Origin of the sequence: Actinomycetospora sp. NBRC 106375, assembly GCF_030269665.1 — a bacterium.
Classification (GTDB): Bacteria; Actinomycetota; Actinomycetes; order Mycobacteriales; family Pseudonocardiaceae; genus Actinomycetospora.
Genome location: NZ_BSTS01000011.1, coordinates 1 through 57,671 on the forward strand (window position 1 = coordinate 1; position 57,671 = coordinate 57,671).

Genomic DNA, 57,671 nt, shown 5'->3' on the forward strand with positions numbered 1-57,671 from the left:
GAACATATTGAATCAGATCTTCGCGAAAGATTCTTTCGACGCGCCGCGAGGCAGAGAGACTATTAAACGACCAGACACTATTCCGCTGCAGTCGCCTCCCGCGGCGGACCCTAAGTCAGCGGCATTGGGATCGACCCCGACCGACAACCCCGGCCCGGTGGACGGGCACGGGTCGCGGCATAGACCGGGGATCACTTCGGCTTCCGGAGCACCTCCGCGACCCGGCCTTGCCCGGGAGCTGTCGGCGTGCCGACACTCCGGTGTGCCGGACAGCATGAGGTCGGTGACGCCGCGGATGGTCGTGAGCGACCCCGCGGGTGCGGTGGAATTCCTACGCGAGGTCTTCGACGCCGAGGGCGAGGTGGCCGCGGGCCGCCCGACCGAGGTCGTGATCGGCGACTCCGTGATCATGATCAGCGGGATCGGCGAGCGCGAGGCGTTCCCGGCGTTCCTCTACGTCCTGGTCCCCGATGCCGACGCGGCGTTCGCCCGAGCGCTCGCCGCGGGCGCGACCGCGGTGGAGAGCCCGCTCGACACGCCCTACGGCGACCGTCGGGCGATGGTGCGCGACCCGTTCGGCAACGTCTTCCAGATCGCCCACCGTCTCGGCGCCTGAGCAGGCCATACTCCGAGCCGTGGCCTACGACGAGGATCTGGCCGAGCGACTCCGCGAGCGCCTGGACGGGCGGCAGGACGTCGCCGAGAAGCGGATGTTCGGCGGGCTCGCGTTCCTGCTCGGCGGGCACATGGCCGTGTGCGCGAGCAGCCGCGGCGGGCTCATGGTCCGGGTGGACCCGGCGCGGGCCGAGACGCTGATCGACCCGCCGGGCGTCGACAACATGATCATGCGGGGGCGGCCGATGGCCGGGTGGCTCCACGTCGACCGCGACCGGCTGGGCGGGGCGGCGCTGGACGGCTGGGTCGACGAGGGCGTCGCGTTCGTGCGGACGCTGCCCCCGAAGTAGGGACGGCGACACCGGACGAGCGCGCCGCCGGAGGAGCGACACCGCTACACCGGACGGAACGCCGCCGCCGCGTCGCGTCCCGCCGCGGGCGCGTCGTAGCCGTAGACCCAGGACAGGTCGTCGTTCTCGCCGCCGGAGGTGGGGTGACGGGCGCCGGCGAAGCGTTCGCCGTTGCGTCGCGACTGGCCCTGGACGCGGTCGGTCCGTGGTCGGCGCGTGGCCTCGTAGGCGGCGAGGCGGTCGGCGACGTCGGCCGGACCGCCGGCCTCGTCGAGCAGGGCCGCGAGGACGGCGCCGTCCTCGATGGCCTGGTTGGCCCCCTGTCCCATGTGCGGCAGCATCGGGTGTGCGGCGTCGCCGAGCAGGACGACGCCGGCCCGCGCCCAGGGGGCGAACGGATCCCGGTCGGCCAGGTCGTAGCGGTACACCTCGCGCGCCTGGGCGAGGATCGCGGCGGTGTCGGGGTCCCACCCCGCGAACGCCCCGCGCACGACCTCCGGGTCGACGCGGAACGACCACTCGTCGGCGCTCCCGGCCGGCCGGGGCACGAACGCCGCGAAGTTCACCGTCCCGTGCTGGTCGACGGGGTAGGAGAGCAGGTGGCGGTCGGCGCCGAGCCACGCGTTCTGGTCGGCGGCGAGGTGCCCGGGCAGCCCGCGGCCGTCGATGAAGCCGCGCAGCGCCGACATCCCGGACGGGCGCAGCGGCGGCCGGGTGGCGACGGCGGCCGCGACCCGGGAGCGCAGGCCGTCCGCCACGACGACGACATCGGCCTCCGTCGACGACCCGTCGGCGAAGCGGACGACCGGCCGCGTGGTGCCGGTGCCGGTGTCGGTGCCGGCGCCGGTGCCGGCGCCGGTGTCGGTGCCGGTGTCGGTGCCGGTGTCGGAGCCGGTGTCGGAGCCGACGTCGACCGCGACGCACTCGCGACCGTGGTGCACGACGCCCGTCCCGAGACCGTCGAGGACGATGCGCACCAGGTCCGCCCGGCGCATCCCCAGCAGCCGCCCGGTGTCGTAGCGCGCGATCTCCGTGCCGTCGGGGCCGAGCAGCAGCATCGCGGAGATCGGGGCGCCCGTGGCGTCGAGCGCGGGCCCGAGGCCGAGATCGGCGAGCACCCGGTACCCGTTGCCGGCGAGCCCGAGGCCGGAGCCGACGGGCGGCACGGTGTCCCGCCGCTCGTACACCGCCACGTCGACGCCGTGGCGCCGGAGCGCGAGGGCGGCGGTGGCGCCCCCGATCCCGCCGCCGACGACGGCCACACGCAGCCCGGTCACCCCGACATCGTCGGGTCCCGCCGGGGCGCGGCGGAAGGGTCTCCCCGTCAGCCCGGCCGTCGGCACGGCGTGCCGATCCGGGGCGGGTGCTCGACCCGGCCGCGGCGGAAGCGGTCCGCCCGTCAGCCGCCCGCGAGCAGGGCGCGGACCGCGGCGCGGTCCGGCTTGCCGATCCCGCGCAGGGGCAGCGCGTCGAGCACGGTGACCGCCCGCGGCGCGGCGCGGCCGAGCCCCGGGGCGACGGCCGCGCGCAGCGCCTCCGGGTCGAGGTCGTCGCCCACCACCGCGGCGACGACGCGGGCGCCCCACTCGGGGTCGGGCAGACCGACGACGCAGGCCTCGCGGACGCCGACCTGGGCCAGCAGCGCGCGCTCCACAGCGGCCGGGGCGACGTTCTCGCCACCGGTGACGATCACGTCGTCGGCGCGCCCGAGGACCTCGAGGCGGCCGTCAGGGGTCCAGGCGCCGAGATCGTTGGTGCGGAACACGCCGCCGTCGAAGGCGGTGGCATCGGCCGGGGAGACCGCTCCGCGGTAGCCCGCCGCGAGCGTCGCCCCGCCGAGATGGATGCGGCCGCCGGTGTCGGAGGAGCCGTCCGCGAGCGTCACCGTCACGCCGTCGAGCGGCCGGCCGTCGTAGACGCACCCGCCGCAGGTCTCGCTCATGCCGTAGGTCGTCACGACCGGGACCCCGGCCGCTCGGGCGCGGTCGAGCAGCGCGGGGTCCGCCGCGGCGCCGCCGAGCAGCACCGCGGTGAACGACCGCAGCGCGTCGAGCGCCCTGCCCCCGGCGTCGAGCAGGCGCACGAGCTGGGTCGGCACCAGCGAGGTGTAGGCCGCCGACCCCGCGAGCGCGGCGAAGGCGTCGGGACGGAACCCGTCACGCAGGTCCATCACCGCGGCCGGGACTCCCGCCCGCGCCGAGCGCAGCAGCACCTGCAGGCCGGCGACGTGGTGGGCGGGCAGTGCGAGCAGCCACCGGCCGGGCGGTCCGATGCGGGCGGTGGTGGCGTCCGCGGAGGCGATCAGCGCGGCGGCGGGCAGGAGGACGGCCTTCGGCGCGCCAGTCGAGCCGGTGGTCGTGACGACGGCGGCGACGGTGTCGTCGACGGGCGCGAGCAGATCCGGGGGCGGGGGCGGGTCGTCCGGGCCGGTGGGCAGCACTGCCGGGCCGCGCCCCGCGAGGGCGTCCGCGGCCGCGTGGCCGAGCCGGGTCGCGGCCTCCGTGCTCCCGTCGGTCGGGACGGTCTCCACGGCGCGCATCCGTCCTAGGGTAGGACCGATGATCGACCCCGGTGCTGTGTCGAGCGCGGACGTGTCGGCCGCGGACGTGGCGGTCGCCGCGCTGCCGCTGCGGACCCGGTTCCGCGGCATCACGGTGCGCGAGCTCGCGCTGGTCCGCGGCCCGGCCGGCTGGGGGGAGTTCTGCCCGTTCGTCGAGTACGACGACGCCGAGGCGGCCGCGTGGTGGCGCTGCGCGCGCGAGGCCGCGGAGGTGGGCTGGCCGGCGCCGGTACGCGACCGGGTCGAGGTCAACGTCACCGTTCCGGCCGTCGACCCGGAGCACGCCCACCGGATCGTGACCGAGGCCCGCTCGCGCACCGCGAAGGTCAAGGTCGCGGAGAAGGGCCCGGACGCGGCGCAGACGATGAGGGACGACCTGGCGCGGGTGGAGGCCGTCCGGGACGCCCTCGGGCCCGGCGGCCGCGTGCGGGTGGACGCCAACGGCGGGTGGGACGTCGACGGCGCCGTCGCCGCGGTGACGGCGCTCGCGCGGGCCGCGGGCGGGCTGGAGTACGTCGAGCAGCCCTGCGCGACCGTGGAGGAGCTCGCCGCCGTGCGCCGGCGCGTCGACGTCCGCGTCGCCGCCGACGAGTCGATCCGTCGCGCCGAGGATCCGCTGCGCGTCGCGCGGGCGGAGGCCGCCGACGTCGCGGTGCTCAAGGTCGCGCCCCTGGGCGGCGTGCGGGCCGCGCTGCGGATGGCCGAGGTGATCGGGCTGCCCTGCGTGGTGTCGTCGGCCGTCGAGAGCTCGGTCGGGCTGGCCGCGGGGCTGGCGCTCGCCGGGGCGCTGCCCGAGCTGCCGTTCGCCTGCGGGCTCGGGACCGCCGACCTGCTCGCCGCCGACGTCGTCGCCACCCCGTTCCACCCCGTCGACGGGGTGCTGGCCGTACCGCCGAGCCCGCCCGCGCCCGACCCGTCCCTGCTCGCGCGGTACGCCGCCGAGCCCGCGACCCGCGACTGGTGGACCGCGCGGCTGCGCCGGGTACAAGCTCTCGCACGCGAGGACAGCGCCGTCCCGGACCGCCCGACGTGAGGAGACCGCGGACATGAGCGACAAGGACGACCGTCTCGAGGCCGGCCGTGACATCGTGCGCGCCAAGGAGGCCAAGGGCGTGAGCTGGGGCGACCTGGCCAAGGCCCTCGACCGCTCGCTGGTGTGGACCACGTCGGCGCTGCTGGGCCAGCAGCCGCTCGACGCCGACCAGGCCGCGGCGGTCGGCGACCTGCTCGACCTCGACGAGGACGTCGTCGAGGCCCTCACGCTGCCGCCGGTGCGCGGCGACGCCGCGATGGACCCGACCGAACCGGTGACCTACCGCCTGCAGGAGGCGCTGCAGGTCTATGGCACGAGCCTCCACGAGCTCATCCGCGAGGAGTTCGGCGACGGCATCATGAGCGCCATCGACTTCACGCTCGACTTCGAGCGCGTCGAGGACCCGAAGGGCGACCGGGTCAAGCTGACGTTCAACGGCAAGTTCCTGCCCTACAAGGTCTGGTGAAACCCAGACACGCCGATCCGCGCTGAGGGGGTCGCTCCGCGCGCGCGAGTAGCGTGCGGAGCGTGACCGCCGCGCCTCCGCACAGCACGGCGTCCTCGGCCGGACAGCCGGGCGAGGACGTCGACCGAGGCAGTGCGGCCGGGTCGGCGGCCGGGTCCGATCCGCGGTTGGCGTACGGCCCGCCCGAGCACGTGCGGACGGCGTTCGGGGTGCGCGAGTCGGTGCCGCGCCCGCGGCCGGACCTCCCCGGTCCGGCGTGGTGGTGCGACGGCCTCGTCCTCCGGCCCGTGGCGGACACCGTGCTCGCCGCGTGGTCGGCCGGCGCGGTCGAGGAGCTCGCCGGGGTCGGCGTCGACGGGCTGCGCCTCGCGCGCCCCGTCCGTGCCAGTGACGGCCGCCGCGTGGTGGCCGGCTGGGCCGCGAGCCACGACGTCGCCGGACGCGTCGAGCCCCGTCACGACGACGTCATCGCCGCGTCGCTGCGGCTGCACCGGGCGACCGCCCGGCTCGAGCGCCCGCGTCTCGTCGACGACCGGGACGACCTGCTGGCCCGCGCCGACCGCGCCGCCTTCGGCGAGCGCGAGGTCGCCCTCGACGAGGAGACCGGCGGCACGCTGTTCGCCGAGCTGGCGCGTCGCCGCCGCCCGATGGAGCGGCCGTCGCAGCTGGTGCACGGCGACCTGTTCGGCACCGTGCTGTTCGATCCGGCCGACCCCGGCGCCGCGCCGGCCGTGCTCGACCTCGTGCCGTTCTGGCGCCCCGTCGAGTGGGCCGCCGCCGTCGTCGTCATCGACGCGCTGGCCTGGGGTGGCGCGGACCCGGGCATCATCACGCGCTGGTCGCACCTCGCGTCGTGGCCGCAGGCCCTGCTGCACGCCCTGCTCTTCCGGCTCGCGGTGCACGCCCAGCACCCGTCGTGCACCCGCGAGTCGCTCCAGGGCCTCGAGCACGCCGCGCGTCTCGTCGGCAGCCTGCTGCCCGCCTGACCGTCGCTCACCCCGCAGGGTGACGAGCCCCGCACGGTCCGTTCGCGCCGCTGCAACACGCGGTCATCAGCACGTAACACGCGGTTCCTAACGTCCGCCGCACAGGCGAGGGGTCGACCGACCGGCCCCCGTCGCGCGCGGACGGGGTCTTTCTCTCCTCGCCGTCGCTCCCCACCACGAAGGCCCCGGCGAGGAGGCGAGACCCATGACCGCAGCGCAGCCGACAGGCAGCCTGCTGCGTGGTCGCTGGATCGACGACTGGCGTCCCGAGGACGAGTCGTTCTGGCAGAGCACCGGAAAGAAGATCGCCAACAAGAACCTGTGGTTCTCGGTGTTCTCCGAGCACATCGGGTTCTCGATCTGGACCCTCTTCTCGGTCCTCGTGCTGTTCATGGGGCCCGCGTACAACATCGACGCCGCGGGCAAGTTCCTGCTGGTCTCGATGGCGACGCTCGTCGGCTCCCTGCTGCGCCTGCCCTACAGCCTCGCGGTGGCGGTGTTCGGCGGCCGGAACTGGACGCTGATCAGCGCGTCCCTGCTGCTGATCCCGTCGATCCTCGCGGCGATCTACATGGAGCCGGGGACCTCGTTCACCACCTTCATGGTCATCTCGGCGCTGGTCGGGCTCGGCGGCGGCAACTTCGCGTCGTCGATGACCAACATCAACGCCTTCTTCCCCGAGAAGAGCAAGGGCGCCGCGCTGGGCATCAACGCGGGCGGCGGCAACCTCGGTGTCGCGGTCATCCAGCTCGTCGCGCTGCTGATCATCGGGACGGCGGGTACGAGCGCGCCGCGCCTGGTGCTGGCGGTCTACATCCCGCTGATCGTGCTCTCGATCGCCGGCGCCGCGTTCTTCATGGACAACATCTCCTCGGTGCGCAACGACACCGGCGCGCTCAAGGAGGCCGCCGGCGACGCCCAGACGTGGGTGATGTCGTTCCTCTACATCGGGACGTTCGGGTCGTTCATCGGCTACAGCTTCGCCTTCGGGCTCGTGCTGCAGAACCAGTTCGGGCGCACGCCGCTGCAGGCCGCCGCGGTCACGTTCATCGGTCCGCTGCTCGGCTCGCTCATCCGCCCCGTCGGCGGCTGGCTCTCCGACCGCATCGGCGGCACGAAGGTGACCTTCTGGAACTTCGCCGCGATGGCCGTCGCGACGCTGATCTGCATCTGGGCCTCGGGCATCGACTCGCTCGGACTGTTCACCGCGGGCTTCGTGCTGCTGTTCATCACCTCGGGCATCGGCAACGGCTCGACCTACAAGATGATCCCGTCGATCTTCCGGACGAAGGCGCTCGCCGCCACCGAGGAGCGCGGCTGGGACCAGGCCGAGGCCCTGCTCTGGGCTCGCCGCATCTCCGGGGCGGCGATCGGGATCACCGCGGCGATCGGGGCGTTCGGCGGCCTGCTGATCAACCTCGCGTTCCGCTCGTCCTTCCAGGCGACGCAGTCGGGGGCGCCGGCGTTCTGGGCGTTCCTGGCCTTCTACGCCGTGTGCATGGTCGTGACGTTCGTCGTCTACCTGCGCAACGCGAAGTCCGCGACCGACCCGAAGACCGGCACGCGGGTCTCGTACGCGGAGGTCTGACGGTGACGGCAGAGCCCCGGACGCGGAGCGCAGCGGAGCCGGACCGATCAGCCCGCACCGTCGTCGTCGTGGGCCACGGGATGGTCGGGCACCGCTTCGTCGAGAGCCTGCGCCGCCGTGACACCGACGGGGCGTACCGGGTCGTGCTGCTGGCCGAGGAGTCCCGGCCCGCGTACGACCGCGTCGCGCTCTCCTCGTACCTGGGCAAGGCCTCCGAGGAGGAGCTGGCGCTCGCCGACGAGGACTTCCTCGCCGACGACCTCGTCGACCTGCACCTCGACGACCGCGCCGTCGACGTCGACCGCTCCGCCCGGGTGGTGACGACCGCGGGCGGGCGCCGCGTGCCCTACGACGAGCTGGTGCTCGCCACGGGCTCGGTGCCGTTCGTGCCGCCGGTTCCCGGGCGTGAGCTCGACGACGTCTTCGTCTACCGCACGCTCGACGACCTCGACGCGCTGCGCTCCGCCACCGAGGCCGCGACCGCCCGCGCGGGGGCCGGGCGGCATGCCGGCGTCGTCGTGGGCGGCGGGCTGCTCGGGCTGGAGGCCGCCGACGCGCTGCGCACCCTCGGGCTCGTCCCGCACGTCGTCGAGATGGCGCCGCGGCTGATGCCGGTGCAGGTGGACGAGGGCGGCGGGGCGCTGCTGCGCCGGCTCGTCGGCGACCTCGGACTGCGGGTGCACACCGGCGTATCGACCTCGGAGATCCGGCGCGACCACCGGGGCGGTCTCACCGTCTTCCTCTCCGACGGCACCGAGCTCGACGCGTCGGTCGTCGTGTTCTCCGCGGGCATCCGCCCAGCCGACGCGCTCGCGCGCGACATCGGGCTGCCGGTGGCCGAGCGCGGGGGCGTGCTGGTCGACGGCCGGTGCCGCACGCAGGACGAGCACGTGTGGGCGATCGGCGAGGTCGCGGCTGTCGACGGGAAGACCTACGGGCTGGTCGCTCCGGGGTACGCGATGGCCGAGGTCGTCGCCGACCGGCTCACGGGCGGCGGGTCCCGGTTCACCGAGGCCGACATGTCGACCAAGCTCAAGCTGCTCGGGGTCGACGTGGCCTCGTTCGGTGACGCGCACGCGACCGCCGGCGGGGCGCTGGAGGTACGTCTCGACGACCCCGTCGCCGGGACGTACTCCAAGCTCGTGGTGACGGACGACGGCCGGACGCTGCTCGGCGGCGTCCTCGTCGGCGACGCGTCGAACTACGAGACGCTGCGCGGGTTCCTCGGCGAGGCGCTGCCCGGCGACCCGATGGCGCTCATCGCGCCGGCGGGCGAGGGCGCCGTGGGCGTCGGGATCGACGCGCTGCCCGACGGCGCGCAGATCTGCTCGTGCAACGCGGTGACCAAGGGCGCGCTCGTCGAGGCGATCGCCTCGGGCGAGGCGTCGACGGTGCCCGAGCTGAAGGCCTGCACGCGGGCCGGGACGACGTGCGGCTCGTGCGTCCCGACGCTGGGCAAGGTGCTCGCGTCGTGCGGGGTCGAGGTCTCGACGGCCCTGTGCGAGCACTTCACCCAGAGCCGCGCGGAGCTCTACGAGATCGTCATGGCGACGGGGCTCACGACGTTCTCGCAGATCGTCGGGGAGTACGGCACCGGGCGTGGGTGCGACGTCTGCAAGCCCGCGGTCGCGTCGATGCTCGCGACACTCGCCGGTGGGCACGTCCTCGACGGCGAGCAGGCCGTCCTGCAGGACACCAACGACCACTTCCTCGCGAACATGCAGCGCAACGGCACGTACTCGATCGTGCCGCGGCTGCCCGGCGGGGAGGTCAGCGGCGAGGGCCTCATCGTCATCGGGGAGATCGCCCGCGACTTCGGGCTCTACACGAAGATCACCGGTGGCCAGCGGATCGACATGTTCGGCGCCCGCGTCGAGCAGCTGCCCGCGATCTGGCGGCGGCTCGTCGACGCCGGGTTCGAGTCCGGGCACGCGTACGGCAAGGCGCTGCGCACCGTGAAGTCGTGCGTCGGCACGGACTGGTGCCGCTACGGCGTGCAGGACTCGGTGTCGCTCGCCGTCGCGCTCGAGCTGCGCTACCGAGGGCTGCGGTCCCCGCACAAGCTGAAGTCCGGGGTCAGCGGGTGCGCCCGCGAGTGTGCCGAGGCGCGGTCGAAGGACTTCGGGGTGATCGCCACCGAGCACGGCTGGAACCTCTACGTCGGCGGCAACGGCGGCTTCACCCCGCGGCACGCCGAGCTGATCGCATCCGACCTCGACACCACGACGCTCGTGCGCACGATCGATCGGTTCCTCATGTTCTACGTGCGCACCGCCGACCGGCTGCAGCGCACGGCGCCGTGGATCGAGGGGCTGGAGGGCGGCCTCGACCACCTGCGCGAGGTGATCATGGAGGACTCGCTGGGCATCTGCCCGTCGCTCGACGAGCAGATGGCGCGGCACGTGTCGTCGTACGCCGACGAGTGGGCGGCGGTCCTCGACGACCCGGAGAAGCTCGCGCGGTTCACCTCGTTCGTCAACGCGCCGGGCACACCGGACCCCAGCGTCGAGTTCGTCGACCACCGCGGGCACCGCGTGCCCGCCGGGATGCGGGACGGCCAGCCGACGGAGGTGCCGGAGCTGGGGTTCGGGCCCCGGGTGATCGCCGGCCCGCGTCTCCCGGTGCACGACTCCGCGTCCCGATCCCCGGAGGAGGTGGGCGTGTGACCGAGCCGAGTCGATGGTCGAGCTCCGCTGCGCTCCGTCTGCGGGAGCACCCGACCGGCACCACGGCCGGCGCCGAGGCGAAGGACCCGTCGCCGGCCCCGGTGGCCGTGGCGACGGGTCCGGTGACGACGCCGTCCGGGTGGACCGAGGTGTGTCCGCTCGAACGCGTCCAGCCCGAGCGGGCGGTCGCGGCGCTGGTGGCGGGGGAGCCCGTCGCCGTCGTCCGCACCCACGACGACCGGATCTTCGCGCTGCACAATCTCGACCCGTTCTCGGGCGCGTCGGTGCTCTCCCGCGGCATCGTGGGCGACGTCGGCGGCACGCCGGTGATCGCGTCGCCGATCTTCAAGCAGCACTTCGCGCTGGCGGACGGTCGCTGTCTCGAGGACGCCGACGTCGCGGTGGCGACCTATCCTGTCCGGGTGGTGGAAGGCGTCGTCCAGGTCGGTCACGCGTGACGGGCCGCCCGCTCGAGGGGTGGCGGGTCGGCGTGACGGCCGACCGACGCGCCGACGACCAGCTCGACCTCCTGCGTCGCAAGGGCGCGGAGGTGGTGCACGGCCCGACGATGCGGATCGTGCCGCTCGAGGACGACGCGGAGCTCGCGGAGACCACGCGGGCGCTCGTCGCCGCGCCGCCGGCGGTCGTCGTGGCCACCACCGGGCAGGGGTTCCGGGGGTGGCTGGAGGTCGCGTCGTCGTGGGGGCTCGCGTCCGAGCTGCACGAGGTGCTCGGGTCGGCGACGGTGCTGGCTCGCGGACCGAAGGCGCGTGGGGCGATCCGGGGCGCCGGGCTGCGTGAGGCGTGGTCGGCCGACGAGACCGAGTCGTCGCCCGAGGTGCTGTCCCATCTGCTCGCCCGGGGCGTCGACGGCGTCCGCGTCGCGGTCCAGCTGCACGGCGACCCGATGACCGATTTCCTCGCCGCGCTGCGCGCCGCCGGCGCCGACGTCGTCACCGTGGCGGTGTACCGGTGGGAGCCGCCGCCCGATCTCGCGGCGGTCGACGCGCTGCTCGACGCGATCGTCGCGCGCGAGGTCGACACGGTGACGTTCACCAGCGCGCCGGCGGTCGAGGGCCTCGTACACCGTGCGACGGCGCAGGGGATGCGGGACGAGGTGCTGTCGGCGCTGGCGTCGGGCGAGGTGCTCGCGACCTGCGTGGGGCCCGTGACCGCGGCGCCGCTGGAACGTCTCGGCGTCGTCGGCATCGCACCGGAGCGCTTCCGGCTCGGGGCGATGGTGAAGCGGCTGGAGGAGCACGCGGCGGCGGTGGCCGGTGGTGCTTCGGGGTCATCGGGGTCGTCGGGGTCGTCGGGGTCGTCGGGGTCGTCGGGGGCTGTCTCGGAGGCGCTCGGTTCGTGACCTCACCTGCTCTGCTCCTGCTCGCCCACGGCACCGAGGACCCCGCCGGGCGCGCGACCTGGGACCGGCTCGCGGTGTCCGTGCAGCAGGCGCTGCCCGAGGTCGCGGTGCGCCTGGCCTACGCCGGGGTCGCGAGCCCGTCGATGGCGTCGGTGCTCGCGGAGATCGCCGGCCCCGTCGTCGTGGTGCCCGCGTTCCTGGCGTCCGGGTTCCACGTGCGCGTCGACGTCCCGGAGCAGCTCGCCGCGATCGGGCGCGACGACGTCGTCGTGGCCGATCCCCTCGGACCCGACCCGGCGCTGGTGGGCGCGGTGCTCGACCGGCTCGCCGAGGCCGGCGGGCAGCCCGGCGACACCGTCGTGCTCGCCGCCGCCGGCTCCACCGACGCCGTGGCGCAGGACGACCTGCGCACCGCCGCCGCGCTGCTGACCGCGCGGGTGGGCCACGAGGTGCCCGTCGGCTACATCGCCGGCGGCGAGCCCCGGGTGGCGGACGTCGTCGCGTCGGCGTTCCCGCGCGGGCCGCGGGTCGTGCTCGCGACCTGGCTGCTCGCGCCCGGCGCGTTCTTCCGCTGGCTCGGCGACGCCGGCGCCGGGGTCGTCGCCGCCCCGCTGGGCGAGCACCCGGCGGTCGTCGGGGTCGTCGTCGAGCGGTACCGGGCCGCCGCCCCCGCGGGAGTGCGCCCGTGAGCCCCGGGCTGCCGCGGACGCCCCGCGCTGACCCCGGCATGGCCGTGCACCTCTACGCGTCCGACGGGCGCTGGATCGCGTGGTACCGGCCGGGCCTGCCGTACGTGTGGAGCACCCGCGACCGCTGGATCGGGTGGTTCCCGTGGTCCCACGAGGCGTCGCCCGAGCCGCGCGACGACGTCCTCGACCCCGACGACACGTACCTCGGCACGATCGTCGGCGACCGCCTCTTCGCACGGACCGCGCGCCGTCCACGTCCGATCCCGCGCCGGGTCGCCGAACCCCAGCGACCCGTGGGACCACCCGACGTAGACCGTGCGCAGGCCGTTCCTCCCCCGATCGGCTTCACCGACGTCGAGCTTCATCGACTTTTCGGCGACTGAGTGCCACCCCGATGTTTACCCCGCGTCACGATGGGGCGATGCTGTCCGCATGGCCCGCGTGATCGGCACGATCGTGATATTGCTGGTGCTGTACGCGATCATCTCCAACCCGCAGCAGGCGGCGTCGACGACACGCAGCGGCGCGTCCACGCTCGCCGACGCCGGGTCCTCGATCACGGTGTTCCTGTCGAACGTCGTCAACGACGTCGCCGTCTCCACGGGCTCGTCGACGAGCAACGGCACCACGACCTATCCCCACGGCGGCATCGAGACGGGCGACGGCTCCACCCCCATCGACCGCTGACCGTCTTTCCGGGCGTCTGACCCGCGCCGGCGATTCGAACAGCTGCGCTGTTCGAGCAATGCGGCTTTCCTGGCGTCTGACACCAGGATCGCCACATTCTCGCCGGCACGACACGCCGGTGAGCGAAGCGGGCTCACGCCCCCCGCTGCCAGTCGTCCCGTTCCACGACCCGGATCTCCGGGGGAGGCAAGAGGGCGGCGACCGTGAGTCCGTCGTCGATGTCCTTCTCGACGCCGTCGGGATCGTCGCGCACCTGCGTGGGACGAGAGCCAACGATGGTCACGCCGGCGTCGCGCAGGGCGCGGCGACGTCGAGCGGTCGACTCGACCTGGTCCGCCGTCGCGAAGTGCGCGTCCACCGAATCGATCTCCCAGGCGAACCCGGTCTCTTCGACGTAGGCATCGACGACGCCGAGGAGGCGGCCGTTCCGATCGACGAGCCGGACGTTGAACTGCGCCGGCGGGAGGGCCCGGGACAGCCACCATTCCCGGGCGTCGAACTCGGCGGCCGAGTGCACACCGGCACGAACGGCGCGCAGGACCGCTCGCGGCGCCGCTGTCCCTCGTCGGCACCCGGCCTCGAGCTCCTCTTCCAGCTGCTCGATCTGGAGCATCCGCCGCTGCACGGGCTCGGCCACGAGGGCGGAGATACTGGTCGGATCGCGCCGGCGCCGCGCTTCGTCGAGGACAGCGCGCACCAACGGCGCCACCGCGAGCCCGTCGCGCTCCACCGGGCGGGGTGGCCGGGTGGTGCGCTCCACCACGACGAACCCGACGCTGCGCACCTGGCGGTGCGCCGGGACGAGCACGTGAACGGTCTCGTCGTCCGGGAGGCGTCGGAGGCCGTGGTGGCGTGCCGCCGCCACTCCGGTCAGCATCGCGTCGGGGCCGCAGTACACGAGAGCGGCGATCTCACGCTCGCGTCGGGTCGGCGTGCCGTTGTGCAGCAGCACGGTCCCCGGCAGGAGGCGTTGCCACGGACCGTCCTGACGACAGCGTCGGTAAGCCGTCGTCTCGTCGACGCCCAGTTCGACGAGGGTGCGGACAGCGATCACACCTTCGGTGCTCGCCTCCCGCAGCACACCGGGACTGACCGTCCACTCACCAGGTCGCACGCGGGAAGGGTCACCCGCCGTGCCCGGCCGTGCGAAGCGCGGCGGCCGCGCCTGTGGACGGTTTCGCGGACTGGGGACGCACGCGGGCCTTGGTGCGCCGTCCGCTCTTCTGTTCGGAGCAGCCCCGTCGTTCTGGGGGCGTTCCGTGGTCGAGGGAAGCGTGCCCCCTCTGTCCCGGCGTGTCGCGGAGCCGAGGATGTGGCGATTCTGGCGTCACGCGCCAGGAAAGCCGCATTGCTCGAACCTCCCGAGTCACGGCGCTGAAACACATCGCGGAGGACGACTCGGCCTCGTAGTCACGAGGAAACACTTCGGAAATCGCCGGTTGGTGTGCTGAGTCGCAGCGAGGAACCGGATCGCACGGTCCCGCATCCGGGGTCGGCGAGGACCCCGCCGTCCCCGAACTCTCCTTCCCCAGGGGCTGCCCGTCGCATCGCGGGCACCGCCGCACACCAGCATCCCGCGAGGAGCACAGCATGACGAGCACCGAGCTCTCCGACGTCGAGAAGAAGAGCCTCGAGGAGATCCCGCACCCCTCGCTGCCCGAGGGCTCGAGCATCTACGGCGGGACGAAGGTCTTCCCCGACCTGCAGGCCGAGGGCGGCGAGACCTACTTCACGCTGGTCCACGGCATCGCGCACGAGTCGTCGGTCAGCTTCGTCGCGGTCCTCCAGGCCACGCGCGCGCTGCGCAAGGGCTTCGAGTCCGCGATGTACTTCTACGGCCCCGGCTCGCTGAACTGCCTGGCCACGCGCGGGTTCCCCACCACCGGCACCTCGGCGTTCCCCGGTGAGCACAACATCAACGACCAGCTCAAGACGTTCATGAGCGAGGGCGGCAAGGTCTACTGCTGCCGCTTCGGCCTGTCGCTGCACGGCGCCCGCGAGGAGGACCTCATCGAGGGCGTCATCCCGACGCACCCGCTCGACGTCCAGGACGCGCTCATCTACTACGCGCGCAAGGGCGCGATCATCAACTCGACCTACCAGCTCTGACGTGACGCGGCCGGCGCGGGGACACCCGCGCCGGCCGTGACCACCCCCGATCCAGAGCACAGGAGGTCAGCCGATGTCCCCGCAGCCCGACCTCGGGTTGTCCGCCCGCTCCGAAGTGGCCGTCCGCGGCGTCGCGCTCGACCTCCCGTCCGACACTCCGGGCACCACGACAGACCTCGGTGCCTCCATCCCCCTGCGCCGCCCCGGTGGCGCCGGCCCGTCCGCCGACGGCCACGTGCTCGTCGACGGCCTCAAGACGGCGATCCCGATCAACCCGGCGAGCCCCTACCGGCTGCGCGACGGCCGGCTCGTGCGCACCGGCCCCGACGGGGGGATCACCGACCTGGGCGTCGAGGTCGACACCGTCGCCCGCCCCGCCTTCTACGACCTCACCACCGCCGACGGCGTCCCCTACGAGAAGCTCGCCCGCCTCCACGGCAACGACGTCCTCGCCACGACCGCCGTCCAGACCTGCGTGCGCTACGGCGAGCAGGATCGCTGCCGCTTCTGCGCCATCGAGCAGTCGCTGCGCAGTGGCGCCACCACCGCCGTGAAGACCCCCGACCAGCTCGCCGAGGTCGCCGAGGCCGCGGTCCGCCTCGACGGCGTCAAGCAGATGGTGCTGACCACCGGCACGTCCAACGGCCGCGACCGCGGCGCCCGCCACCTCGCCCGCTGCGTGCGCGCGATCAAGGCGGCGGTGCCCGACCTGCCGATCCAGGTGCAGTGCGAGCCGCCCGCCCCCGAGGACCTGGCCGCGCTGCAGGAGCTGAAGGACGCCGGCGCGGACGCCGTCGGCATCCACGTCGAGTCGCTCGACGACGCCGTGCGCGCCCGCTGGATGCCCGGCAAGGCGACCGTCCCGCTGTCCCAGTACCGGCTCGCGTGGGACGAGAGCGTGCGGCTCTTCGGCGCGAACGCCGTGTCGACCTACCTCATCGTCGGCCTGGGCGAGGACCCCGACGAGCTCGTCGCCGGCGCGGCCGACCTCGTCGACCGCGGCGTCTACCCCTTCGTCGTGCCGTACCGCCCGATCCCGGGCACGCTCGCCTTCGCCGACGGCGACCCCGCGCCGGACCCGGAGCTGCTCGCCGAGGTCACCGCCCGCGTCGCGAAGATCCTCCAGGCCGCCGGCATGCGCGGCGCCGACCAGGCCGCGGGCTGCGCGGCGTGCGGCGCCTGCTCCGCCCTGTCCGCGGCGGGGGGCTGAGCCGGTGTCGCTGCTCGACGACCACTCACTCGGCGAGATGGGCGCCGCCGACGAGATCCTCGGCGGCCGCACCCGCCGGCAGGCCCGCGACGTCACCATCGCCGAGGCCCCGGCCATCGACGCGCGCCACCCCGACGTCGTCGCCTACCGGGCGCTGCGGCGCGCGGTGTTCGTCGACGAGCAGGGGCTCTTCCGCGACGACGGTGTCGGCGACCTCGACGAGCACGACCACGACCCGCGCGCGATCGTCCTGGTCGCCCGCGACGCGACCGGCGAGGTCCTGGGCGGCGTCCGCCTCGCGCCCGTCGACGCCGACACCGCCCGGCCCGACCTGGGGTGGTGGACGGGCAGCCGTCTCGTCGTCGCGCCGCTGGCCCGCCGGCGGGCGAGCGTCCGGGTCGGCGCGGCCCTGGTGCGCGCGGCCTGTGCCCGCGCCGAGGCCGCCGGCGCGCTGCGGTTCGAGGCCGACGTCCAGGCCGCGAACGAGACGCTCTTCCGCCGCCTGGGCTGGCAGCGCGTCCGCGACACGACGGTCGCCGGCCGCCCCCACGTGCACGTGCGCTGGCCCGTGGGGCGCTTCGCGGCGCTGATCGCCGCGACCAAGGCCCCGCTGGGCGAGCTCGTCGCGGGCATGGCCGGGACCGGGTTGCACGTCGGCGACGACGGCGCCCCCGTTCCCGGGACCGACATCGTCGCGGCCTGTGACGCGATCCTGCCGGCGATGGTGGAGCGCGACCCGGAGTGGGCCGGCTGGTGCGGGGTGCTGGTCAACGTCAACGACCTCGCCGCCATGGGCGCCGCGCCCACCGCCCTGCTCGACGCCGTCGGTGCCCGCGACGCCTCGTTCGCCCACCGCGTCCTCACCGGCCTGCGCGCCGCGGCCGACGCCTACGGCGTGCCGGTCGTCGGCGGGCACACGCAGCTCGAGGTCCCCGCGTCCCTCGCCGTCACCGCCCTCGGGCGGACACCGGCGCCCGTCCCCGCCGCCGGCGGCCGACCGGGCATGGCCGTGCGGCTGACCGCCGACCTCGGCGGCACGTGGCGCCCCGGCTACACCGGGCGGCAGTGGGACTCGACGTCGACGCGCACGCCCGCCGAGCTGCGGGCGATGGTCGCCGCGATCGGACCGGACGAGCCGCATCGGCCGGCCGCGGCCAAGGACGTGTCGATGGCCGGGGTCGTCGGCACCCTCGGCATGCTCGCCGAGGCCTCGGGCACGGGCGCGGTGCTCGACGTCGCCGCCGTGCCGCGCCCGGCCGGCGCGACCGTCGCCGACTGGCTGACCTGTTTCCCCGGCTTCGCGCTGCTCACCGCCGACGCGCCGGACGCCCCGGCCCCGGCGGCCGGCCCCGCGACGAGCGCGGTGTGCGGGGAGCTGACCGCGAGCACCGGCGTCGCGCTGCGCTGGCCCGACGGCGAGATCACCGAGGCCGTCGCCAGTGGTGTCACGGGCCTGGGCGCGGCGCCGCGCCGCGGAGCCGGCGCGGGCGACGTGAGGGCGGCAACGACTGGAGGGATCCACCCATGACCGTCAGGACGTTCGCGGCCGCGGCCGCGGGCTTCGGCCGCGACCTCGACGAGGACTTCGCCACGATCGAGGCCCTGCTCGGGCGGGCCCGGGCGGCGGGGGCGGACCTGCTCGCGCTGCCCGAGGCCGCGCTCGGGGGCTACCTGTCGTCGCTGCACGACGATGCGGCCACGATGGATTCGGCTGACGTCCCGCCGCAGCTCGAGATCGACGGCCCCGAGGTGCGCCGGCTCGTCGCGCTCGCCGGCGACACGGTCGTCACGGCCGGCTTCTGCGAGCGGGGCGACACGGCGTCGGGGGGCCTGCCCTACAACAGCTGCGTGGCCGTGACCGGCGACGGCGTGCTCGGCCACCACCGCAAGGTCCACCAGCCGCTGAACGAGAACAACTCCTACGCGGCGGGCGACCGCTTCGCCGCGTTCGACACGCCGATCGGCCGGCTCGGCATGATGATCTGCTACGATAAGGCGTTCCCCGAGGCCGCGCGCGCCCTGGCGGTCGACGGGGCGCGGATCGTGGTGTGCATGTCGGCCTGGCCTGCGTCGCGCACCAACCAGGCGCCGGTCCTCGCCGACGACCGCTGGACCCGGCGCTTCGACCTGTTCGACCGGGCCCGCGCGCTGGAGAACCAGATTGTCTGGGTGTCGGCGAACCAGGCCGGGACGTTCGGCGACATGCGTCTCGTCGCCAGCGCCAAGATCGTCGACCCGGGCGGGGAGGTCCTCGACACCACCGGCACGGACGCTGGACTCGCCGTCGCCTCCGTCGACGTCGACGACGCCGTCGAGGCGGCCCGGCGGTTCATGGGGCACCTGCGCGACCGGCGCCCGGCGTCCTACGACCTCGCCCCCGTGCCCGTCGCGGCGCGGGCCGGCTAGGGTCCGCCGGTGGTCCGCCTCGCCGCCGCCGCGGCCCACTTCACGCGCGACATCGGGTTCGACCTCGACCGCATCAAGATGATCATCGCGCACGCCCGGGACGCCGGGGTCGAGATGCTCGCGCTGCCCGACGGCGCGCTCGGGGGCTACCTCACCGACCTGCGCCACCCCGACATCGAGTGCCTGCCCCCGCTGCTGGAGCCCAACGGCGACGAGGTCCGGTCGGTGATCGACATCGCCGGCGACATGGTCGTCTGCCTCGGGTACTGCGAGCTGGGGCCCGAGGACGACACCGACGAGGGCGCCGGGCCCGCGCGCTACGACGCCGCCGTGTGCCTGTCCGGCGACGGGATCCTCGGCCGGCACCGCAAGGTGCACCTGCCGGCCGGGATCGCCCCGCTGTTCCGGGCCGGTGACGGGTTCGCGGCGTTCGACACGCCGGTGGGCCGGATGGGGCTGCTCATCGACCACGACAAGACCTTCCCGGAGGCGTCGCGGGCGCTCGCGGTGGACGGCGCGGAGATCATCGCGTGCCTGTCGGCCTGGCCCACGTCCCTGACGAACCGGGCGCCGCGGATGGCGCAGGACCGCCAGGCGCGGCTGTTCGACCTCTACGACCAGGCGCGGGCGGCCGAGAACCAGGTGGTGTGGCTGTCGTCGAACCAGAGCGGACGCAACGGCGCGCTGCACTTCCTCGGCCGCGCGAAGGTGGTCGGACCGGGCGGGGAGATCCTGGCGCGGACCTGGTCGAAAGGTGGCCTGGCCGTCGCCGAGGTCGACCTGCCCGGCGCCGTCGGCGCGGCGCGCGCCGTCCTGCACCACCTGACCGAGCGGCGACCCGAGACCTACGGGCCGTGACCCCGTGAAGATCGCCCTGCTGACCTACTCGACCAAGCCGCGCGGCGGCGTCGTCCACACCCTCGCGCTGGCCGAGGCCTTCGCCAGGGCGCGCCACGACGTCACCGTGTGGGCGCTGGCCCGCGGCGGGGACACGGGGTTCTTCCGGCCGGTGCGCGACGCGGTGACCGTGCGGCTCGTGCCGGTGCCCGAGATCGAGGGGGAGTCGGTCGGGGACCGGATCCTGCGCTCGATCGCGCTGCTGGCCGAGGCCCTCGGTGCGTTCGAGGGCTCGTTCGACGTGGTGCACGCGCAGGACTGCCTGACGGCGAACGCGGTCGGGCGGGCGCGCGGCTACGACGGTCTCTGGCGCACCGTGCACCACCTCGACCGGTTCACCACACCCGAGCTCGCGGCCTGTCACGAGCGCGCGATCGTCGAGCCGGCGGCGCTGGTGTGCGTGTCGGAGGCCGTGGCCGGCGAGGTGCGGTCCGGGTGGGACCGGTCGCCGGCGGTGATCGGCAACGGGGTCGACGCGGCGCGGTTCGCGGCGGCGGCGTCCTCGGGAGCGGGGGAGCCGTGGCGCGCGGAGTACGGGCGCTACGTGCTCGCGGTCGGCGGGATCGAGCCGCGCAAGGGGACCCTCGAGCTCGTCGAGGCGATGGCGCTCCTCCCGGACGTCCCATTGCTGATCGCGGGCGGGGACACGCTGTTCGACTACCGCCCGTACCGCGCCGAGGTCTTCGCCCGTTCCGACGAGCTGGGCGTCGCGCCGGTGGTGCTCGGGCCGGTCGACGACGGGGAGCTGCCCGGTCTGGTGGCGGGCGCCTCGGTCTTCGCGTTCCCGTCGACGAAGGAGGGGTTCGGGCTCGCGGCGATGGAGGCCCTCGCGGCCGGGGTCCCGCTGGTGACCCGCGACCTGCCCGTGCTGCGCGAGGTGTTCGCCGGCGCGGCGCGCTTCGCCGACGGGCCCGAGGGGTTCGCGCGGGAGATCGGCCGCGTGCTCGAGGGAGCCGATCCGGACCTCGACCCCGCCCACGCGACCGTCGGCCGCGCCCTCGCCGCCGCGCACACCTGGGACGCGGCGGCCGCCGCGCACCTCGACCTCTACCGGCGAGGCCTCGCGTCAGGCGGCTGAGACCCGGGGTGGTGTCGGCGTCGGGGCAGCGTGTGTACGAGCAATGCGGCTTTCCTGGCGCCTGACGCCAGGATCGCCACATCCTCGCGAGCGCGACACGCCGAGAACCGCTGAGGCGCGGTCGGTGTCAGCGTGGCGTCCACCGGCGGCACGCAGCGAAGCGGAGCTGCCGCGACGGAGGCCGAGTACTGACGTTCAGCATCAGGAAATCCACCCGCTCGCCACGCGGTGGTTCGCGAGCACGACACGCCCGTCGCGGATCTCGACGCCCTCGGCGCGCAGGCGGGCGTGCTGCTCGTCGAGGATCTGGGGGGCGCTGGAGCCGTCCGCGCGCAGCACGCGGTGCCACGGCAGGTCGGCCCCGTCCTCGCTCATCACCCGCCCGACGAGGCGTGCCGAGGCCTCGCCGACCTCCCGGGCCACATCGCCGTAGGTCGCGACGGAGCCTTCGGGGATCGCGGCCACCGCCGCCCGGATCCGCTCGTGCCGCGCCTCGTCCACACCGACGAGTCCAACACGGGAGTTCCGGGCCCGGAGCGCCGGTCCCGGCGTGTCGCGCGCGCGAGGATGTGGCGATCCTGGCGTCTGACGCCAGGAAAGCCGCATTGCTCGCACACCCCGTGTGCGTGGGCGTCAGTCGCGACCCAGGTCCACGGCGGTGTCGGGGGGACGTGGTGAAGTGGTCGCCGTGAGTTCCCCGACGCGTGCCGACCGGGCGCCGGAGCTGCGGCGCGCCGCGGCGTGGGTGCCGGGCGAGCTGGTGCTCGACGAGGCCGCACGCCGGGTCGTCGAGCACGACGCCGGGTTCCTCCGGGTGCTGGGTGGTCCGGGCACGGGCAAGACGACGCTGCTCGCCGAGCGGGTGGCGCGCCTGCTGCACGCCGAGCCGGACGCCCGCCCGCTCGTGCTCGTCGGCGACCGCCGGGCCGCGGCGGGCCTGCGGGAACGGATCGGGGCGCGCCGCCGCGCGCTCGCCGGCGGCACGGAGAGCGCCCGGGCGGCCGCCGAACCCCTGGTGCGCAGCGTGCACTCCTACGCCTTCGCCGTGCTCCGCCGCCACGCCGCGCGCCGCGGCGAGGCCCCGCCGCGGCTGCTGCCCGGCGCCCAGCAGGACGCGATGGTCCGCGAGCTGCTCGCGGGCGAGGTCGCCGGGGCCGGGGTGCCCTCGGGCTGGCCGCTGCGCATGCGCCCGGCCCTCGAGGCGCCCGCCTTCGCCGGCGAGGTGCGCGATCTGCTGCTGCGGGCCGCCGAGCGGGGGCTGGGGCCGAAGGAGCTCACCGATCTCGGCAAGCGCTTCGGCGTGCCGGCGTGGCTCGCCGCCGGCCGCTTCTACCGCACGTATGAGGAGGTCACGCTCCTGCGCGCGGCGGCCGGGTCGGCCAACCCCCTCGCGAGCGCGCCGCCGCTCGACGCCGCCGAGCTCGTCGCCGCGGTGCTCGACGCCTTCGTCGCGGACCCCGAGCTGCTCGAGGCCGAGCGCGCGACGGTCCGCCACCTCGTCGTCGACGACGTGCAGGACATGGATCCCCAGCAGGTCGAGCTGGCCCGCGCGCTCGGCGAGGCCGCCGACGACTGGGTGCTCGCCGGCGACCCCGACTCCTCGGTGCTCGGGTTCCGCGGCGCCGACCCGGCGCTGCTGCGCGACGCCGACCCGGGCGGGCTCGCGACCGTCGTCCTGCGCACCGACCACCGCAGCCGCCCGGTCCTGCGCGACGCCGTCGCCCGCGTCGTCGCGGCCCTGCCCGGCGCCGGTCCGGGGCGGACCCGAGCGGCGCCGCAGGACGATCAGGACGATCAGGACGACCCCGGCCGGCTGACCGTCGACGTCTACGCCACGCCGGGACGCCAGGCCGCCGCGGTCGCCGACCGGCTGCGCCGCGCCCACCTCACGGACGGCGTCCCGTGGTCGCGGATGGCGGTGCTCGTGCGCTCGGTGTCCGGCTCGCTCCCGCCGCTGCGCCGGGCGCTGCTCGCGGCCGGGGTCCCGCTGGCCGTGCCCGCGGACGACACCCCGCTCGCGGCCCTGCCCGCGGTCGCCCCGCTGCTGACGGTGCTGCGCTGCGCCGCCGACCCGCCGCGCCTCGACGCCGACACGGCCCTCGCGCTGCTCGCCTCCCCGCTCGGCGGGGCGGACCCCTTGGCGGTGCGCCGGCTGCGCCGCGGGCTGCTCCGGCGCCACGAGGCCGGCGGCGGCGCGGCGGACACGCCGAGCGACGCCCTCATCGTCGACGCCCTGCTCGACCACGTCGAGGAGGCGAAGAACCCCCTGGCGCTGCTGAGCACCTCGGAGGCCGCCCCGCTGGCCCGTGTCGGCGAGCTGCTCGCCGCGGCCGCGCACGCCATCCGCGACGGCGCCTCGGTCCCCGACGTGCTCTGGGCGGTGTGGGACCGCAGCGGTCTGCAACGGCGCTGGGTCGCCGCGAGCGAGCGCGGCGGCGTCACCGGGGCCCAGGCCGACCGCGACCTCGACGCCGTCGTCGCCCTGGTCGAGCGGGCCGCCCGCTACGTCGAGGACCTGCCCGGCGGCACGGTCGCGGGCTTCGTCGCCCAGGCCGACGACCAGCGCATCCGCGCCGACACCCTCGCCCCCCGCGCGCCCGACGGCGAGGCGGTCGCCCTGCTCACCGCCCACGCCTCGCGCGGCCGCGAGTGGGACGTCGTGATCATCCCCGACGTCCAGGAGGGCGCCTGGCCCGACCTGCGGCGGCGCGGCACCCTGCTCGGGGTCGAGCGACTGGTCGACGTGCTGGCCGGCGTGCCGGACGACCCGGCGGTCTCCGGGCAGGCGCCCCTGCTCGCCGAGGAGCGCCGGCTTTTCGCGGTCGCGCTGTCGCGGGCCCGGCGCGCCGCGCACGTCAGCGCCGTCGAGGCGGAGGACGTCACGCCGTCGCGGTTCCTCGACGACGTCGACGGCGGCCCCGTCACCGACGACCCCGCGGAGGCACACCGCCCGCGCAGCCGCCCCGGCCGCGCGCTGGTGCTCGCCGAGCTGGTCGGGGAGCTGCGCCGGGCCGTCACCGACCCCGACACCACGCCCGAGCGTCGGGAACGCGCCGCCGAGGGGCTCGCCCGCCTCGCCGACGCCGGCGTGCCGGGGGCCGACCCCGACGACTGGTACGGCCTTCTCGGCCCGTCCACCGACGCCCCGCTGCGGCCGGCCGGCTCGCCGGTCGCGGTCAGCCCGAGCGCGGTCGAGACGATCCTGACCTGCCCGCTGCGCTGGGCGCTGCAGACCCATGGCGGCGACGACACCGATTCGCTCGCGTCGGTCACCGGGTCGCTGGTCCACGCGCTCGTGCAGCGCGCCGCGGAGGGCGCGGGGGAGCGCGAGCTGCAGGAGGCCCTCGACGTCGCGTGGGCCTCGGTCGACGCGGGCGCGCCGTGGTTCTCGCGCCGGGAGCTCGCCAACACCCGGCGGATGCTGGGGTCGTTCCTCGCCTGGCGCGAGCAGACGCGGGCGCACCTCACCGAGGCGGCGGTGGAGCGCGAGCTCGAGGTCGCCGTGGCCGAGGGGGTGCGCGTGCGGGGCCGCGTCGACCGCCTCGAGATCGACCCGCACGGACGCCCGGTGATCATCGACGTGAAGACGGGCAAGACGCCGATCTCGAAGGCCGACGCGCAGCTTCACCCCCAGCTCGCCGTCTACCAGCTCGCGACGGCGCTCGGCGCGTTCTCCGAGGTCCTCGCCGGGCCGGACCGCACCGACGCGCGCAGCGCCCCCGGCGGGGCGCGCCTGGTCTACCTCTCCCGCGCCGGGGGAGCGGCCAAGGAGCGGGCCCAGGAGCCCCTCGACGACGAGGGCCTGGCGCTGTGGCGCGACGCCGTGGCGACGGCCGCCCGCGCCACCGAGGGCCCGGGGTTCCTCGGCCGCGAGAACGACACCTGCGACCGCTGCCCCGTCCGCACGGCCTGCCCGGTGCACACCTCGGGGAGGCAGGTGCCGTGACCGCGATCGCCGTGCCGGCCACCGAGCTGATCGACCCCGTCGAGCTCGCCGAGCGCCTCGGCCTGCGCCGCCCCACCGACGAGCAGGCCGCGGTCATCGGCGCGCCGTCGGAGCCCGCGCTGGTCACCGCCGGGGCGGGCTCGGGCAAGACCGAGACCATGGCCGCGCGCGTCGTGTGGCTGGTCGCCAACGGTCTCGTGCGGCCCGAACAGGTGCTCGGCCTGACGTTCACGCGCAAGGCCGCCGGTCAGCTCGCCGACCGCGTGCGCCGCCGCCTGCGGGTGCTCGGCGCGTCGACGCTGCTCGACGAGCTCGACCCGAGCGGCGACCGGCGCCTGGCCGCGCGCGCCGGCGAGCCGACGATCTCGACCTACCACGCCTACGCCGGACGGCTGCTCACCGAGCACGGCCTGCGCCTGCCCGTCGACCCCGGTGCGCGGCTGCTCTCGCCGACGGCGTCGTGGCAGCTCGCGCACCGGATCGTCGCCACCTGGGCCGCCGACCTCGACACCGACCGTGTCCCGGCCACCGTCACCGCGCTGGTGCAGTCGCTGGCCGGCGAGCTGGGCGAGCACCTGGCCGACGCCGGCTCGCTGCGCGACCACGCCGAGCGCTTCGCCCGCGCCGTGGAGAGCGCCCCGCCGGGCAAGGGCCAGCGGGCCGCGCTCCCGCAGGCGCTCGCCACCAAGGTCGCCGCGCAGCGGTTCCGCGCGGACCTGCTGCCGCTGGTCGAGGAGCTGGCCGAGCGCAAGCGCGCCGAGCGCTGCCTCGACTTCGCCGACCAGATGGCCGCCGCCGCGCGCCTCGCCGAGACCCACGACGAGGTCGGGGAGGCCGAGCGGCTGGCCTACCGCGCGGTGCTGCTCGACGAGTACCAGGACACCGGCCACGCCCAGCGGATCATGCTGCGCTCGCTCTTCGCCGGGGATGGCGACACCTCGGTCACGGCGGTCGGCGACCCGTTCCAGTCGATCTACGGCTGGCGCGGGGCGAGCGCGGCCAACCTGCCACGGTTCGTCACCGACTTCCCCCGCGTCGACGCCGACGGCGAGACCGCGGGAGACGGAGCGCAGCGGAGCTCGACCCGGGAGTGGGTGGCGGCCGCCCGCCACGGGCTCCTGACGAGCTTCCGCAACCCGCCCGAGGTGCTCGCCCTCGCCAACGGCATCGCCGAGCCCCTGCGCCACGCCGGGGTGCCGGTCGACGAGCTCCGCCCGCGCCCCGGGGCCCCGGCCGGCGACGTGCGGGTGGCCCTGCACACCGACGTCGAGACCGAGCGGGCGTGGATCGCGGACGCGGTCGCCGACCGCTGGCGCGCGGCCGCCGACGCCGAGTCGGAGCCCCCGACCACCGCGGTGCTCGTGCGCCGCCGCGCGGACATGAGCGGGCTGGCCGCCGCGCTGCGGGCCCGCGACCTGCCCGTCGAGGTCGTGGGCCTCGGCGGCCTGCTCGACGAGCCGGAGGTCCGCGACGTCGTCTCGGCGCTGCGGCTCGTGGTCGACCCGCTGGCCGGCGGCGCCGCGGTCCGGCTGCTCACGGGCGCGCGCTGGCGCATCGGGGGCGCCGACCTCGCCGCGCTGTGGCGCCGGGCCCGCGAGCTGGCCGCGCCGGCGAGCGACGAGGGGACCGGCCCCGTCAGCACCGCCGTCCCCGACCCCGTGGCCGCCGCGCTGCCCGGCGAGCACGCCGAACGCGCCGGGCTGGTCGACGCGCTGGACGACCCCGGCCCGGCCGCGCGCTACTCCGCGGCGGGCTTCGACCGGCTCAAGCACCTGGCGCACGAGCTCGCCATGCTGCGCCGGCGGGTCACCGCCCCGCTGGTCGACCTCGTCGCCGACGTCGAGCGGGTGCTGCTGCTCGACGTCGAGACCGCCGCGCGCCCCGGCCCCACCGGCCGCGCGCACCTCGACGCGTTCGCCGAGGTCGTCGCCGACTTCGCGGCCGGCGCCGCCTCGTCGGGAGGTACGGCGACGGTCACCGCGCTGCTCGCCTACCTCGACGCGGCCGAGGACGCCGAGGACGGCCTCACCCCCGGCGAGGTCGACGTCGCCGACCCCGCGACCGGCGGCACCCGCGTGCAGGTGCTCACGGTGCACGCCGCCAAGGGCCTCGAGTGGGAGCTGGTCGCGCTGCCGCACGTCGTCGACAAGGTGTTCCCCGCCTCGAAGCGCTCCGGATCGTGGCTCACCTCGGTCGCCTCGCTGCCGGTGCACCTGCGCGGCGATCGGCCCGACCTCCCCGATCTCGATCTCGACGGCGCGGCCGACCGCAAGGAGGTCCAGGAGCGCCTCGACGCCCACGAGCGCGCCTTCGACGACCGGCGCCTGATCGAGGAACGCCGCCTGTTCTACGTCGCGCTGACCCGCGCCGAGCACGGCCTGCTCGTGTCCGGGCACTGGTGGGGCGACACCGGCGACACGCCACGTGGTCCGTCGGACCTGCTCGGCGAGGTCGGCGAGCTGGCCGCTGCCGGCCGGGGGCGCTGCGGGGTCGTCGACCACTGGGCGGAGCCGCCCGCGGAGGACGAGACCAACCCCATGGCCGCGGCCATCCACCAAGCGGCGTGGCCGGTCGACCCGCTGGGCCACCGCCGGGCCGCGGTCGAGCAGGGCGCGGCGCTGGTCCGGGCGGCGCGGGATCGCCGGTCGAGCGAGCCCGCCGGGCCGGCCGAGCCGGCCGGACCCGGCGGGGCAGCCAGGACTGCCAAGGCCCCCGCCGACACGCCGGAGCTCGATCTCGGCCTCGACGAGCCGCCGGAGCGCGAGACCCCCGACCCCGAGGGCTGGGCGGCCGACATCGAGGTCCTGCTCGCAGAACGCGCCGCGGCGCGCGACCGCCACGCGCGGGTCCTGCTGCCGCCGCAGCTGTCGGTCAGCCAGCTCGTCGACCTCGCCGCCGACCCTGGCGCGCTGGCGCGGCGGCTACGCCGGCCGGTGCCGCGCCCGCCCGATCCGCGGGCGCGGCGGGGCACCGAGTTCCACGCCTGGTTGGAGCGCTGGTTCTCGGCCACCGAGCTGCTGGAGTTCGACGAGCTGCCCGGCGCCGCCGACGAGGACGCGGACGCCGCCGCCGACCCCGCGGGCGCGGCCGACGCCGCCGAGCTGCGCGACCGCTTCACCGCGAGCCGGTGGGCGAACCGCACGCCGGTGGCGGTCGAGGTGCCGTTCGAGACCGAGGTCGCGGGCACGCTCGTGCGGGGCCGCATCGACGCGGTCTTCGCCGACACCGACGGCGGCGCGACCGTCGTCGACTGGAAGACCGGCGCGCTGCCGCGCGACGAGGCGCTGCCGGCGCTCGCCGTCCAGCTCGCGGCCTACCGGCTGGCGTGGTCGTCGCTCTCGGGCGTCCCGGTCGAGCGGGTGCGCGCGGCGCTGCACTACGTGCGCCACGACCACACGGTCGCGCCCGCCGACCTGCTCGACGCCGACGGCCTGCGCGCGCTCGTCGCCGCCGTCCCCGAGGAGCAGCGGGCGCCCGAGGGCGACCCGGAGCCGCCGCCCGCCGGTACCGGGGGCCCCGGCACCGACGACGACCCCGATCGCGACGACGGGCCGCCACCCGACGTGGACATCGACCCCCGCTGACCCCGCCCCCCTGCTGACCCCGCCCCCCCGCTGCCCCGTCGACCCCGACGCGTCCGGTCCGGCGCGGCACACTCGAGGACGTGAGCAACACCGAGACCGCGCCCGCCGAGGTCGCGTGCGCCCCCGGAGGGAGCGCCGCGACCGTCGAGGTCCTGACGCCACGGGCGGTGCCGCTCGGCGGACCCCGGGCGATGACCGTGCGCCGGACGCTGCCGCAGCGGCAGCGCTCGCTGGTGGGGGCGTGGTGCTTCGTCGACCACTACGGCCCCGACGACACCGCCGCCACGGGCGGGATGGACGTCCCGCCGCACCCGCACACGGGTCTGCAGACGGTGAGCTGGCTGTTCACCGGCGAGGTCGAGCACCGCGACAGCCACGGCGTCCACGCCGTCGTGCGGCCCGGCGAGCTCAACCTCATGACCGGCGGGCACGGCATCGCGCACTCGGAGGTCAGCACGCCGGGCACGACCGTCCTGCACGGGGTGCAGCTCTGGGTCGCGCTGCCCGAGCACGCCCGGGACGCCCCGCGCGACTTCGCCCACCACGCGCCCGCCCCCGTCGAGATCGACGAGCACGCGACCGCCCGCGTCTTCCTCGGCACCCTCGCCGGCGTCACCTCCCCGGTGGCGACGGCGACCCCGCTGCTCGGCGCGGAGCTGCTCCTCGCGCCCGGCGCGCGGGTCACGCTCGCCGTCGACCCCGGCTTCGAGCACGGGCTGCTCGTCGACCGCGGCCGCGTCACGCTGCAGGGGCAGGCCCTGGAACCGGCGGAGCTCGGGGCCGTCCCCGCGGGCCCGGCACATCTCGAGATCACGGCCGACGGGCAGGCGGACGAGCCCGTCCGCCTCGTCCTGCTCGGCGGCCCGCCGTTCGGCGAGGAGATCGTCATGTGGTGGAACTTCGTGGGCCGCACCCACGACGAGATCGTCGCCTTCCGCGCCGACTGGGAAGCCGGTAGCGAGCGCTTCGGCGACGTCGCCGGCTACGTCGGCCGCGACGGGCGCACCGGAGACCCGGCGCGGCTCCCGGCGCCCGCCCTGCCCCACGCGACGATCCGCCCGCGCGGCAACCCGCGGGGCAACCCGCGCTGACACGCGGGCGCGCGGCGGTCAGGCGGTCAAGCGGTCACGCCGCCTCGCGCCGCACCCGCAGCGCGTGGGCGATCATCGGCGCCTGCAGCGGCAGGCGCCCGAACGCCACGGTGCGCCACGGCCAGGCGCGGCGCCGCCAGTCCCACGCCATCTGCACGTTCGCGGGGAACACCGCGACGAACAGCGCGGCCGCGCCGAGCGCTCCGAGCCGGCGGGTGCGGGGCACGGCGACGGCGGCCCCGACGGCGACCTCGGCGACACCGCTCGCGTAGGTCCAGAACCGCGCCGACCCCGGCAGCCACGGCGGCACGATCGTGTCGAACGGCTGCGGCACCACCCCGTGCAGCACGCCCGCCGTGAGCAGCAGGCCGGCGAGCGCCGCCGGGGGAGCGGACGAGGCCGACGGAGCCCTCCGCGAGCGCGTGATCATGCTCGGCACCCTGGCAGAGCCGCGACGACCCCGCCGGGTCGCGACGCGCCGTCCGGCTCACCGCCCGACCGCGTACCCCTGCATCCCGCGCGGGTTCGCCGCGGCCCACCGCAGCCCGCGGGCCCGGTCGATGCCGACCGCCGAGAGCCGGCCCAGCGACCACGGCCCGCTGCGGGTGACGCGGTGCCCGCGCCGGGCGAGGCCGTCGATGACGGCGTCGCCGAGCCGGTCCTCCACGACGGCGCCGCCGGGGACCCGCCCCCGCGGCCAGAACGAGCCGGGTGACGACGTCGTGTGCAGCGCGGGCGCGTCGATGGCCTGCTGCGGGTCGTACCCGCCGACGAGCGTGCGCAACAGGTAGAGCAGCTGCCACTGGTCCTGCTGGTCGCCACCGGGGGTGCCGAGGGCGGCGACCGGTCCCTCGTCGTCGAGCACGAGCGTGGGGGACAGGGTGGTCCGGGGACGCCGTCCCGGGGTGAGCGTCGAGGGCAGCCCCTCCTGCAGCCAGGTCATCTGCAGCCGCGTCCCCAGCGCGAACCCGAGCTCGGCGATCGCCGGCGACGACTGCAGCCAGCCGCCCGACGGGGTCGCCGAGACGATGTTGCCGGCGCGGTCGACGACGTCGACGTGGCAGGTGTCGCCCTTCGTCTCGCCGGCGAGCGTGACCGTGGGCTCGCCGATCGTGCCGTCGGCCGTCACCCCGACGTCGCCGGCGAGGGCGAGGTCGGCGAGCACCGGGTCGCGGCCGCCGAGCCGCCCGGGGCGGACCTCGCAGGAGGCCTCCGGCCCGATCAGCGCCCGGCGCGCGGCGACGTAGCCCGGATCGAGGAGGTCGGCGATGGAGAGGGGCCCCGCGGCGTCCCCGAACCACGCCTCCCGGTCGGCCTGGGCGAGCTTGGTGGTCTCGAGGACGAGGTGGGCGCCGTGCTCGGTGGACGGGTCGAGGTCGGCGTCGCCGAAACCGTCGAGCACCGCGAGCGCGGCGAGCAGCGTCGGTCCCTGCCCCCACGCGGGCGTCTTCGCGATCCGGTGGCCCCGGAACGGCCCGACCGCGGCGTCGTCGAACCGCGCCCGGTACCCGGCGGTGTCCGCGGCGGTGAGGACGCCCGTGTGGTGGGTGCCCGACGCGTGGCGGTGCGGGACGCGGCACGACGCGGCGATCGCCTCGGCGACGAAGCCCTCGGCCCACTCGGTGCGCACCGCGTCGACGCGCGTGGCCCGGTCCGTGCCCCGCGCGGCGTCCGCGAGCCGGCCGAGGGCGTCGGCCCAGGCGGGGTTGCGGACGACCTCGCCCGCCCGCGGCGGCCGCCCGCCGGGCAGCCACAGCGCGGCCGAGGTCGGCCAGTGCTCGCGGAAGAGGTCGGCGACGGCGGCGACGGTGCTCGCGAGCCGCGGCACCGCGGGCACGCCGTCGCGGGCGTAGCCGATCGCCGGGGCGAGGACGTCGCCGACCTCCCAGGTGCCGTGGTCGCGCAGCAGCAGCAACCACGCGTCGACCGCGCCGGGGATCGCCGCGGCCAGGGCCCCCGCGCCGGGGACGCGGTCGAGGCCCTCCGCGCGGTAGCGGGCCGCGGACGCGCCCGCCGGCGCCGGACCCTGCCCGTCGAGCACGCGGGGGGTGGGGTCGTCGGCGGTCGCGAACACCGCGGTCATGTCCCCGCCCGGCCCGTTGAGGTGGGGCTCGGTGACGTGCAGGACGAACGCGGCCGCGACCGCGGCGTCGAACGCGGTCCCGCCCCGCTCGAGCACACCCATCGCGGTGGCGGCCGCCGCCCAGTGCGTCGCCGCGGCCATCCCCACGGTGCCCTCGAGCACAGGTCGGGTCGTGAACTCCGGTGGGGCCGTCCATCCCGCGGGTGTCACCACCACGGGAGCGTTGCCGACCGCTCACGGCCCATGCAAGTACGAAAGAACAACGAGAAGGTATTGACGTAGGACTAGAAGTCCGACACGCTTCCCTCATCGCACCCCGCCCCTCCAGGAGGCCCTCGATGACCACGGCGACCGCCACGACCGTCACCCCGGCGAGCACCCCCATCCGCACGCGTCCCGCGACGATCGGCCTCTGGACGCTGCAGGTGCTGCTCGGCGCGATGTTCGTCGTCGGCTCCGGGGCCCCGAAGCTGTTCGGGGAGGCCTACGCGGTGCAGATCTTCGAGGACCTGGGCACCGGGCAGTGGCTGCGCGTGGTGATCGGTCTGCTCGAGATCGCCGGCGGCATCGGCCTGCTCGTCCCGCGCCTCGCCGGCCTCGCCGCGGCGTGCCTGGTCGCGCTCATGGTCGGGGCGACGGGCGCGCAGCTGTTCTTCCTGTCCGAGGGCTTCTGGTACACGCCGGTGATCCTCGGGGTGCTGCTCGGCGTCGTCGCCGTCGCCCGCCGCCACGAGATCCCGCGGGTGCTGGCCCGCCGCTGAGAGAGCTCCCCGCCCGGTCACCGCGCGACGCGGTGGCCGGGCGGTGTCGTGCGTGGCGAACGGGTTTGCGTTCGAGCGCGCTCGAAGTCCTAGCGTCGGATGCGTGACCACCGCAGCACAGCACCCGATCGGCTCCGGCTTCGGAGCGCACACCACCGCCACCGAGGTCCTGGACGGCATCGACCTCGGCGGCCGTCTCGCCGTCGTCACCGGCGGCTACTCGGGTCTCGGGCTCGAGGCGACGCGCGCGCTCGCCGGCGCCGGCGCGCACGTGGTCGTCCCCGCCCGCCGCCCCGACGCCGCGAAGGAGGCCCTCGACGGCCTCGACGGCGTGGAGACGGACGCGCTCGACCTCGGCGACCAGGACAGCGTCGCCGCCTTCGCCGACCGTTTCCTCGCCTCGGACCGCGCGATCGACATGATGATCGACAACGCCGGGATCATGGCGACACCCGAGACCCGGGTCGGCCCGGGCTGGGAGGCGCAGTTCGGCACCAACCACCTCGGTCACTTCGCACTGGTCAACCGGCTCTGGCCGGCGATCGCGCGCGGGCGGGACGCGCGGGTGGTCTCGGTGTCCTCGCGCGGCCACCACCGCTCGCCCGTGCGGTTCGACGACCTCGACTGGCGTGCCGAGCCCTACGACAAGTGGCGCGCCTACGGGCAGTCGAAGACCGCGAACATCCTGTTCGCCCTCCGGCTCGACACGCTCGGGGCGCCGCACGGCGTGCGGGCGTTCTCCCTGCATCCCGGCGGCATCATGACCCCGCTGCAGCGCCACCTCGAGCGCGAGGAGATGGTCGAGCTGGGGTGGATCGACGCCGACGGCAACCCCACCCCGCAGGCAGCGGCGAGCTTCAAGACCCCCGAGCAGGGCGCGGCCACCGAGGTCTGGGCGGCCACCTCGCCGCAGCTCGCCGGGCGCGGGGGGCTCTATCTCGAGGACTGCGAGGTCGCCGAGGTGGTCGACGGGGACGCCTCGGGGCGCGACGGCGTCCGCGACTACGCCGTCGACCCCGAGGCGGCCGCGCGGCTGTGGGCGGTCTCGGCCGAGCGGACCGGGGTGGACGCGTTCCGCTGAGCCCGGCGCGGACCCGGACAGAACCTCATCCGGACGTGTGACGGGTGCGGCGGCGTGCCGGGTGGAGCGCCGCCGCGTCCGGGCTCGTCACCCACGCGCCCGAACGAGACGACGCATCGTCGCCGGGCGGGGCATCACGGCCCGGCGGGGCGCCGGGATCGGCCCATCGAACGCCCCCGCACGGCCGTAGCAGACGCCTGATCGTGAGCGCGAAGGATGCCTCGATCGTGGGACCGTCGCGGGTGTTTGAATCCCGCCCGTGTCACTCACGGGGGCTGCGACGGGAACCACGGCGGACTCGGCTCTGGATCGTTCCCACCTGGTGCGGGGCGGGAGCCGATCGCGGCCCGCGCCGCGCCACGGCCGGGTCTTCGGCGTCCTGCTCGCGGTCGCCGTCGGGGCGGGCCTCGCCCTGTGGCTGATCCTCGCGGCGTTCCCCGTCGGGGCGCGGGGCGAGGGCCGTGACGGCGGCACCGCGCCGGCCACCGTCGAGACCGTCGGGCCGGCCACGGTCGTGGCCACCAGCTCCTGCGTCGGCGAGGACCCCCGCGACACGGTGGCCGTCGACGGCCCCGCGGGCCGGCGGTTGATGCCGCTCGACGCCTGCGGCACCCCGGGCGGCAGCCGGATCACGGTGCGTATGGCCTTCGTCGGCGCCGAGCCCGCCGACACCCCGGCCCGCGTGCTCGGCACCGGGTCGTCGGCCGCGCTCGCCGCCACCGAGCCCGCCGAGTCCCCGCTGACGGGCCGCCTGGAGATCCTGCTCACCGGCGTCGCCGGGCTCGGGATGGCCGGCCTGCTCGTCGCGATCGCCCGCGAGCGCTCCCGCCGCACGGCGTCCGCTCCGCGCCGCCCCGCGGGGCCCGTCACGACCACCACGCGGCGGGGCCCCGAGTCGCGGGGGCGCGCCGGGACGGCCCACCGCCCGACCGCGCGCCCCGGCCGGACCGCCCGGGCCGGACGGCCCGCCGCGCTCGACGCGGGCCGCCGGCTGCCGGGGTCGCGCGAGAACGCGGGCGGGCGCGGTACCGCGCGGTCGCGCGGCCGTGGTCACGGCGCCGGGCCACGTCGCCCGGCCGCCGGTCCGCACCGCGGTTAGGTTGGGCCGTGTGACCTCCAGCGTGACCGCCCCTGGCAGCACCGACAGCACCGCCCAGGGGCTGCACCGCCGCGTGCTCGACAACGGGCTGCGCGTCCTCCTCGTGCCCGACACCGCCGCCCCCGTCGTGGGCGTCGCCGTCCACGTCGACGTCGGCTTCCGCTCCGAGCCGGAGGGCCGCACCGGGTTCGCGCACCTCTTCGAGCACCTGATGTTCCAGGGCTCGGAGAGCCTGGAGAAGCTCGCCCACTTCCGGCACGTGCAGTCGTCCGGCGGCGTGTTCAACGGGTCGACCCACCAGGACTACACGAACTACTTCGAGGTCCTGCCCTCCGCGGCGCTCGAGCGCGCGCTGTTCCTCGAGGCCGACCGCCTGCGCGCGCCGCGGCTGACGGCCGAGAACCTGCGCAACCAGGTGGACGTCGTCAAGGAGGAGATCCGGCTCAACGTCCTCAACCGGCCGTACGGCGGCTTCCCGTGGATCCTGCTGCCGCCGGTGCTCTACGACACCTACCCCAACGCCCACAACGGCTACGGGGACTTCACCGACCTCGAGCAAGCCGACCTCGACGACGCCGCGGGGTTCTTCGACGCCTACTACGCGCCGGGCAACGCCGTGCTCACCGTCGTCGGCGACCTCGACCCGGACGACGCGGCCGCGCTGGTGGAGAAGCACTTCGGTGACATCCCCGCCCGGGCCGTGCCAGAACGGCCGAGCTTCGGCGAGCCACCACCCGACCGGGAACGTCGGGACACCGTCACGGACGCGAACGCCCCGATGCCCGCGCTCGCGGTCGGGTACCGGCTGCCGGACCCCGCGACCGACCTGCCGGGCTACCTCGCCCACGCCGTGCTGGCGAGCCTGCTCACCGACGGCGAGGCCGCGCGCCTGACCCAGCGCCTGGTCTACGGCGACGAGCTGGTCACCGACGTCTCGGCGTCCTGCGGGCTGATGGGCGCGCCCCTGGACGCCCGCGACCCGGACACGTTCACGCTCACCGCGGTGCACCCAGCGTCGGTCGAGCCCGACCGCATCCTCGGCGCCGTGGACGAGGAGCTCGCGACCCTCGCGGCGCAGGGCCCCGACCCCGAGGAGCTGCGCCGGGTCACCGCGCGCTGGGCGTCCTCGCTGCACCGCGAGCACGACCGGCTGATGAGCCGCATGCTCGCCCTCGGCTCCGCGGAGCTGGTGCAGGGCCGGGCCGAGCTCGCCGACGAGCTGCCCGGCATGCTCGCCGCCGTCGAGCCCGCCGCCGTCGCCGCCGCGGCCGGATCCCTGCGTCCCGACTCGCGCGCCGTCCTCACCGTCACCCCCGGAGGAGCCGCGTGAGCGCGCCCACCCGCCGCAGCGCCGAGGAGATCGGCAGCACCCCCACCGGCCCGCGCCCGCTGCCGGATCTCGGTCCCCAGCGCGCCGTGCCCGCCCCCGACGAGGTCGACACCGTCCTCGGCTCGGGGCTGCGCGTCATCGCGGTGCGCCGCGCCGAGGTGCCGATGGTCGAGCTGCGCCTGCGCGTGCCGTTCGCCGATCCCGCCGGCACCGGCACCTCCGACCACGCCGCGGTCGCCGAGGTCCTCTCCACCACGATCCTCTCGGGCACCCGCACGCGGTCCCGGGTCGGGATCGACGACGACCTCGCCGGGGTCGGCGGCGAGATCGGGTTCTCGGTCGACCCGGAGCGCCTCGCGGTGTCCGGGCACGCGCTGGCCGAGGGCCTCGACACGCTGCTCGACGTGCTCGCCGACCTCGTGCTGGCCGCGACCCACCCCGACGACGAGCTCGCCCGCGAGCGCGACCGTCTCGTCGAGCGGATCGAGCTCGCCTCCGCGCAGCCGTCGGTCATCGCCCGGCGGGCGCTGCAAGAGCGCCGCTACGGCGACCACCCGGTGACCCGCGAGATGCCGCGGGCCGAGGAGGTCACCGCGGTGACCGCCGACGCGGTCCGCGCGCTGCAGGACGCGGCGCTACGTCCGGGCGGCTCGGTGCTCGTGGTCGTCGGCGACGTCGACCCGGGCGACGCGGTCGCGCGGGTCGAGAAGGCGCTGGCCGGCTGGACCGGCGGGCGGGCCGAGTCCCTGCCGGCGCTGCCGGCGCTGACGGCCCGCGACCTGCTGCTCGTCGACCGCCCGGGTGCGGTCCAGTCGCAGCTGCGGCTCTCCGCGCCGGCGGTGGGGCGGACCGACCCGCGCTATCCCGCGCTGCAGCTGGCGAACCTGTCGCTCGGCGGCTACTTCTCCTCGCGGCTGGTGGAGAACCTGCGCGAGGACAAGGGCTACACCTACCACGCGTCCTCGAGCCTCGAGCTCGACGCGCACGGCGCCGCGCTGCTGGTCGAGACCGACGTCGCCTCGGAGGTGACCGCGCCGGCGCTGCTGGAGACCCGCTACGAGCTGGGGCGGCTCGCGGTCGTGCCGCCGACGGCCGCCGAGGTGGAGTCGGCGCGGCGCTACCTCGTCGGCTCCCTGCTGATCTCGATGACCACGCAGGCGGGCTACGCCTCGACGGTCGCCTCGCTCGCCGCGCACGGCCTGTCGTCGGCGTGGATCCGCGAGCACCCGGCGCGCGTCGAGGCCGTCACCGTCGACGAGGTCGCCGCGGCGGCGGCCGAGTTCTTCGCGCCGACCCGGTTCACCGGGGTCGTCGTCGCGGACGCCGCCGCGAGCGCCGACGGGCTGCGGGCCCTCGGCGGCGTGGAGATCCCGTCGTGAGCTCGGGGACAGCGGGTCCGGACCTGCGCGCCGCGTTCCACCTCGACGCCGATCCGTCGCTCTCGCGCTCGACGGTCGACCGCCGCGAGCAGCTGCGCGTCGACCCGGACCACGCCCGGGCGCTGTGGCCGGACGCCCGGGTGGTGCTCGTCGACCCGCACGGCCGGACGCCGGTCGCCCGCGGCGCCGACGGCACGCTGACGCTGGCGTTCGCCCCGACGTCGGTGCTGGGGACCGACATCCCCGACGGCGCGGTCCTGCTCGGCGAGGAGAGCGGCACCGCGTTCTGGGCGGTGCGCGTGCCCGACCCGTCCTCGGCGGACGGCAACGACGCCGGCTCCGGGTTCATGACCGCGGAGCAGTGGGAGCGTGCCGGGGGCGGCCCGGACCACGAGAACTGGACCGACCTGCGCAGCTCGGGCGCCGACCTCGACGCCCGCGGCGCGGGCCTGCTGACCACCGCGGTCGCGCTGCTGAACTGGCACGACCGTGCCCGGTTCTGCGCCCGTGACGGCTCGGAGATGCGCGCGATCAAGGCGGGCTGGGCGCAGCTGTGCCGCGCGCACGAGCACGAGGAGTACCCGCGCACCGACCCGTCGATGATCTGCCTGGTGCACGACGGTGCCGATCAGGTGCTGCTCGCACGCCAGCCCATCTGGCCGGCCGGGCGCTACTCGGTGCTCGCCGGGTTCGTCGAGGCCGGCGAGTCGCTGGAGGCGTGCGTCGCGCGGGAGTGCGCCGAGGAGGTCGGCGTCGACGTCCACACGGTCTCGTACCTCGGCTCGCAGCCGTGGCCGTTCCCGCGCTCGCTGATGATCGGGTTCACCGCGGTCGCCGACCCGGCGCAGCCGCTGAAGCTCCAGGAGGGCGAGATCGAGGGCGCCCGGTGGGTCACCCGCGCCCAGCTGCAGGAGGCGCTGGACGCGGGCGCGTGGTCGCACCGGGACGGGGCACCCAGGGGTGCCGCCGGCGTCGGCGGCACGAACTTCGAAGCGGGCGCCGGCCGCGACCTCATCCTGCCCGGCGGGGTCTCGATCGCCCGGGCGATGCTCGAGGCGTGGGCGGCGGCCGGCTAGGAGATCAGGACGCGGCTTCGACGCGCGCGAGCGTGTCCTTGACCTCGGCGAAGCTCGGGTTCGTGGCGGCGCTGCCGTCGGGGTAGACGACGGTCGGCACGGTGCGGTTGCCGCCGTTGACCTTCATCACGATCTCGGCGGCGTCGGGCTCGCGCTCGATGTCCACCTCGTCGTAGCCGATGCCCTCGCGGTCCAGCTGCATCTTCAGCCGCCGGCAGAAGCCGCACCAGGCGGTCGTGTACATCGTCATCTGTGCCACGTGGGGTGCAACGCACCGATGACCTTCAGGCTTCCACGTGCCCGAACCGGTGACGGGTCACACTGATCGCCTGCTCCCGCAGCACGGTGAGCATCTCCCGGCGCCCGTCGGCCACCACGGGGGCCTCGACCAGCGACGCGCCGGCCGTCGCGGCCGCTCGCCGCAGCCATTCCGGGGGCGTCCCGACGACGCGCAGCCGCTCGGCCGGGCCCGGGGCGACATCGTCGGGCGCCGCCACCGTCACCGGGACGCCGGCGCACGCCGCGGCGAGCCGGACCCGCAGGACGTCGCGGTCGGCCGCGTCGGGTGCGACGACGAGACGCAGGGAGGGCAGCGGGCGGTAGCGGAACACGTTGGCCTCGACCCGCAGCCCCGTCGGGTCGTGCTCGACGGCGAACTCGTCGCGCCACGCCGCCGCGTCCGAGCCGGCCGCGGCGCGCAGCCACGCGAGGTCGTCGGCGCCGGTCGCCGGGGCGGCCGCGGCCAGCAGGTCGGCGACGGCGGGGGCGAGCGGCGCCGACGGCAGCGCGTCGACCGGCCCGTCGTGCCACGTCCCGAACTGGGCGACGTAGTTCGGCCCGCCCGGCTTCGCGCCCGGCCCCACGACGGAGCCCTTCCAGCCGCCGAAGGACTGGCGTTGGACGATCGCGCCGGTGATGTGCCGGTTGACGTAGGCGTTGCCGACCTCGACGGCGTCGCTCCACCGCGCGATCTCGTCGGGGTCGAGCGCGTGCAGGCCGCCGGTGAGCCCGTAGCCGGTGGCGTTCTGCAGCGCGATCGCCTCGTCGAGGTCCGCGGCGTGCATGAGCCCGAGGACCGGCCCGAAGCACTCGGTGCGGTGGAACCACGAGCCCGCCGCGACCGGTTCCTTCACCCCGGGCGACCAGCGTGTCCCGCCGAGGTGGCGCGGCTCGACGAGCCAGCGCTCGCCGCGGTCGAGGCGCGTGAGGGCCCGCGCGAGCTCGTCGCCCGGCGGACCGATCAGCGGCCCCATCGTCGTCGACGGGTCGCTGCCCGGGCCGACGCGCAGCGTCCGGACGGCGTCGGTGAGCTGGCGGTGGAACCGGGCGCCCGCCGCCGTTCGGGAGGAGCGCACCGAGCCGACCAGGATCGCCAGCGACGCCGCCGAGCACTTCTGCCCGGCGTGCCCGAAGGCCGAGCGGACCAGGTCGGCGACGGCGAGGTCCGGGTCCGCGCTCGGCGTGATCACCAGCGCGTTCTTGCCGCTCGTCTCGGCGACCAGACGCAGGTCGGGGCGCCACGACCGGAAGAGCGCCGCGGTCGACGACGCCCCGGTGAGCACGACGTGGTCGACCGACGGGTGGGTCACCAGCTGCCGCCCTGCGTCCCCCTCGTCGGTGTGCACGAGAGCCACGGCGTCGGCGGGGATCCCGCCGCGGTGCAGCGCCGCGACGCCGACCTCGGCGCAGGCGCGCACCTGCGGCGCCGGCTTGATCACCACCGACGCACCGGCCGCGAGCGCGGCGAGGCAGCCGCCGAGGGGGATGGCGATCGGGAAGTTCCACGGCGGGGTGACGACCACGACGCGGTCGGCGGTGAAGGGCGCGCCGTGGAGCTCGTCGGCCCGGTCCGCGTAGTAGGCCGCGAAGTCGATCGCCTCGGAGATCTCGGGGTCGGCCTCGGCGATGGTCTTGCCGGCCTCGCCGACCATCACCGTGAGCAGCTCACCGCGGGCGGCGGCGAGCGCCCGGGCCGCGTCGCGGAGCACGGCGGCGCGCTCGCCGGCCGGGCGGGCGCCCCAGGACGACGCCGCCGCGCGCTCGACCACGGCGTCGACGGCGCGGGGATCGGCGATCTCGGGGGTGCGCACGGGCGGGGCGGGCGTGCTGATCGCCGCCAGCGCCCACGCGCGGTGCTCGGGCAGCGAGGGGTCGGTGTCGGGCTCGTTGCGGAACGACCCGCCGATCGCCACCCGCTCCCGGGACCGGCGCGGCGCGGCGGGCACGGCGTCGCGGTCGCGCACCGAGGCCCGGAACCGGTCGACGTAGCTGCCCGGGCCCGCGTCGGAGAACAGCGCGTACAGGTAGTTCTCCGGCGACGCGTTCTCCTCGAGGCGCCGCACGAGGTAGGAGACGGCGGCGTCGAAGTCCTCGGCGTGGACCACCGGCGTGTAGAGCACGAGCTGCTCCCGCACGTCGCCCGACACGACCTTCGCCTGCGCCGGGGCCATGCCCTGCAGCATCTCGACGTCGATCTGGCGCTCGGCGCCACGGGCGGCGGCCAGCTCGACGGCCAGCGCGACGTGGTGGAGGTGGTGGCTCGCGACGCCGATCCGCAGCGCGTCGACGAGGTCGCCGCCGATCGCGTGGTCGAGCAACCGCACGTAGTTCGCGTCGACCTCGGCCTTCGTCGGGTACGGGGCCTGCGGCCAGTCGTGCAGCTCCGCGTCGACCTGCTCCATCGCGAGGTTCGCGCCCTTGACCAGCCGCACCTTGATCGGCGCCCCGCCCGCGGCGACGCGCGCCCGGGCGAACGCGGCCAGCTCGGTCAGCGCGCCCAGCGCGTCGGGCAGGTAGGCCTGGAGCACGATGCCCGCCGACATCCCGGTGAGCTCGGGGCGCGCCAGCAGCGTGGTGAACAGCGCGACGGTGAGGTCGAGGTCCTTGTACTCCTCCATGTCGAGGTTCACGAAGGTCCCGGTGTCGCGCGCGAGCGTGAACAGCGGCAGGAGCTTCTCGACAAGCCGGTCGCGGCTGCCCTCCAGGTCCCACGGCACGAGCTGGCTCGCCACCGACGACGCCTTCACCGAGACGTAGTCGACGTCGTCGCGGCGCATCAGGTCCGTGATCCGCCGCAGGCGCCGGTCGGCCTCGTCCTCGCCGAGCACGGCCTCGCCGAGCAGGTTGAGGTTGAGCCGGAAGCCCTCGTCGCGGGCCTGCTGCAGGCGCCGGGCGAGGTCGGGGCCGTCGGCGTCCACGATGAGGTGTCCCACCAGCGCCTTCATCCGCCGCCGCGCGAGGGGCACGACGGCCCGGGGCAGGCGCGGGGCGAGCACCCCGCCGGCGCGCAGCAGCAGGCGGTCGAGGCCGCGGACGAAGGCGGGGAGCTCCCCGCCGCGGCCCGCGAGCCGGGCGAGCTCCCGGGCCGCGACACTCTGGTCGGCGGGCCGGGCGACGCGGTCGACGAAGCGCAGCGTGAAGTCGACGCCCGCCGGGTCGTGCATCAGCGCGGCGAGCTGGGCCGACGGGCCGCTCTCGGTGCCCGCCGCGCCCGCGCGCGCCCAGCGATCGGCGCGGGCGACGGCACGCTCGACGAGGTCGTCGGGGATCCCGCCGGTCCCGCCGGGCGACGTGCCGGGCGCGAGCTGCTCGGTCATGCCCCCATCGTGCTCCGGCCCGGCGCCGGCGTCCCGTCCGTCCCGTTCCGGGCCTCCGTTCGCCGACCCAGGACCCGCGCCTCAGACCCGCGTGCGCAGCGCCCAGACCGCGAGGGGCCCGAACACCGCCGCGAACGCGGCACCCCACAGCAGCGTCGCGATCGCGTTGGCCGCCACCGGCCCGCCGACGAGCAGGCCGCGCAGGGCGTCGGCCATGCGCGACACGGGGTTGATCGACACCCAGGCCTGCAGCCAGCCGGGCATCGTCTGGGTCGGCGCGAAGGCGTTGCTCGCGAACGTCAGCGGGAAGAGCACGGTGAACCCGTAGATCTGCACCTTCTCCGGGTCGCGCGCGAGCACCCCGAGCAGCACCGACGTCCACGAGAACGCCAGCGTGAACGCCACGAGCAGCCCGAAGGCCCCGAGCACCGCGAGCGGGCTCGTCGTGATGCGGAAGCCGAGCACCACCCCGACCACGAGCAGCACGACCAGCGACCACAACTGGCGCAGGACGTCGCCGAGGATGCGCCCGGACAGCGGCGCGGACCGGGCGATCGGCAGGCTGCGGAACCGGTCGAACGTGCCCTTCTGCAGGTCGGTCGCCAGCCCCGTCGCCGTGTAGATCGTGAGGAACAGCGCGTTCTGCGCGATGAGCCCGCCCAGCGAGAACTGCAGGTAGGCGTCGGTGGAGCCGCCGATCGCGCCGCCGAACACGAACGTGAACAGCAGCACGAACATGATCGGCTGGATCGACAGGTCGAGCAGCTCGGAGGGGTTGTGCTTGATCTGGACGATGCTCCGCCAGGCCATGGTGACCGACTGGCTCGCCCACTGGGCGGGCGTCGCGCGCCGGGACGCCGGCGGGGACGGAGCGGGGGCGGTGGCCGGATCGCGGGGCACCGTGCGGTCGAGGGTCACGCGGTCTCCCGGACGTCGGTCTGGTCGGCGGTCGCCACGTCCACGGCGCGATGGCCGGTCAGAGCGAGGAACACCTCGTCGAGCGTGGCGCGGCGCAGCGTGAGCTCGGCGAGCCGCACGCCGACGTAGTCGAGGCGGCGCACGACCGCGGGCATGAGCGCCTCGTCGGCGGCCGGGACGGCGACCGTGCCGTGCTCGACCGTCGGCGTCGCGCCGGCCAGCTCGCCCGCCACGCGCCGCACCACCTCCAGCTGCTCGCCGTGCGCGGGACGCATCTGCAGGACCGCGGCTCCCGCGCGGGCCTTGAGCTCGTCGGGCGTGCCCGTCGCGACCACCGTGCCGCGGTCGATGACGACGATGTCGTCGGCGAGCTGGTCGGCCTCGTCGAGGTACTGCGTGGTCAGCAGCACCGTCACCCCGCCGCCGACCAGCGAGCGCACCATGTCCCACAGCTCGTTGCGGCTCGCCGGGTCGAGCCCCGTGGTCGGCTCGTCGAGGAACAGGATGCGCGGGCGGCCCACCAGCGACGCCGCGAGGTCGAGACGCCGGCGCATGCCCCCCGAGTAGGTGCGCGCCGCACGCCCGGCCGCGTCGGTGAGCCCGAACTGCTCGAGCAGCTCGGCGGCCCGGGCGCGCGCGGCGGGCCGGGGCTGCCCGAGCAGGCGGGCGATGAGCACGAGGTTCTCGGTGCCCGTGAGCGCCTCGTCGACCCCCGCGTACTGACCGGTGAGCCCGATGAGCGAGCGCACGCGGTGCGGCTCGGTGACGACGTCGTAGCCGCCCACCGTCGCCCGGCCCTCGTCGGGCGCGAGCAGCGTGGCGAGCACCCGCGTCGCCGTGGTCTTGCCGGCGCCGTTGGGCCCCAGCACGCCGAGGACCGTGCCCTCGGCGGCCGCGAGGCTCGCCCCCGCGAGGGCGGTGGTGGCGCCGAAGCGCTTGACGAGACCGTCGGCCTCGATGGCTGGTGGCACGTCCTCCACCGTTCCACGGGGGTCCGACAGCGTCATGGAGATTTCGGACCTTCCGGCCCCGTCCGCGCCACGGCCGTCGGGCCGGGTTGAGACGATGGGGGCGTGGGTGGTGACGCGACGACCGGGCTCGACCCCGAGCAGACCCAGGCCGTCCTCGCGCCGCGCGGCCCGGTCTGCGTGCTCGCGGGCGCGGGCACAGGCAAGACCCGCACGATCACCCGCCGCATCGCCCACCTCGTCTCGGCCGGGCACGTCTCGTCGGGGCAGGTCCTGGCCGTGACGTTCACCGCGCGGGCGGCGGGGGAGATGCGCACGCGGCTGCGGGATCTCGGCGTGGGCGGCCCGGGGCAGCCGCCGGTCCAGGCGCGCACCTTCCACGCGGCCGCCCTGCGCCAGCTGCGGTACTTCTGGCCGCGCGTGGTGGGCGGGGCGCCGTGGGAGGTGCTCGAGGGCAAGCTGCGCATCGTCGGGCAGGCGGCCCAGCGGGCGGGCGCCCCGACCACGCGCGAGTCCCTGCGCGACCTCGCCGGCGAGATCGAGTGGGCCAAGGCCTCGCTGGTGCCGCCGGACGACTACCCGGCCGCGGCCGGGCGGGCGGCGCGCGACGTGCCGGCCCCGGTCGAGCAGGTCGCCGCGGTCTACGAGACCTACGAGACGCTGAAGAACCGCGCCGAGCTGCTCGACTTCGACGACCTCCTGCTCCACACCGCGGCCGCGCTCGAGGAGCACCCGGAGGTCGCGCACGAGTTCCACGAGCGGTACCGCTGCTTCGTCGTCGACGAGTTCCAGGACGTCACCCCGGCCCAGCACCGGCTGCTCGCGGCGTGGCTCGGCGGGCGCGACGACCTCACCGTCGTCGGCGACGCCAACCAGACCATCTACTCGTTCGCCGGGGCGAGCCCGTCGTACCTGCTCGAGTTCCCCCGGGTGTTCGCCGAGGCCACCGTCGTGCGACTGGTGCGCGACTACCGCTCCACCCCGCAGGTGGTCGCGGCCGCCAACACCGTCATCGGGGCGGCGCGGGGCCGCGCGGCCGGGTCGCGGCTGCGCCTCGAGGGCCAGCGCCCGCCCGGCCCGGCGCCCGACTTCGCCGAGCACGACGACGAGCCCGCCGAGGCCACCGCCGTCGCGGCGGCGATCCGCGAGCTGGTCGACGACGGGGTGCCGCCGGCCGAGATCGCGGTGCTCTACCGGGTCAACGCGCAGTCCGAGGTCTACGAGCAGGCGCTCGGCGACGCCGGCATCGCCTACCAGGTGCGCGGGGGCGAGCGGTTCTTCCAGCGCACCGAGGTCCGCACCGCCGTCGCCGCCCTGCGCACCGCGGCGACGCGCGCGCCGGAGGACGCGCGGGGCGAGGGCATGGTCTCGCTCGTGCGCGCGGTACTCGGCGAGCAGGGGCTGACCGACGCCCCGCCCGCCGGTGCGGCCGGGCAGGGCGCGGCCCGCCAGCGCTGGGAGTCGCTGCGCGCGCTCGCCGAGCTCGCCGAGGAGCTCGTCGCGTCGGTGCCCGACGCGGGCCTCGAGGTCTTCCTCGCCGAGCTCACCGCCCGCGCCCAGGCCCAGCACCCGCCGACAGTGCAGGGCGTCACGCTCGCGTCGCTGCACGCCGCGAAGGGCCTCGAGTGGGACGCCGTGTTCCTCGTCGGGCTGACCGACGGGACGCTGCCGATCCAGCACGCCGAGGGCGACGACGACGCGATCGAGGAGGAGCGGCGCCTGTTCTACGTCGGCGTCACCCGCGCGCGCGTGCACCTGCGGATGTCGTGGGCCCTGTCGCGCAACGCGGGCGGGCGACGCTCGCGGCGGCGCAGCCGCTTCCTCTACGGCCTCGTCCCCGACGAGCACCCGGCCGCGCGCGTGCCCACCGGCGGCCAACAGAACGGCGGCGCGAAGGGCAAGGCGGTGTGCCGGCTGTGCGGCAAGCCGCTGCCCGACGCCGCGTCCGCCAAGCTCGGCCGCTGCAGCAGCCACCCCGTCGACGTCGACGAGTCCCTGCTCGACGCGCTGAAGGCCTGGCGCTCCGCGGAGGCGAAGTCGCGCTCGGTGCCCGCCTACGTCGTGTTCACCGACGCCACCCTCATCGCCCTCGCCGAGCAGCGCCCGCACGACCCCTCGGGCCTCGTCGCCATCCCCGGCATCGGGTCGTCGAAGCTCGAGCGCTACGGCACCGAGGTCCTCACGCTGCTGCGGGAGCACGCCTCGTAGGTCACGGGGGTGCGCCCTCCTTCCCCGAGATCAGGGGTGCGCTGTGCACCGCGCGGTGCGCCCGCAGGTGGATGAGGTGCTCGTGATCTCCTGGTGCCGCCGCGGCACCGGGTCCCGCCGCCGCGAGCCGCATCGCCCGCAGCCCGACGCCGCTGTCGATCACGCGCGACGTGCCGCTCGCGGCTCGGGTGGCCGACGCACCGCGGTCGTCCGTGTCCGGTGCGAAGATCTTGAAGAAAACTTCCGGAAAATACGTTGCCCTGCTCATCGGGACGGTCCTACGGTCGATCACACACCGGCGCACGAGGCTGCCGGTCGGGCGGTTCGCCGCCACGTGGTGACGCAGGAAGGGGGCTCGTGACGATGGACATCGTGACTCTCGCGGGCACCGGTCGCCACGTCGGAAGCTGGCGCTCGTACGTCGCCGTGACGCCGTTGGTCGGCGTCGCCACGTGCGAGCCGCAGGGGCAGCAGGTCGAGATGCCGCGCCCCCGCATCCGCCGGCGCGATCAGCGCGATCTCCCGACCTTCCGTCCGCAGCGACCGTCCGCGCCCTCGCGGTGGGGGACCTGACACCAGGCCCACCACCAGCACCTCGAGGCCGCGGACCCGCACCAGGGACCGCGGCCTTCGTCGTTTCCGAGCACTGTCCGGACACGACTCCGCGGCTCCCGGCCCCCGCCGAACCGTCACCGGAGGTAGACCGTGTCCCCCGCCGGACTCGCCGCCGCACCGACCATCCCCGAGACCGGACCCGAGACCCCCGACATCGACCTGTTCGACGCGCTCACCGTCGTGGACGACCTGCCGTGCCGGCGGGCGGAGGAGGACCTCTGGTTCTCCGACCTGCCCGCCGACCTCGAGCGGGCCAAGGCCCTCTGCGGTGACTGCCCGGTCCGGCGCGCCTGCCTGTCCGGCGCGCTGGAGCGCCGCGAGTACTGCGGCGTGTGGGGCGGGGAGATCCTCGACCGGGGCGCGGTGATCGCCCGCAAGCGGCCCCGGGGCCGGCCCTCGAAGGCCGACCTCGCCCGCGACGCCGAGATCGCCGCGGCCCGGGCGGCCGCCGGGGTCGCCTGACGATCCCGCCCCGCCGGGCCCGGGTCGGTGGAGCGAGGGCGTCCTTCGCTGCGTGCCACGCAGCGAGGGCGTCCCTCGCTCCGTCACCCCGCGCCCGGCCCGAGACCCCCGTGCGAGGGGGAGAGGGGGGCCCGGTGCGCCTCGGGGGCGCACCGGGCCCCGCAGGAGAACGCAGGAGAACCGGGTCAGAGGGCGAAGCCCGGCTGCCACTCCTCGAAGACCGCGCGCATCGGGACCTCGGCGTCGAGCTGGCACAGCACCGCCACCGACGCCAGCGTCACCCGGTGCACGAGCAAGTACTGCGGCGGCAGGTTGAGACCGCGCCCGGTGGTGAACTCGGGACGCCGCAGGTCGCCGAGCCGCTCGGCCTGCCCGCGCAGCCACGCGCGCGTGAAGTGGAACTTCTCGGTGCGCAGCGGGTCGGTCAGCGGCCCCAGGTAGGCCATCGCCTCGTCGGGGCCCATGTCGACGCCGGGCAGCACGAAGTTGAGCTCGCGCAGCAGCTTCAGCAGGTCGTCGGCGCGGTCCTCGACCGCCAGCCGCAGCATGTGCCCGAGCTCCTCGGGGAGCCCGTCGGGCAGGCGCGCGACGGCACCGAAGTCGATCACGCACAGCCGCCCGTCGGGCAGGATCTGGAAGTTGCCGGGGTGCGGGTCGGCGTGCAGCAGCCCGACGCGTGCCGGCGAGGAGAAGTGGAACCTCGAGAGCAGCAGGCCCACGCGGTCGCGCTCCTCGGGCTCGCCGGCGCGGATGACCGCCGACAGCGGCGTGCCGGTGACCCACTCGGTGACCATCGCCCGCGGCGCGGACGCGACGACCCGGGGGACCACGACGTGCGGGTCGCCCTCGTACGCCGTCGCGAACGCCCGCTGCGCGTCGGCCTCGTCGCGGTAGTCCAGCTCCTCGGCCATGCGGTCGCGCAGCTCGGTGAGCAGCGGCTTGATCTCCATGCCCGGCACGAGCGGCTGCACCATGCGGCTGAACCGCTGGAGCTGGCGCAGGTCGGCCATGACGGCCTCGTCGGCCCCGGGGTACTGCACCTTGACCGCGACGTCCCGCCCGTCCTGCCAGACCGCACGGTGGACCTGACCGATGCTCGCCGAGGCCGCCGGGGTGTCGTCGAACTCGCGGAAGCGGTCGCGCCACCCGCGGCCGAACTGCTCGGCGAGCACGCGGTGGGTGCGCGCCGCGGGCATCGGGGGCGCAGCGGTCTGCAGCTTCGTCAGCGCCTCGCGGTAGGGCTCGGCCAGCTCGGGCGGCACCGCGGCCTCGAACACCGACAGCGCCTGGCCGAACTTCATGGCCCCGCCCTTGAGCTCACCGAGCACCGCGAAGAGCTGCTCCGCGCCGCGGCGCGCGACGTCGGCCGAGATCTGACCCTGGTCGCCCCCGGCGAGCCGCCGGCCCCATCCCGCGGCGGTGCGGGAGGCGAAACCCAGTGGCAGCGAGGCCAGCCGCGCCGACCGTTGGACCGACCGGCGGGGGATGTCATCGGTCACGCGGCCATTCTCCCCTCTCGACGCGGCAAGGGCGCGATCAGGGGCGGCCGGACGGGGCCGCCGGCACCGCCGCGGGAGCGTCCGCGGGGACCTCCCCGGTGAGGTCCGCGGTGAGCTCCAGCCACCGGCGGCGGTCGAGCAGGAGGTCGATCTCCGAGCGGAACAGCGCGACGAGCGCGGGGAAGCGGGGGGAGGCGAGCTCCAGCCGGCGGCACAGGTTCGCGAGGTGCGCGTCGACCGCCGCGAGGTCGGGGCAGCGGTAGGTGGCGCTCTCCGCCCCGAAGACGGTCGTCAGCGGGTCGTGGCCGCTGGTGTCGATCGGGTGGGCGGAGGGGAAGGTGGTCGTGCTCATCGCGGTCTCCTTCGAGCGTGTGCCCCTGGCCGAGGAGTACCCCCCGCCCCACCGCGGCGCTGCCGGGTGTGACGCGCGTCCACCCGCGCGGTGCCGGGCGGTGCCGCCCGCGCGACGGGGTCACGCCGCTCCGACCGTCGGCGTGACCTGCGACCCCGCGGGCGACGGCAGGAGTCGCGCGGGGGCGGATCGCCCGGACGGCCCGAGGCGCACGTCACAGCCGCAGTCCGGATGGCGGCGCGCCGGCGTCCGGCCGCGCGTGCCGTCGGCGGCCAGGGTGAGCGTCGCGCCCCACGCCGCGGCGACGCCGGCGGGATCGAGCACCGCGAGGACCTCGGCGACGGCGAGCGCCGCGGTCGCCGCGGCGAGCGCCACGGGCTGCGCCGGCGACCGCCGCCCGGCGAGCTCGGCGGCGAGGCGCGGCCACGCCGGGTCCTCCGCGGTGCGCACCAGGTCCTGGCAGTGCAGGCAGGGTGTCCGCCCGGGCACGACCAGCGGTCCCACCGTGCCGACGCCGGCGGCGAGCGCCACCGGGAGGTGGGCGCGGCCGGCGAGCACGAGGCGCGTCGCGGCCACGGGATCGGGCCGGTCGGCGTCGGCGAGGACGACGAGGTCCGCACGGGCGGTCAGCCAGCGGCGCGCCGAGGGCGCGCGGGGTGCCCGCGATCCCGGCGCGACACGGGCCACGGCGTCGGGGATCGCGAGACCGGCGGGCCTGCCGACGTCGTCCGCGACGAGACCGGTACCGAGGTCGGCGCCGCGCACCGTGCCCTCGGCCTCGACGAGCACCCGCCCGACGCCGGCCGTCGCGAGCAGGCACGCCACCGCGACCGCCACCCGCCCCGCACCCCGCACCACCACCCGGCGCCCGGCGAGGGCGTCGGGCTCGTCGCCGGCCGCCAGCAGCCCGGCGGCCCGGAGACGGTCGAGCACGCCGCGCGCGACGCCCGGCGACGCGCCGGCCGCGGCCGCGTCGGCCACGACCCGCGCCACCGGACGGGAGCCGTCGAGCGCCTCGACCATCCGGGCGAGCGGGGGCGTCAGGCCGTCGACGACGAGGGCGTGGGCGGGGTCGGCGCCGAACTGGAGCGTGCCGGGGGCGCGGTGCAGCGGCGGGAGGCGCAGCCGCGGGAGGTCGGGCAGCGGCGCGGCGACGGGGGACGGGGGAGCGGTGGCGGGAGCTGGGAGCACACCTGGTTCGACGCAGCGGAGCGGCCGCAGGATCCGCCTCCTAGGCTTCGGATGTGCCCGAGTCCCGTCCGGAGGTCGAGGTCCGTCGCAGCGCGCGGCGCAAGCGCACCGTCGACGCGCATCGCGAGGGCGCGACGGTCGTGGTGAACATCCCGGCGTCGATGTCCCGGGCGCAGGAGCGGCACTGGGTCGAGGAGATGCTGCGCCGCCTCGAACGCGCCGACGCCCGCCGGCGTCCGGGCCGCCAGGCCGGCGACGCCGACCTCGTCGAGCGCGCCGGGCAGCTCGCGGCCGCCCACCTCGACCCGATCGCCCCCGACGGCGCGTGGCCGCGGCCGGCGTCGGTGCGCTGGACGCGGCCGATGCGCACGCGCTGGGCGTCGTGCACCCCCGCCGACGGGACCATCCGGGTCAGCGAGCGGCTGCGCGACGTGCCCGGCTGGGTGCTCGACCACGTGCTCGTGCACGAGCTGGTGCACCTGCGCGAGCCGTCCCACGGGCCGGCCTTCCGCGCCGCGGAGGCCAGCTACCCGCGCAGCGAGCGGGCGATCGGCTACCTGGAGGGGCTCTCCGCCGGCGCCGGGCTGGCGATCGGCGGGACGGACGAGGGCGCCGACGACGGCACCGGGGACGACGAGACGTCAGGCTGAGGGGCCCGTGCTCCCGTCGCCGTCCTCGGGGGACTCGGAGGTCTCCGGCTTCTCCGACCTCGCCTCCTGCTCGGCCTTCATCTCGGCCTCGAGGCGGGCCAGCGGGTCGTCGAGGTCGGTGAAGCTCTCGCCCTGACCCTGCTCGCCGTCGCCGCCCTCGACCGAGCGCCGGCGCCCGATGAAGGCCGACGGGTCGTCGAGGTCGTCGGCGGTCGGGATGAGATCCGGGTGCGCCCAGACGGCGTCGCGGTCGGAGATGCCGCGCTCGGTGGTGAGCCGGCGCCACAGGTCGCCGGCCTCGCGCAGGCGTCGCGGCCGCAGCTCGAGCCCGACGAGCGTGGCGAAGGTCTGCTCCGCGGGCCCGCCGGACGCGCGGCGTCGGCGCAGCGTCTCGCCGAGGGCCTGCGCGCCGGGCAGGCGGTCGCCCACCGCGTCGGTGACGACGACGTCGACCCAGCCCTCGACGAGCGCGAGCAGGGTCTCGAGCCGGCGGAGCGCGGCCTTCTGCGAGTCGGTGGTCTGCGGCTCGAACATCCCGGAGCTCATGAGCTCCTGCAGGGACGCCGGGTTGGTCGGGTCGACCTCGCGGGCGAGCTCCTCCATCCGGGAGGTGTCGACCTGGATGCCGTGGGCGAACTCCTCGACGGTGGCGAGCAGGCGCTGCCGCAGCCAGGGGACGTGCCCGAACAGCCGCTGGTAGGCGGCCTCGCGGGCGGCGAGGAAGACGAGCACCTCGCCGGCCGGGCGGTCGAGGCCCTCGGTGAACGTGGCGATGGCGCCCGGCAGGAGCGCCGCGGTGCCCTCGGGGCCGAGCGGGAGCCCGACGTCGGAGGACGTGAGGACCTCCTGCGCCAGCTGCGACAGGCCCTGCCCGAGCTGCGAGCCGAACGCCATGCCGCCGACCTGGGAGATCATGCCGAGCATGGGCCCGGCCATCTGGCGGGCCTCGTCGGGCAGGCCCTCGACCCAGGCGCCGGCGACCCGCTGGGCCACGGGGTCGCACAGGCGCTGCCAGGTCGGCATCGTCGTGTCGATCCACTGCGCGGGCGACCACACGGCGACCTGCGAGGCCCCCGAGGGCAGCGTCGTGGCGTCCTCGAGCCACAGCTCGGCGAGGCGCACCGACTCCTCGGCCGCCCGCTGCTGCTCGCTCGTCGGCGCCGTGCGTCCGGTCGCCGGGAGCTGCTGGTGCGCCATCTGCGAGGCCAGCTTGTAGTTCACCGGGCCCTCGGCGCCGGGCCCGGACGACTGCGACAGCATCTGCCCGAGCTGCGTGAGCATCTGCCCGAGCTGGCCCATGTCGAAGCCGCCCGCGCCCCCGGCGCCGCCCGGCATGCCCCCCATGCCGGGCAGGCCGAAGCCGAAGTTGCCGCCCTGGCCGCCGGTGCCGCCGGACCCGGAGCGGCCGGACTCGTCGTCGGGGTCGGACGGCCCGAAGCCGAAGGGCAGGTCACTCATGGTCCCGACGGTACGCGGCCGCTGCGCTGATCGGGGCCGCCGAGCGCCGCGGGCGGCATGCTCACGGCGAACACCCGGACTCCTCCCAGGAACCCGCCCCGCACGGCGGGCACACGGGCGATCACTACCCTGTCCGGCCGTGACCCGGTTGCGCGCGACGCTGGCGCTCGGACTCGTGCTCGCCGGCGTCCTCGGTCTCCTGGGCGCCACGGTGCGGGTGCCGTTCGTGGCGCTCGGCGACGGCCCGACGTTCGACGTGCTCGGCACCGGCCAGGACGGGCGCACCGTCGTGGACATCAGCGGACCCGCGCCCGTGTTCCCGACGACGGGCCAGCTGCGGATGACCACGGTGGCGGTGACCACCCAGGTGACGCTGTTCGGCGCGATGGCGATGTGGGCGTCGGGGAACCAGCAGGTGCTCCCGCGCGAGTCCGTCTACCCGCCGGGGCGCTCGAGCGAGCAGGTCGACCAGGAGAACACCCGGCAGTTCGCCCAGTCGGAGACCGACGCGGAGGCCGCGGCGCTGCGCTACCTCGGCTACCCGACCGCCGTGCAGGTCGGCTCGGTGCTCGACGACTCGCCGTCGGCGGGGCGCCTCGCCCCGGGCGACCGGATCGTCGCGGTCAACGGCCGCCCGGTCACCACGCCGCAGGAGGTCGTCGACGCGCTCGCGCCCACCCGGCCCGGGCAGACCGTGACGGTGACCGTCGAGCGCGGCCCGCTCGGCGCCCCGGGCCCGCCGACCGACGTCACGATCGTCGCCGCGCCGCGGCCCGACGGCGATCCGCGCGGGTTCCTCGGCGTCACGCCGACCAACATCGTCGACTCGCCGGTGGACGTGCGGATCAGCCTCGGCGACATCGGCGGCCCGTCCGCGGGCCTGGTCTTCGCGTCGGCGATCGTCGACAAGCTGACGCCCGGCGACCTCACCGGCGGGCACGTCGTCGCGGGCACCGGCACCATCGACGCCACCGGCCGTGTGGGGGACATCGGCGGCATCCGCTTCAAGATGGACGCCGCGCGTCACGACGGAGCGCAGGTGTTCCTCGTGCCCGCCGGCAACTGCGCCGAGGCCAAGGGCGACGCGCCGGACGGCCTCCAGCTCGCCCGTGTCGGCACCCTCGCCGAGGGCATCGCCGCACTGCAGGCGGTCCACGACGGGCGCACGCCCACGCCCTGCTGACCGCCGTGCCGACGCACCCGCCGCGCCGTGACCCCCTGCCGGAGCAGGGCGTCAGCGGATCCGGACATGCGGACCACGGCGACCCCACACCGTGTTCGTAGAGTGGCGGTCGCACGCGTGCCCCGGGCACCCGTGTCCGGCCCCCGATCTGGCAAGTCCTGGAGTGTGACCCCGTGGCCAACCGGCCCCCGACGGCGACCCCCCAGCTGTCGCGACGGACGAAGACGCTGCTGATCGTCGGCGCGGTGGCGCTCGTGGTGCTGCTCGGCGGGGCGCGGCTGGTCGACGTCTACGTCGACTGGGCCTGGTTCGGCGAGGTCGGCTTCCGGGGCGTCTTCACGACGATCCTGTGGACCCGGGTGCTGCAGTTCGTCGTCGCCGCGGTGCTCATGGGCGGGCTGCTCGCGCTCAACCTCGTCATCGCCTACCGGGTGCGCCCGGTGTTCGTGCCCGTGGCCGGCACGACGGCCGAGGACCCCGTCGCCCGCTACCGCACGGTCGTGCTCGCGCGGCCACGCTGGTTCGCGATCGGCATCCCGGCGGTGGTCGCGCTCATCGCCGGGCTCTCCGCGCAGGCCGACTGGCAGACCGTCCAGACGTTCCTGCACTCGGTGCCCTTCGGCGTGCAGGACCCCGTCTTCGGCCACGACATCTCGTTCTACGTGTTCCAGCTGCCCTTCTACCGGTGGCTGCTGAGCTGGCTGTTCGTCGCGACCGCGGTGAGCTTCGTGGCCGCGCTCGTCGCCCACTACCTCTTCGGTGGCATCCGGCTGGCAGGGCGCAGCGGCGCCGTCGCGCCCGCGGCGCGCGCCCATCTCGCCGTGCTGGCCGGGACGTTCGTGCTGTTCAAGGCCGTCGCCTACTTCTTCGACCGCTACGAACTGCTCTTCTCCGACCGCAAGGCCGCCGAGGGCGGCGCCAACTTCTTCGGCGCCACCTACACCGACCTCAACGCGGCGATGCCGGCCAAGCTCATCCTGCTGATCATCGCGGTGATCTGCGCCGCGGCGTTCTTCTCGGCCGTGGTGCTGCGCAACCTGCAGATCCCGGCGATCGCGCTCGCCCTGCTCGTGCTCTCCAGCGTGCTGGTCGGGGCGGCGTGGCCCGCGGTGCTCGAGCAGTTCTCGGTGCGGCCGAACGCGATCGACCGCGAGGCCGAGTCGATCTCGCGCAACATCGACGCGACCCGGCAGGCGTTCAACCTCGGCAACGTCACGACGGTGCCCTACGCCCCGCAGGTCGCCACGGCGGCGGGCAACGCCGCGGTGCCGCCTCAGGACGTGGCCAACAGCCAGGCGACGCTGAACAACATCCGCATCCAGGACCCGTCGCGGCTCAACCGCACCTTCGCCGTCCAGCAGCAGCTGACGAACTTCTACTCGTTCTCGCCGCTGCTCGACATCGACCGCTACACGGTCAACAACCAGCGCCAGGACTTCGTGCTCGCGGCCCGCGAGATCAACCCGGACGCTCTGATCGGCAACCAGCAGGACTGGATCAACCGCCACCTCGTCTACACCCACGGCCAGGGCCTCGTGTCGGCCCCGGCCGACCGCGTCAACGTGCCCAGCAACGCCGAGGCCAGCCAGGGGGGTCTGCCGGCGTTCGAGGTCAGCGACTCGAGCAACCCCGGTCCGTTCAACCTGAGCCCCGACGGCGCGCGCATCTACTACGGCGAGTTCCTCGGCGGGGCCGACGACTACGCGATCGTCGGCGGCAACCCGGGCTCGACCCCGGGCGAGTACGACGGGCCCGGGCGCCCGGCGTCGGCCTACAACGGCCCCGGCGGCGTGTCGCTGGGCAACTGGGCGTCCCGTCTGGTCTTCGCCGCTGCCTACGGCGAGCGGAACATCCTGTTCAACGGCTCGATCGGCTCCGACTCGCGGATCATGTACAACCGCACGCCGGTCGACCGCGTCGAGAAGGTCGCGCCCTGGCTGCGCACCGACGTCGACCCGTACCCCGCGGTCGTCGACGGCCGCCTGCAGTGGATCGTCGACGGCTACACGACCCTGCCGCGCTACCCCTACGCGCAGCAGGTCGACCTCGGGCAGGCCACCGACGACTCGCTGCGGCCCGCCTCCGCGGCCGGCTCGGTGGGCTACATGCGCAACTCGGTCAAGGCGACCGTCGACGCCTACAGCGGCGAGGTGAAGCTGTACGCGGTCGACGAGCAGGACCCCGTGCTGAAGACCTGGATGGGCGTCTTCCCGGGCGTCGTGCAGCCGTCGGCGGACATCCCGCCGAGCCTGCGGTCGCACTTCCGCTACCCGGAGGACATCTTCAAGGTCCAGCGCGACCTGCTGACGCGCTACCACGTCGAGAACCCGCGGGACTTCTTCTCCACCCAGAACTTCTGGACCGTCCCGGAGGACCCGACCCGCGAGGCCAACGCGGCGATCCCGCCGTACTACCTGCTCGCCGGGGACCCGCGTCCGGGCGCGCCGCCGGACACGCAGTTCCAGATGACGAGCACGCTGCTGGCGCTGTCGCGGCCGAACCTCTCGGCGTACCTGTCGGTGAGCTCGGAGCCGGAGAACTACGGCCAGATGACCGTGCTCGAGCTCCCGGCACAGCTCACCGGCGACCAACGCGGGCCGCAGGGTCCGCAGCAGGTCCAGGCCGAGCTGCTGACCAGCCAGTCGGTCAACGGCGGGCTGTTCACGCTGCGGCAGTCCGGCACGCCGGTCCAGGTGCAGTACGGCAACCTGCTCACGCTGCCCGTGGCGGGCGGTCTGCTCTACGTGGAGCCGATCTACGTCGAGCGGAACGCGCAGACCTCGTTCCCGCAGCTGTTCGGCGTGATCGCCCGCTTCAACAACGGCGACATCGGCTACGCGCCCACGCTGCAGGGCGCGCTGCAGGCCGCGTTCCAGGGCGTCCCGCTGCCGCCGGGGCTCACCGTGCCGGGGCTGGGCACGGCCCAGCAGTCGCCGACGCCCCAGCCGGGGGCGAACACCGGCGGCGGTCCGCTGCCGGCCGGGACGCCGGGGCAGACGCTGAGCCCGCAGCTCACCGAGGCCATCACGGCGATGAACGACGCGCTCGACCGGCTCGGGACGGCGCAGGCGGCCCGGGACTTCCGGGGGATCGGGGACGCCGAGGCCGCGCTCGACGCCGCCATCGCGCAGTTCCGCTCGGCGACGGGCGCCGCGCCGTCGACGCCGACGACGCCCGCGGGGGCGGCGGCCGGGACGGGCAACTGACCGGCAGGGAGACGAAGCGGAGCCGGAGCTCGACCATCGGGCTCGACGGGGGGTGGCGAGCCACCGCGACCCACCCCCCGTCCCGGACCCCCGCGGGCCGAGTTGTAGAGTTACGGACACAACGCAGCGCGGGGTGGAGCAGCTCGGTAGCTCGCTGGGCTCATAACCCAGAGGTCACAGGTTCGAATCCTGTCCCCGCTACGACACCGGCGCCGGAGTGATCCGGCCGTCGGGATCCCCCGGCCCAGGGCGACGGGCCACCCGACGCGGGGTGGAGCAGCTCGGTAGCTCGCTGGGCTCATAACCCAGAGGTCACAGGTTCGAATCCTGTCCCCGCTACGCGCGAGACGGCCCCCGGGACCACGGTCCCGGGGGCCGTCGTCGTGTGGGGGAGAGAACCGTCAGCCCGCGATCTCCGGCGGCGGTCGGAACGTCCCGTCCGGCTGCGGCACCAGCGGGTGCACGGCCACGACGGCGTCCAGGGGCAGCGGGCCGTAGACGTGGGGGAACCACGGCCCCCGCGGGTCCTCGCCGCCCTGCGGGCCGACACCGGGCTCCCAGCGCACCGCCACCCCGAGCGCGGCGAGGCGGTCGGTGTCGACGGCGAGCACGACGACGTCGGTGCGCCCGGGGAAGAGGTACCCCGCGGGCAGGTGCACCGTGCCCGGATCCGAGCAGTGCACGAACCCGACCTCGTCGAGCGACGGCGGCCGGCGCGCCCCGTCGGCGCGGGCGGCCTCCAGCTGGGCGGCCGTGCAGAGGTGCAGGATCACCTGCTCACCCCACCGGGACGGTCGGACGGCTCGGGCGATGGGCCTCCCAGCGCCACACCCGCCCCCGTTTCCCGGACTCGTCGCGTCGCCGCGACTGCACGCGCACGAGGCCCGTCGCCGTCAGCACGCTCGCTGCCGGGGCGCGTTCGGGCAGGGTGTGGGCCACCACGGTCTGCACGTCGGGGTCCGCGAACGCCTTCGCCACGAGCGCGCGGGTCATGGCCGTCGCCCAGCCGCGGCCCTCGAACGGCGGGAACGTCCAGAACGCGATCTCCACCCGGCCGGCGCGGACGGGCCCTTGGAACCCGCAGGTGCCGACGACCTGGTGGTCGCGCGGGTCGACCGCGAAGAACGTCCGGGGCTGCTTCGGGGTCGTCGCCGGCCCCGGGCAGGCCGGCGTCTCGGCCTCGGACCGCAGGACGGCGTCGACCAGCGGTTCGACACCCAGGGTGCGGACCG

At 75.7% G+C, this 57,671-nt stretch carries 49 protein-coding genes and 2 tRNA genes (1 of these 51 running past the window's edge); 34 read left to right on the plus strand and 17 right to left on the minus strand.

Features of this window, described 5'->3' with window-relative positions:
- The first annotated feature begins 274 nt into the window (after positions 1-274).
- Positions 275-616, plus strand: a complete 342-nt coding sequence (locus QSK03_RS18790; RefSeq protein WP_285655071.1) for a VOC family protein — start codon at positions 275-277, stop codon at positions 614-616.
- Between the two features lie 19 nt (positions 617-635).
- Positions 636-965 carry a TfoX/Sxy family protein gene (locus QSK03_RS18795; protein ID WP_285655074.1) on the plus strand — a complete coding sequence of 110 codons (330 nt, stop codon included), beginning with the start codon at positions 636-638 and terminating at the stop codon, positions 963-965.
- 44 nt (positions 966-1,009) lie between these two features.
- Here QSK03_RS18795 and QSK03_RS18800 read toward each other — a convergent pair whose 3' ends face one another.
- Both QSK03_RS18800 and menE read right to left on the minus strand, forming a co-directional pair.
- Positions 1,010-2,242, minus strand: coding sequence for an FAD-dependent oxidoreductase (locus QSK03_RS18800; protein ID WP_285655077.1), 1,233 nt, complete (start codon positions 2,240-2,242; stop codon positions 1,010-1,012).
- 122 nt (positions 2,243-2,364) lie between these two features.
- Positions 2,365-3,504, minus strand: a complete 1,140-nt coding sequence (gene menE, locus QSK03_RS18805) for an o-succinylbenzoate--CoA ligase (protein ID WP_285655080.1) — start codon at positions 3,502-3,504, stop codon at positions 2,365-2,367.
- A 19-nt stretch (positions 3,505-3,523) separates the two neighbouring features.
- On the opposite strand from menE, the gene QSK03_RS18810 reads away from it, so the two are divergent.
- From QSK03_RS18810 to QSK03_RS18855, 10 genes are all read left to right on the plus strand, one after another.
- On the plus strand, positions 3,524-4,558 hold the full coding sequence (locus QSK03_RS18810; RefSeq protein WP_285655082.1) for an o-succinylbenzoate synthase: 1,035 nt from the start codon (positions 3,524-3,526) through the stop codon (positions 4,556-4,558).
- Positions 4,559-4,571: 13 nt separating this feature from the next.
- Positions 4,572-5,024, plus strand: a complete 453-nt coding sequence (gene cynS, locus QSK03_RS18815; RefSeq protein WP_285655085.1) for a cyanase — start codon at positions 4,572-4,574, stop codon at positions 5,022-5,024.
- 191 nt (positions 5,025-5,215) lie between these two features.
- Positions 5,216-6,010, plus strand: a complete 795-nt coding sequence (locus QSK03_RS18820; RefSeq protein WP_502872195.1) for a TIGR02569 family protein — start codon at positions 5,216-5,218, stop codon at positions 6,008-6,010.
- Between the two features lie 205 nt (positions 6,011-6,215).
- Entirely contained in the window at positions 6,216-7,598 is a 1,383-nt protein-coding gene (locus QSK03_RS18825; protein ID WP_285655089.1) for a nitrate/nitrite transporter, read from the plus strand.
- A 68-nt stretch (positions 7,599-7,666) separates the two neighbouring features.
- The gene (gene nirB / locus QSK03_RS18830) at positions 7,667-10,264 is read left to right on the plus strand and encodes a nitrite reductase large subunit NirB (RefSeq protein ID WP_285655091.1); all 2,598 of its coding nucleotides are present in this window, start codon (positions 7,667-7,669) and stop codon (positions 10,262-10,264) included.
- A complete protein-coding gene (nirD, locus tag QSK03_RS18835) occupies positions 10,261-10,722 on the plus strand; it encodes a nitrite reductase small subunit NirD (protein WP_352232016.1) in 462 nt (153 codons plus the stop codon). The genes nirB and nirD overlap by 4 nt, the downstream gene beginning before the upstream one ends.
- Positions 10,719-11,627 carry a uroporphyrinogen-III synthase gene (locus QSK03_RS18840; RefSeq protein ID WP_285655093.1) on the plus strand — a complete coding sequence of 303 codons (909 nt, stop codon included), beginning with the start codon at positions 10,719-10,721 and terminating at the stop codon, positions 11,625-11,627. The genes nirD and QSK03_RS18840 overlap by 4 nt, the downstream gene beginning before the upstream one ends.
- Positions 11,624-12,316 carry a sirohydrochlorin chelatase gene (locus QSK03_RS18845; protein ID WP_285655094.1) on the plus strand — a complete coding sequence of 231 codons (693 nt, stop codon included), beginning with the start codon at positions 11,624-11,626 and terminating at the stop codon, positions 12,314-12,316. Before QSK03_RS18840 ends, QSK03_RS18845 begins: the two co-directional genes overlap by 4 nt.
- Positions 12,313-12,699: a hypothetical protein gene (locus QSK03_RS18850; RefSeq protein ID WP_285655097.1), complete on the plus strand. Its 387-nt coding sequence runs from the start codon at positions 12,313-12,315 to the stop codon at positions 12,697-12,699. Before QSK03_RS18845 ends, QSK03_RS18850 begins: the two co-directional genes overlap by 4 nt.
- A 49-nt stretch (positions 12,700-12,748) precedes the next feature.
- Positions 12,749-13,003 carry a hypothetical protein gene (locus QSK03_RS18855; protein WP_285655099.1) on the plus strand — a complete coding sequence of 85 codons (255 nt, stop codon included), beginning with the start codon at positions 12,749-12,751 and terminating at the stop codon, positions 13,001-13,003.
- A gap of 133 nt (positions 13,004-13,136) precedes the next feature.
- Here the strand turns inward: QSK03_RS18855 and QSK03_RS18860 are convergent, their stop codons facing one another.
- Positions 13,137-14,117, minus strand: coding sequence for a hypothetical protein (locus QSK03_RS18860; RefSeq protein ID WP_285655102.1), 981 nt, complete (start codon positions 14,115-14,117; stop codon positions 13,137-13,139).
- Between the two features lie 476 nt (positions 14,118-14,593).
- Here QSK03_RS18860 and QSK03_RS18865 point away from each other — a divergent pair, with 476 nt between their 5' ends.
- The 6 genes from QSK03_RS18865 to QSK03_RS18890 all read left to right on the plus strand — a co-directional run bounded on the left by QSK03_RS18865 (position 14,594) and on the right by QSK03_RS18890 (position 20,703).
- Positions 14,594-15,112, plus strand: coding sequence for an MSMEG_0572/Sll0783 family nitrogen starvation response protein (locus QSK03_RS18865; protein ID WP_285655105.1), 519 nt, complete (start codon positions 14,594-14,596; stop codon positions 15,110-15,112).
- 73 nt (positions 15,113-15,185) lie between these two features.
- Positions 15,186-16,322 (plus strand): MSMEG_0568 family radical SAM protein, encoded by a 1,137-nt coding sequence (locus QSK03_RS18870; protein ID WP_285655107.1) that lies wholly within the window; start codon positions 15,186-15,188, stop codon positions 16,320-16,322.
- A gap of 4 nt (positions 16,323-16,326) precedes the next feature.
- Positions 16,327-17,850 carry an MSMEG_0567/sll0787 family protein gene (locus tag QSK03_RS18875; RefSeq protein ID WP_285655109.1) on the plus strand — a complete coding sequence of 508 codons (1,524 nt, stop codon included), beginning with the start codon at positions 16,327-16,329 and terminating at the stop codon, positions 17,848-17,850.
- The gene (locus QSK03_RS18880) at positions 17,847-18,728 is read left to right on the plus strand and encodes a carbon-nitrogen hydrolase family protein (protein ID WP_285655111.1); all 882 of its coding nucleotides are present in this window, start codon (positions 17,847-17,849) and stop codon (positions 18,726-18,728) included. Before QSK03_RS18875 ends, QSK03_RS18880 begins: the two co-directional genes overlap by 4 nt.
- Before the next feature lie 9 nt (positions 18,729-18,737).
- Positions 18,738-19,586: a carbon-nitrogen hydrolase family protein gene (locus tag QSK03_RS18885; RefSeq protein WP_285655114.1), complete on the plus strand. Its 849-nt coding sequence runs from the start codon at positions 18,738-18,740 to the stop codon at positions 19,584-19,586.
- A 4-nt stretch (positions 19,587-19,590) separates the two neighbouring features.
- Complete coding sequence (locus QSK03_RS18890) at positions 19,591-20,703, plus strand: MSMEG_0565 family glycosyltransferase (RefSeq protein ID WP_285655117.1); 1,113 nt, start codon at positions 19,591-19,593, stop codon at positions 20,701-20,703.
- Positions 20,704-20,904: 201 nt separating this feature from the next.
- Here the strand turns inward: QSK03_RS18890 and QSK03_RS18895 are convergent, their stop codons facing one another.
- A complete protein-coding gene (locus QSK03_RS18895; protein WP_285655119.1) occupies positions 20,905-21,204 on the minus strand; it encodes an MGMT family protein in 300 nt (99 codons plus the stop codon).
- 187 nt (positions 21,205-21,391) lie between these two features.
- Between QSK03_RS18895 and QSK03_RS18900 the strand changes: the two genes are divergently transcribed.
- The 3 genes from QSK03_RS18900 to QSK03_RS18910 all read left to right on the plus strand — a co-directional run bounded on the left by QSK03_RS18900 (position 21,392) and on the right by QSK03_RS18910 (position 29,324).
- Positions 21,392-24,649 (plus strand): ATP-dependent helicase, encoded by a 3,258-nt coding sequence (locus tag QSK03_RS18900; RefSeq protein WP_285655121.1) that lies wholly within the window; start codon positions 21,392-21,394, stop codon positions 24,647-24,649.
- The gene (locus tag QSK03_RS18905) at positions 24,646-28,233 is read left to right on the plus strand and encodes an ATP-dependent helicase (protein ID WP_285655123.1); all 3,588 of its coding nucleotides are present in this window, start codon (positions 24,646-24,648) and stop codon (positions 28,231-28,233) included. Before QSK03_RS18900 ends, QSK03_RS18905 begins: the two co-directional genes overlap by 4 nt.
- 80 nt (positions 28,234-28,313) lie before the next feature.
- Complete coding sequence (locus QSK03_RS18910; protein WP_285655124.1) at positions 28,314-29,324, plus strand: pirin family protein; 1,011 nt, start codon at positions 28,314-28,316, stop codon at positions 29,322-29,324.
- A gap of 34 nt (positions 29,325-29,358) precedes the next feature.
- On the opposite strand, the gene QSK03_RS18915 is transcribed toward QSK03_RS18910, so the two are convergent.
- Both QSK03_RS18915 and QSK03_RS18920 read right to left on the minus strand, forming a co-directional pair.
- Complete coding sequence (locus QSK03_RS18915) at positions 29,359-29,754, minus strand: DoxX family protein (RefSeq protein WP_285655127.1); 396 nt, start codon at positions 29,752-29,754, stop codon at positions 29,359-29,361.
- A gap of 57 nt (positions 29,755-29,811) precedes the next feature.
- Positions 29,812-31,548: a gamma-glutamyltransferase family protein gene (locus QSK03_RS18920; RefSeq protein WP_285655801.1), complete on the minus strand. Its 1,737-nt coding sequence runs from the start codon at positions 31,546-31,548 to the stop codon at positions 29,812-29,814.
- Positions 31,549-31,745: 197 nt separating this feature from the next.
- Between QSK03_RS18920 and QSK03_RS18925 the strand changes: the two genes are divergently transcribed.
- The 6 genes from QSK03_RS18925 (at position 31,746) to nudC (ending at position 38,133) form a co-directional block, all read left to right on the plus strand.
- Positions 31,746-32,168, plus strand: coding sequence for a DoxX family protein (locus QSK03_RS18925; RefSeq protein WP_285655129.1), 423 nt, complete (start codon positions 31,746-31,748; stop codon positions 32,166-32,168).
- A gap of 103 nt (positions 32,169-32,271) precedes the next feature.
- Positions 32,272-33,249, plus strand: a complete 978-nt coding sequence (locus QSK03_RS18930) for an SDR family NAD(P)-dependent oxidoreductase (RefSeq protein ID WP_285655131.1) — start codon at positions 32,272-32,274, stop codon at positions 33,247-33,249.
- A 322-nt stretch (positions 33,250-33,571) separates the two neighbouring features.
- Complete coding sequence (locus QSK03_RS18935) at positions 33,572-34,348, plus strand: hypothetical protein (RefSeq protein ID WP_285655133.1); 777 nt, start codon at positions 33,572-33,574, stop codon at positions 34,346-34,348.
- Between the two features lie 10 nt (positions 34,349-34,358).
- Positions 34,359-35,678 carry a M16 family metallopeptidase gene (locus tag QSK03_RS18940; protein WP_285655135.1) on the plus strand — a complete coding sequence of 440 codons (1,320 nt, stop codon included), beginning with the start codon at positions 34,359-34,361 and terminating at the stop codon, positions 35,676-35,678.
- The gene (locus QSK03_RS18945; protein WP_285655138.1) at positions 35,675-37,057 is read left to right on the plus strand and encodes a M16 family metallopeptidase; all 1,383 of its coding nucleotides are present in this window, start codon (positions 35,675-35,677) and stop codon (positions 37,055-37,057) included. The genes QSK03_RS18940 and QSK03_RS18945 overlap by 4 nt, the downstream gene beginning before the upstream one ends.
- Positions 37,054-38,133, plus strand: coding sequence for an NAD(+) diphosphatase (gene nudC / locus QSK03_RS18950; protein WP_285655140.1), 1,080 nt, complete (start codon positions 37,054-37,056; stop codon positions 38,131-38,133). The genes QSK03_RS18945 and nudC overlap by 4 nt, the downstream gene beginning before the upstream one ends.
- A 4-nt stretch (positions 38,134-38,137) precedes the next feature.
- On the opposite strand, the gene QSK03_RS18955 is transcribed toward nudC, so the two are convergent.
- From QSK03_RS18955 to QSK03_RS18970, 4 genes are all read right to left on the minus strand, one after another.
- The gene (locus QSK03_RS18955) at positions 38,138-38,383 is read right to left on the minus strand and encodes a mycoredoxin (RefSeq protein ID WP_285655145.1); all 246 of its coding nucleotides are present in this window, start codon (positions 38,381-38,383) and stop codon (positions 38,138-38,140) included.
- 34 nt (positions 38,384-38,417) lie between these two features.
- Positions 38,418-41,729, minus strand: coding sequence for a bifunctional proline dehydrogenase/L-glutamate gamma-semialdehyde dehydrogenase (locus tag QSK03_RS18960; protein WP_285655148.1), 3,312 nt, complete (start codon positions 41,727-41,729; stop codon positions 38,418-38,420).
- Positions 41,730-41,810: 81 nt separating this feature from the next.
- Complete coding sequence (locus QSK03_RS18965) at positions 41,811-42,647, minus strand: ABC transporter permease (RefSeq protein ID WP_285655151.1); 837 nt, start codon at positions 42,645-42,647, stop codon at positions 41,811-41,813.
- Entirely contained in the window at positions 42,644-43,618 is a 975-nt protein-coding gene (locus tag QSK03_RS18970) for an ATP-binding cassette domain-containing protein (protein ID WP_285655154.1), read from the minus strand. The genes QSK03_RS18965 and QSK03_RS18970 overlap by 4 nt, the downstream gene beginning before the upstream one ends.
- Before the next feature lie 102 nt (positions 43,619-43,720).
- On the opposite strand from QSK03_RS18970, the gene QSK03_RS18975 reads away from it, so the two are divergent.
- Entirely contained in the window at positions 43,721-45,823 is a 2,103-nt protein-coding gene (locus QSK03_RS18975) for an ATP-dependent DNA helicase UvrD2 (protein WP_285655157.1), read from the plus strand.
- Between the two features lies 1 nt (position 45,824).
- On the opposite strand, the gene QSK03_RS18980 is transcribed toward QSK03_RS18975, so the two are convergent.
- The gene (locus QSK03_RS18980) at positions 45,825-46,091 is read right to left on the minus strand and encodes a hypothetical protein (RefSeq protein WP_285655160.1); all 267 of its coding nucleotides are present in this window, start codon (positions 46,089-46,091) and stop codon (positions 45,825-45,827) included.
- 500 nt (positions 46,092-46,591) lie between these two features.
- On the opposite strand from QSK03_RS18980, the gene QSK03_RS18985 reads away from it, so the two are divergent.
- Positions 46,592-46,900, plus strand: coding sequence for a WhiB family transcriptional regulator (locus QSK03_RS18985; protein WP_285655803.1), 309 nt, complete (start codon positions 46,592-46,594; stop codon positions 46,898-46,900).
- Between the two features lie 185 nt (positions 46,901-47,085).
- On the opposite strand, the gene QSK03_RS18990 is transcribed toward QSK03_RS18985, so the two are convergent.
- The 3 genes from QSK03_RS18990 to QSK03_RS19000 form a co-directional block, all read right to left on the minus strand.
- On the minus strand, positions 47,086-48,399 hold the full coding sequence (locus tag QSK03_RS18990; RefSeq protein ID WP_285655162.1) for an ABC1 kinase family protein: 1,314 nt from the start codon (positions 48,397-48,399) through the stop codon (positions 47,086-47,088).
- Positions 48,400-48,436: 37 nt separating this feature from the next.
- Complete coding sequence (locus QSK03_RS18995) at positions 48,437-48,751, minus strand: hypothetical protein (protein ID WP_285655165.1); 315 nt, start codon at positions 48,749-48,751, stop codon at positions 48,437-48,439.
- A gap of 120 nt (positions 48,752-48,871) precedes the next feature.
- A complete protein-coding gene (locus tag QSK03_RS19000) occupies positions 48,872-49,942 on the minus strand; it encodes a ThiF family adenylyltransferase (RefSeq protein ID WP_285655167.1) in 1,071 nt (356 codons plus the stop codon).
- 53 nt (positions 49,943-49,995) lie between these two features.
- Between QSK03_RS19000 and QSK03_RS19005 the strand changes: the two genes are divergently transcribed.
- Positions 49,996-50,592, plus strand: a complete 597-nt coding sequence (locus tag QSK03_RS19005) for a M48 family metallopeptidase (RefSeq protein WP_285655169.1) — start codon at positions 49,996-49,998, stop codon at positions 50,590-50,592.
- Here the strand turns inward: QSK03_RS19005 and QSK03_RS19010 are convergent.
- Entirely contained in the window at positions 50,584-52,050 is a 1,467-nt protein-coding gene (locus QSK03_RS19010; protein WP_285655171.1) for a zinc-dependent metalloprotease, read from the minus strand. The genes QSK03_RS19005 and QSK03_RS19010 overlap by 9 nt on opposite strands.
- 139 nt (positions 52,051-52,189) lie before the next feature.
- Here QSK03_RS19010 and QSK03_RS19015 point away from each other — a divergent pair, with 139 nt between their 5' ends.
- The 4 genes from QSK03_RS19015 to QSK03_RS19030 all read left to right on the plus strand — a co-directional run bounded on the left by QSK03_RS19015 (position 52,190) and on the right by QSK03_RS19030 (position 56,778).
- The gene (locus tag QSK03_RS19015) at positions 52,190-53,233 is read left to right on the plus strand and encodes a YlbL family protein (protein ID WP_285655174.1); all 1,044 of its coding nucleotides are present in this window, start codon (positions 52,190-52,192) and stop codon (positions 53,231-53,233) included.
- 173 nt (positions 53,234-53,406) lie between these two features.
- Positions 53,407-56,439 carry a UPF0182 family membrane protein gene (locus QSK03_RS19020; RefSeq protein ID WP_285655177.1) on the plus strand — a complete coding sequence of 1,011 codons (3,033 nt, stop codon included), beginning with the start codon at positions 53,407-53,409 and terminating at the stop codon, positions 56,437-56,439.
- 127 nt (positions 56,440-56,566) lie between these two features.
- A tRNA-Met gene (locus QSK03_RS19025) sits at positions 56,567-56,640 on the plus strand.
- A gap of 64 nt (positions 56,641-56,704) precedes the next feature.
- Positions 56,705-56,778: transfer RNA gene (locus tag QSK03_RS19030), tRNA-Met, on the plus strand.
- A gap of 62 nt (positions 56,779-56,840) precedes the next feature.
- Here QSK03_RS19030 and QSK03_RS19035 read toward each other — a convergent pair.
- Both QSK03_RS19035 and QSK03_RS19040 read right to left on the minus strand, forming a co-directional pair.
- Positions 56,841-57,212 (minus strand): DUF952 domain-containing protein, encoded by a 372-nt coding sequence (locus QSK03_RS19035; RefSeq protein WP_285655180.1) that lies wholly within the window; start codon positions 57,210-57,212, stop codon positions 56,841-56,843.
- Between the two features lie 4 nt (positions 57,213-57,216).
- Positions 57,217-57,671, minus strand: the 3' portion of a protein-coding gene (locus QSK03_RS19040) for a GNAT family N-acetyltransferase (RefSeq protein WP_285655183.1). 61 nt of this gene lie beyond the right edge of the window; the window shows 455 of its 516 coding nt (coding positions 62-516); the start codon falls outside the window, past its right edge; its stop codon occupies positions 57,217-57,219.

Excerpts from the sequence above, each read along its gene's own strand:
- QSK03_RS18790 (WP_285655071.1), top strand. The coding sequence starts at position 275 with ATGAGGTCGGTGACGCCGCGGATGGTCGTGAGCGACCCCGCGGGTGCG.
- menE (WP_285655080.1), bottom strand. The coding sequence starts at position 3,504 with ATGCGCGCCGTGGAGACCGTCCCGACCGACGGGAGCACGGAGGCCGCG.
- QSK03_RS18810 (WP_285655082.1), top strand. The coding sequence starts at position 3,524 with ATGATCGACCCCGGTGCTGTGTCGAGCGCGGACGTGTCGGCCGCGGAC.
- cynS (WP_285655085.1), top strand. The coding sequence starts at position 4,572 with ATGAGCGACAAGGACGACCGTCTCGAGGCCGGCCGTGACATCGTGCGC.
- QSK03_RS18825 (WP_285655089.1), top strand. The coding sequence starts at position 6,216 with ATGACCGCAGCGCAGCCGACAGGCAGCCTGCTGCGTGGTCGCTGGATC.
- QSK03_RS18855 (WP_285655099.1), top strand. The coding sequence starts at position 12,749 with ATGGCCCGCGTGATCGGCACGATCGTGATATTGCTGGTGCTGTACGCG.
- QSK03_RS18865 (WP_285655105.1), top strand. The coding sequence starts at position 14,594 with ATGACGAGCACCGAGCTCTCCGACGTCGAGAAGAAGAGCCTCGAGGAG.
- QSK03_RS18870 (WP_285655107.1), top strand. The coding sequence starts at position 15,186 with ATGTCCCCGCAGCCCGACCTCGGGTTGTCCGCCCGCTCCGAAGTGGCC.
- QSK03_RS18880 (WP_285655111.1), top strand. The coding sequence starts at position 17,847 with ATGACCGTCAGGACGTTCGCGGCCGCGGCCGCGGGCTTCGGCCGCGAC.
- QSK03_RS18915 (WP_285655127.1), bottom strand. The coding sequence starts at position 29,754 with ATGATCACGCGCTCGCGGAGGGCTCCGTCGGCCTCGTCCGCTCCCCCG.
- QSK03_RS18920 (WP_285655801.1), bottom strand. The coding sequence starts at position 31,548 with ATGGCCGCGGCGACGCACTGGGCGGCGGCCGCCACCGCGATGGGTGTG.
- QSK03_RS18925 (WP_285655129.1), top strand. The coding sequence starts at position 31,746 with ATGACCACGGCGACCGCCACGACCGTCACCCCGGCGAGCACCCCCATC.
- QSK03_RS18955 (WP_285655145.1), bottom strand. The coding sequence starts at position 38,383 with ATGACGATGTACACGACCGCCTGGTGCGGCTTCTGCCGGCGGCTGAAG.
- QSK03_RS18960 (WP_285655148.1), bottom strand. The coding sequence starts at position 41,729 with ATGACCGAGCAGCTCGCGCCCGGCACGTCGCCCGGCGGGACCGGCGGG.
- QSK03_RS18980 (WP_285655160.1), bottom strand. The coding sequence starts at position 46,091 with ATGAGCAGGGCAACGTATTTTCCGGAAGTTTTCTTCAAGATCTTCGCA.
- QSK03_RS18995 (WP_285655165.1), bottom strand. The coding sequence starts at position 48,751 with ATGAGCACGACCACCTTCCCCTCCGCCCACCCGATCGACACCAGCGGC.
- QSK03_RS19010 (WP_285655171.1), bottom strand. The coding sequence starts at position 52,050 with ATGAGTGACCTGCCCTTCGGCTTCGGGCCGTCCGACCCCGACGACGAG.